The organism is Pseudomonas taeanensis MS-3, assembly GCF_000498575.2.
Taxonomy (GTDB): domain Bacteria; phylum Pseudomonadota; class Gammaproteobacteria; order Pseudomonadales; family Pseudomonadaceae; genus Aquipseudomonas; species Aquipseudomonas taeanensis.
On sequence record NZ_AWSQ01000012.1, the window covers coordinates 1 to 57,671 of the forward strand.

Here is a 57,671-nt window from a genome sequence, read left to right on the forward strand (position 1 = left end):
GGGGGGGGGGGGGGGGGGGCACAGCCAGCCTGAGTCTGGCGACAAAGCAAGCGTCAGTAGGTCACTGATACCCGGAACTCCGGTCTGCAAGCTCCTGCCTTTCGTCAGTACCGGAAGGACCGGCTGGGCGACAAGCCAAAGCGGCGCCAGCCCCCATGCGAGAGGCCGCATGCGGCAGTACTGCCGCATGGTCACATCATCACTTCTTGGCCGCCTCTGCGATCGACTCGCGAATCGAGGAATAGGTTTGAGCGAAATTCTGCTGTGCTTCGGCATAGCTCTGCTTTGCGTTTTCCCAGGCCTGTGTGGAAGCGTCCCGCAGTCGTGCGGCGCGGGCTTTCTCCTCTTCGACTCTGACCTTGAGTGCCTCGATGCGCACCTCGATAGCGACACGCTGCTCGGCAGAGAGCCAAGCAGCATCGGCACTGAGTCCATCGATGGCTTCCTGCCATGCCTTCTGGCGCGCATCGAATTCGGCCTGCAGGACTGCCCTGCGGGTGGCAACGTCGGCCTGCACGGTATCGAGATAACGGTCTTTGGTGCCCTGCAACGCCGTCCAGGAATCGTCAAGCGACTGCCTGGCCTGCGCCAGCTCCTGCTCACTGCGGATCTTGGCCTGGGCGGCAGCCGCCTCGGCCTCGGCCCGGTAGGCGTCGCGCTTGCCCTTCAGCTCCTGCAGTGCAACCTCAACCTTGGCGCGAGTATTGCCGTTGCGCTTGGCGAGATTCTGCTCAAACACGGCGATGGCGGCGTCCAGTTCGGTCAGGCGTGTCTGTGACCATTCGATGGATTGCCTGGCGAGCGATGGTTCGCTGGCTTGGGCTGCCGGGGTAGATTCTGATGACTGCTGTGCCTGTGCCTGCGCAAGGCCTGCCTGCACCAGCACGGCCAATGCCACGGTGGATAGACGGGGTTTCATGCTCAAGCTCCTTGCCAAATCAAATTAGATTCATGCGAAGAGGAAGCTCTCCCTCGCTCAGAGCGACTTAGAGAGCGCGTCGCGGATCTTCTGGATCGTGCGGGAATGCACCTGTTTGGCTTCCTCAAGCCCGCTCTTGACGGCTTCCCAGGACGCGTCGCCGGCATCCTTGACTTCACCAATCCTGGTCTGGAACTTCTCGGCTTCGTCCGACACGCGCTTAATGGCGGCATCGAGTTCGGCGCGGGCCTTTTCCACGGCATCCGCAGTCTGGCCACGCAGTTCCTGAAGCGAGGCCTCCCACGCACTGCGCTGGGCCTTAACACGGGCGAGTACGATACCCCGCGCCGTCTGGGCATGTTCACCAACGGCGGACGTGAACGAATGGAACGCGGCTTCCACCTCGACCCATTCTGCTTCCAGTGCGTCCTGAACAGCCTTGACGCCCTGCTTGGTGGCACCGGTCTCGGCGCGGAGCTTGTCGTAATGAACCTGGAGCTTGCCTCGTGCCTCTCGAAGGCGAGCCAGTGCGTCGTCGGCTTCCCGGCGGATGTCGCCATTCACTTCGTCCAGGGACTTCTCGGCCGCAGCGATACCCGCGTCCAGTTCGTCCAGGCGCTGCTTGGCCCATGCAATGGTTTCGTGGATATGGGTTTGAGTGTTCATAACGTCAATACCTTTCTTGGGTGGGTAAAAAGCCGGAGCGCCATCTTGTGAACACAGTGTCATGTGGCGGGCCTGACGGGGAGAAAGCTGCTGCGGCAGAGGTCGCTGATCATCTTTTCGAGCTGAGCGGCGCCATCGTCCTGCAGGTTCTCCCAGTCCATGCCGCGGACCATGACGCCGCGCAGGAACCTGAAACTGAAAATGGCCGTCACGACCGCATTGATCCGCAGCCGGGCCGCGGCGATGCCGAGATCGCCAGACGAGATGGCCGTCACAGCCTCTACGAGACGCTGCAGCATGGGCTCGATCGCCTGCTTGTGGATCAGGGAGAACGCCTCGTCGTTCTCGTAGGCACAGCGCGCGACGAATGACGTCCATGAGTGCGGTTCTGCGTTGCTCAGAATGATGTGCAGAAGATGAAGGAGTGCCTTCTCGAATGCCTGGGATTCGCTTCCGGAAGCCGGTGCATCGAGAATGTGGATGACCTCCCCGAAACGCTCGCGGGCGTACTCGGCAATCATCTGGGCGGCTGCCATGTAGAGCTCGCTCTTGCCCCCGAAGTGGTAAGGGATGGCTGAAAGCGGCGTCTTCGCCACCTGCGTGATGGCCCGAGTGCTAGCCCCTTCGTAGCCCACCGCGCCGATCACATCGATGGCAGCCTCGATGAGCTGCGCTCGCGTCTTGGCGCTACGGACTTCATGCCCGCTTGGTGCTGTCATGCACGTCTTCCTCGTTTAACGTATTTAAATTATAGTTCGTTCGAACGAACAATCAAATAAAGGCTTTCGGATCGAAGCCCTCCTTGGGAACCATGCGATATGACCCCACTCGTCCCAATGCTGCTCCATAAACTGGCGGTACTCATTACAGCGCTCACGCTCGCCGCCTGTGGCGGTGCAGAGCACGTCGCACCGGTGGAGCCACCGTCGGTGGCGCTGCCCGTGGTCACCGCCAGCAAAGCCGAGGTGGCCCTCGGTGACCTGGCCAGCGGCACGGTCGTGGCCGACGAGAGGGTACAGCTAGCTGCCCGCACGGCAGGCACAGTACGGGCCCCCGGGCTGCATGAAGGCCAGCCGGTAAGGGCCGGTCAGGTTCTGGTGACGATCGATGCGCAACAGGCCGAGGGCGCCGTGCAGCAGGCGCGCGCGGCGTTGCATGCTGCACAGGCACAACAGCGCCAGGCCGATGCCGATGTCGCTCGCAACGAACCGCTGGCGCGTGCCGGCGGGGTTTCCCGAACGGATCTTGAGCAGGATCAGTTGCGCGCCCAGGTCGCGGCGGCTGCTGTCGAGCAGGCACGCGCTGCGATGGCGATCGCCGAAGCCAACCGGCGCGACCAGCACGTGACCAGCCCGATCGATGGTGCCATCATCACGCGCCACGTGCGCGACGGCGACATCGTGCAGCCGGGCGTATTGCTGCTGACCGTGGAGGGGCGCGACCAGTTGCTGTTCCGCTTCTCTGCGCCACAGGCCAGCCTGCATGCCTTCGCTTCCGGCGCCACAGTGCCGGTGCTGATCGACGAGCGTGAGGATCAGCCTGTCACGGGCACGGTGCGCGCCATCGTGCCGTCGGCCGATCCGGCAACCCGGCGCTACACGGTCGAGATCAGCCTGCCTCCGGACAGCGCGCTGCTGGCCGGCATGTTCGGTCGCGTGCGCCTGCCTGCCAATAGCGCGCACAGCGCAACGGCGGTGACGATCCCCGCCGCGGCGCTCACCGAACAAGGCGGGCTGACCGGCGTATTCGTGGTCGGCAAAGACGAACGGCTGGCGTTTCGCTGGCTGCGCCTGACCGAGCGGTTCGGAGACCAGGTGCTGGTCACCAGCGGACTGGCCGCGGGCGAACAAGTGCTGGCTCGGATCGATCCATCGGTCCGCGACGGCGCCCACCTGGTGCCAGTGGTGCCCGCTCAATGAGCGGGTCATCCCTGAACCTCGCCGGCCGGCTCGCGCGCAGCTTCATCACGTCCAAGCTGACCATCGTGTTCGTGCTCGGCGCACTGGCCCTCGGCGCTCTGGCCGTGCTCTTGAATCCTCGCGAGGAGAACCCGCAGATCGTCGTGCCCGGTGCCGTGGTGGTCGTCGCACTGCCGGGTGCCACCGCTGAGGAAGTGGATCGGCTGGTGGTTTCGCCACTGCAAGGCATCCTCAGCGAGATGACCGGCGTCGACCACAGCTACGGCAACGCCAGTCCGGGCCTGGGCACGGTGCAGGTGCAGTTCAAAGTCGGCGAGCCGCCGGAGGATTCGCTGGTCAAGCTTTACAACCGGGTGATTACCAGCCGCGCTCGCCTGCCGATGGATGCGGGCGTTCCGCTGATCCAGGCCGTGGATGCCGATGATGTGCCCATCGTCACCGTCACATTGGCATCCGACGCCTACGACGACCACGGCCTCAAGCGCCTGGCTGACGCGGTGGCCGAGCGCTTGCGTAGCACGCCCGGCGCAGCCGGGGTTACGGTGTACGGCGGTCGCGACCGCGAGATCGGCGTGGCGCTCGATCCAGTGCGGATGCAGGCCTTCGCGATTTCGCTGGCGACCGCACAGGCGGCGCTTACGGCGGCCAATTCCGCGCTGACGCTGAACGGACCGGTCTCCGGCAACGAGACACACGAACTGCGCTTTGCCGGTGACCTGGACTCGGCCAGGGCAATCCGCAACCTGGTCGTCAGTGTGCACGACGGGCAGCCGATCAAGCTCGGCGACGTCGCCACCGTCACCGACGGCTCAAATGAGGAGATCACGCAACTCAGCCGGTTTGCCTTCGGCCCTGGCGATGCGCGCGCCGAAGAAGCCATCGGCGAAATGCCGGCGGTGACCATCGCCGTGGCCAAGAAGAAAGGCGAAAGCGCCGTCGCAGTCGCGCGCGCAGTGAAAGACCGGGTGCAGCGCATGCAGGCCAGCTTCATTCCGCAGGCGGTGCACGTAGTGGTGACGCGCGACGACGGTCAGAAGGCTGAGGATGCCGTAAATGGCCTGATGGAACACATCATAATCGCACTGGTCACGGTCAGCTTTGTGATGCTGCTGTTCCTGGGCTGGCGCGAGGCGCTGATCGTCTCGGTGACGGTGCCGGTCATCTTCTCGATCACGCTGGCCGTCGACCTGCTTGGCGGCGTGACCATCAACCGCATCACGCTGTTTGCTCTGATCCTGGCGCTTGGTCTGCTGGTCGATGCCGCGATCGTGGTGATCGAGAACATCCATCGTCACTACCACCACGCCCGAACGCCCGGCTCGAAGGAAGAAGTCACCGTCCTTGCGACCAACGAGATTGGCAACGCCACCAACCTGGCCACCTTCGCCATCATGCTGGTGTTCCTCTCGTTGTTGCTGATAACCGGCATGGCCGGAGACTATTTCTATCCGCTGGCCTTCAACGTGCCGGTGGCGATGCTGGCGTCGATCATGGTGGCCTACATCATCACGCCGTGGGCAGCCAACCGCTGGCTCAAGCGGCCCCAACCTGCCGGCACGGCCGTGGCTGGTAATGCGCAAGGTGATGACCACCACGAGTCCAGGCCGGACTGGCTACAACGTACCTATCTGAAGTTTTTCATCCCGCTGCAAGAGCGCCCGCGGGTGCGCCGCTGGCTGGCGATCGGCATTGCGGTAGCGATGGGGCTGTCGCTGGCCCAGGGCGGCTGGCAGTTCGTGCGACCGGCCGGCATTGGCGGGCCGGCACCCTATCTGGGCGTGGCGCTGGGCTTTCTGCCCAAGGACAACAAGAACACCTTCAGCATCGTGCTTCAGGCCGCGCAGGCCAGCCCGGTGGAGGAAACCGACCGACTGGTGCGAGAAATCGGCCGGGTACTGGCCCGGCTTCCTCAGGTGACGAACTACCAGAGCTGGGTCGGCCGAACCGGAGTAACAGACTTCAACGGCCTGATTCAGGGCACCTCCTTGCTGACCGGCGAGCACATTGCCGAGATCCGCGTCAACCTGACTGACAAGCACAACCGCTCCGAGAGTTCCATCGACATCGTCCACGCATTGCGCCCGGACATCGAGGCGATCCGCGCCCGTCATCCCGGCGCGCGCATTCGCCTGGTCGAGGACCCTCCCGGCCCGCCGGTGCGCGCCACGGTGCTGGCGGAGCTCTACGGCACCGATCTGGAGGTGTTGCGGCAACTCTCGCGTCAGGTCGAGGCTGAATTTGTCCAGACCTATGACATGGTGGACATCAGCAACAGCGAGCCGACCGATATGCCGCAGTGGCGGCTGGTGCCCGACCGCGAGAAGGCCGCGCTGTCGGGCGTCTCGACCGCGCAGATCGCCGAGGTGCTGGACATTGCCTACGGCGGCCGAGTGGTCGGCCGCGCGCACCTGGACGGCGAACGCAATCCGGTGTCCATCCGCGCCTACGTACCACGCGCCGCACAGCCCGATCCGGCACGGCTTGAAGGGCTGTACGTGCCCAATGCCGAAGGCCGGCAGATTCCACTGGCTGAAATAGTGCGGCGCGTGCCCGCCGAGGCCGATCGGCCGATCCTGCGAAAGGACAACGAACCGGTCATCTTCATCGGCGGCGAATTGGCGCGCAGCGTGCCCACCTATGCCGTGCTCGATCTGACGCAGCGACTGTCAGGGATGCGCGCACCTGACGGGCAGCCGCTAGCGATCGGCAATCTCGGTCTGCGCGAGACTGTGCCCGACACCATCGACGGCTACCAGTTGCTGTGGGACGGCGAGATGCGGCTGACGCTGAACATCTACCGCGACATGCTCGCCGCCCTCGGCGCGGCGCTGGCGGCGGTCTACGTGCTGCTGGTGGCCTACTACCGTTCCTTCCTGATCCCGCTGATCGCGATGGCCGCGGTGCCGCTGGGAGCGATCGGCATCCTGCCCGGGCACTGGCTGCTGGACACGGATTTCTCAGCCACCTCAATAGTCGGGATCATCGCGCTTTCGGGCGTGGTGGTGCGCAACTCGCTGCTGATCATCGACTTCATCCAGGACAACCTCAAGCAGGGCATGCCGCTGGCAGAAGCCGTGCGTCAGGCCGGTGCGGTGCGGCTGCGGCCCATCCTGCTGACCATGCTGGCCATCATCCTCGGCTCGGCCATCATGGTGCCCGACCCTGTGTTCGGCGGGCTGGCGATCTCGCTGATCTTCGGCACGCTGGCCTCCACGGTGCTTACCGTCTTCGTTGTGCCCACCCTCTATTACCTCGACGCGTTACGCCGTGAAGGGCTTACGCCGCAAGCAGGCCTGGCCGTCGATAAGGAGAACACCCAATGAATCATGCAGTTTTCCGTCGGACTGCCTGGCTGGGGGCAACGCTGTGCGCTGCCGCGCTGTTGGCGACCGAAGCCATGGCGTCGGAATGCCAGTCGGTGCTGGATCAGATCAGCCGGCCGACTGTGAGTCTGCGCGTGGACAACGACCTGTTCGGCGGCAGATCCCAGGATCAGGGTTATACCAACGGCCTGCTGGTGACGCTGGTGTCGCCCAGCCTGCTCGATTACCTGGACGACCCCTTCCTGCCGACAGCCGCCAGGTGGATCAACCGTGGCCTGACATGGCTGCAGGTCGACGACTTCGACCAGATCAACATGATTGCCAGCTTCGGGCAAGGCCTGTTCACCCCGGAAGATCACGGACCTTCGGAGCTGACTCCAGACGATCGCCCGTACGCTGCGGTGTTGTTGTTCAGTGTGGGCTACAACGCCCGCAAGGGCGATCACCTGACAACCAACCAGTTGCGGCTGGGCATGGTGGGACCCTCCGCACGCGGCAATGAGGTACAGAGCAGCGTGCACAAGGTGATCGGCAGCCCTCACTTCAATGGCTGGGATCACCAGTTGCGTGATGAGCCCGTGTTCCAGCTCCTGCATGAGCGCATGCGCCGCCACGATCTGCCGCCGGTGCCTTTCGCACGTGGTAGCGGTCTGTCGCAGGACATGATCACTCACTGGGGCGGCGCGCTGGGCAACTTCGGCACCCATGCCAACTTCGGCGCCGAGTGGCGTATCGGTTGGCGGCTGCCCGACGACTTCGGCAGTTCGCCACTGCGCCCGGCAGGAGAGAACACCGCACCGCCGGTCTCCGGCAACACGTACCGCGGCTGGGCCGGACATTTCTTCGTCGCCGCCGACGTCCGTTGGGTGCTCTACGACCTCACGCTCGATGGCAACACCTGGAAGAACAGCCATAGCGTCGACAAGCGCTCCTCCGTGGCCGACGTCGGCCAGGGCATCGCGGTGACCCGTGGCGACTGGAAGTTTGCGTTCGCGCACCACCTACGCACGCGGGAGTTCCGCGAGCAGAAGGAGTTGCCCGTCTACGGCAGTTTCACCATCAACCGCAGGTTTTGATCTGCATGGGCTGCGCAGATCGTTATTGGTTGGTCATTCATAGCGTAAGGAATCTCTCATGCGGAGTACGGTAATTGGATCGGGCAGGCTCGGAGGGCCGGCCTTTGCCGCAAAGCACAGGGCTGAAGTTTTCCCCCTCCTGAAGCGTGCCGTGTGGCATCTGGGATGCGTGATGGCGGCAATGGCCGTCGCGGGCTGCGCGCCCACCCTGAACATCCGCGCAGTGCCCGAGGAGTTGCCGGTGGCCACCCACTGGCCTGCCAATGCCCTGCCTGCCGAGAGACAAGGCATCCGCCCTGTGGAGTCGCCATGGCGCGACTACGTAGTCGACGAGCAACTGCGCGCGCTGATCGAGAAGGCGCTCGCGAACAACCGCGACCTACGCCTGGCGCTGCTGCGTGTCGAGGAAGCGCGTGCCGCCCACGGTATCCAGCGGTCCGAGCAGTTCCCGATGATCGGTCTGACCGGCGTGGGGGCTCGCGCACGCGTGCCGGACGATCTGATTCTGACCGGAGAACCTGCCATCCATGAGGTGGCTGGCCTAGCGGTCGGCCTGACCAGTTGGGAACTCGACCTGTGGGGCCGGGTGCGTAGCCTCAATGAGGCCGCACTGCAGAACTACCTGGCGACCGACCATGCACAACGCGCCGTAAGGGCCAGCGTGATCACAGCCGTCGCGCAAGCCTACCTGAGCCAGCGCGACTACGATGAGCGCATCGCGCTGGCGAATCAGACCATTGCCAGCCGCGAGGAGTCCTACCGCATTTTCCGCCGCCGCAACGAGATGGGGTCGACCTCCGACCTGGAGCTGACCCAGGTCGAAACGTTGCTGATCCAGGCCCGCACGCTGGGCACGCAGCTTCAGCAGGCCCGTGCGGCGCAGGCCCATGCGCTGACCCAACTGGTGGGCGCGTCCATCGAGCAGCTAACCATCGCCGAGCCTGCGCTGCGCGACGAGGCCATCTTCGCCGCGCTGGATGCTGGCCTGCCCTCCGACCTGCTGACGGCCCGCCCCGACATCATCGCGGCCGAGCGCCAGCTCGCCGCCGCCAACGCCAACATCCGTGCGGCTCGGGCTGCCTTCTTCCCGCGCATTGCGCTGACAGGAAATTTCGGCACATTGAGCGCCGAACTCGCCGGTCTTTTCGAGTCCGGCAGCCGCACCTGGGTGTTCGCACCCACGATCTCCCTGCCGATCTTCGATGGCGGGCGACGCCGCGCTGCGCTGGACTTGGCCGAGGTGCGCAGCGACATCGCCGTGGCCAGCTACGAGAAGACCATTCAGAACGCCTTCCGCGAAGTGGCCGATGCGCTCTCCGCTCGCCAGGCGCTGGCGCAGTTGGTCGAGCAACTGCGCCAGGCCCGCGATGTGCAGGACCGGCGCGCCCGGCTGGCGCAGTTGCGCTATGAGAGCGGTGCCGCCGCCTATCTTGAAGTCCTGGACGCGCAGCGCAACCAGCTGGAGGCACAGCAACAACTCGTTCAGGTGCGCCGACAGCTGCTGGCCAGCCAGGTGGCCCTGTATGCCGCGCTCGGCGGTGGCGCCGGTTTCGACCGTACTGTCGAGAGTACTGCCGGCAGTCCGTCGAATCCCTCCCTGACCACCAGGCTCCCCCATCAAGAGTAAGGCTGCGCAATGGCACAAATGTCTTTCCTCAAGCCACCGTCTCATCGCATTCATCGTCGTACTCGCCGTGGCACCTACAAGAAACTGGGCAAGCGTAGCGCTCTATATAAAGCCAAGTGCAAGATCGAGAAGGCAAAGGCAAAGGTTGAACACCCATTCAGAGTGATCAAGCGCCAGTTCGGTTATGTGAAACCACCCTGGGCTGCATACGTAAAGAGCGTGTGTGGTGAGCGCCACGGGAAAAGGCTGACCAAGAGTCAGTCAGGTATGATTGATTGATTGAGACGAACGTAAGTGAACCATCGAAGAAGTGTCGATAATTGCAGACGATATCGAAACCAGAGACTCGACAACGCTCTGGGACAAGTCAGACGGGCGCCTGGGTTCTGGTCTGGCGGTATCCGGCATAGAGGTGGCGTGACGATCATTCAGGCACATGTACGGAACATGGAAATCTGTCATTGCGATGCCAAGGGAGCGATTCAACCAGAGAGGCGTTATCTCTCCGATACTTGCGAATTGGACGCTGGATAGCCTGGAAGATGTCGTCCATGCAAGCGTGGCTTCGACAGAGCGCAAGCGTAAGCCATTCAAGATACACGTCGTACGATATGCCGATGACTTCATCATCACAGGGGCCACGAAAGCTGTTTTGCAACATCAGGTTCGTCCTGCAATTGAGGCGTTCCTGAAAGAGCGAGGCTTGGAACTCTCTGATGAAAAGACTCAGATAACGCATATCTCGCAAGGCTTCGATTTTCTGGGCCAGAACGTACGCAAGTACACCGGCAAGCTACTCATCACTCCGGCTCGCAAGAGTGTGAAACCACAGACCATCCGTAGTGACAACGGCCCGGAGTACATCAGCAGTAAGCTTGTTCTGTGGGCGGAAAAGCGCGGCGTTCGCCTGGAGTACATCCAGCCAGGAAATCCACAGCAGAACGCCTACGTCGAGCGCTACAATCGCACGGTGCGTTACGACTGGCTGGGGCATTATTTGTTCGAATCGATCACCGAGGTGCAGGAACATGCAACTCGCTGGATGTGGACATACAATCACGAACGGCCAAACATGGCCCAGGGAGGTATCACCCCCAAACAGAAGTTGGCCCGCGCGGCCTGACCTCTACTTTTGGCGAGTGCTAAAAATGGGGGGATTCCCCCCTCAAGGCGCAAAACTATGCATTTGAAGGTGGAAAATGATCCGTTTTTTCGATTGAGACGTTGTTTTTTCGAGTCGTTGAGAAAAACACCATGAAAATCGCGACTACTTCAGACCTTCCGTAGAGAAAGCGAATGCCGGGCTGTAATGGCTCGGAAAGGGGTTGGAACATTACTCCACGGGAAACCGGGCTGACTTCTGCGTGGTCGTTGAACACATGAGCGAAGATTAGGGAAACTCTGAAGAAGACTTCCTGATTTTGGCAAAATACCCGGACGCCACCCACCGAGTTTTCCGATGAAGCAGATGACCTTCGCCGATGCCGAATACGCCGGCAAGCGCAAGCAGACCCGTAAAGAGTTGTTCCTGATCGAGATGGATCGGGTGGTGCCGTGGAAGGGCTTGATCGCCTTGATTGAGCCGCATTACCCCAAGGGTGAAGGCGGTCGTCCGTCCTACCCGCTGATGGCGATGCTGCGGGTTCATCTGATGCAGAATTGGTTCGGCTACAGCGATCCTGCGATGGAGGAGGCGCTGTACGAGACCACAATCTTGCGCCAGTTCGCGGGGCTAAGCCTGGAGCGCATCCCTGACGAAACCACCATCCTCAACTTCCGCCGTTTGCTGGAGAAGCACGCGCTGGCTGCCGGCATCCTGGCCGTGATCAATGGCTACCTGGGTGACCGGGGTTTGTCATTGCGCCAAGGCACTATCGTCGATGCCACGCTGATCAACGCGCCGAGCTCGACCAAGAACAAAGAAGGTAAGCGCGACCCGGAAATGCACCAAACCAAGAAAGGTCAGCAGTACTACTTCGGCAGTGCGACCTGAAAGTCGCATGGGTTTCTGTTCCGCAGGTTAACGCCCGACGGAACCGACTGTTCCACCACTCGTTCCCTACCCAGACAGGCGTGGCCGGTAACAGCCGGGTCTGAAGCTCTGGGGACAATGTAACCGCCGATATTTCGGTAGGTCGAACCGCGAGGCCAGACTGAATCTGCCAGCATCAAGGCGGAGAGGTGCTAGGGATGAACGGGTACGGCTAACACAAGTGGATGGCCTGGAAGATGTCGTCTATGCAAGCGTGGCTTCGACAGCGCGCAAGCGTAAGCCATTCAAGATACACGTCGTACGATATGCCGATGACTTCATCATCACAGGGGCCACGAAAGCTGTTTTGCAACATCAGGTTCGTCCTGCAATTGAGGCGTTCCTGAAAGAGCGAGGCTTGGAACTCTCTGATGAAAAGACTCAGATAACGCATATCTCGCAAGGCTTCGATTTTCTGGGCCAGAACGTACGCAAGTACGCCGGCAAGCTACTCATCACTCCGGCTCGCAAGAGTGCGAAGGCATTGCTGGATAAGGTGCGGGAAATCGCGAACGCAAACAAGACGGCGACTCAAGCTAACTTGATCTTGACCCTGAACCCGGTGATCCGAGGATGGGCCATGTATCATCGCCATGTTGTCGCCGCCAAGCGTTTCGCATGGATCGACCATCAGATTTGGCAAGTGTTATGGCGCTGGGCAGTTCGCCGGCACGCCATGAAAAGTGCCCATTGGGTAAAACAACGCTACTTTCGTGTCGTGGGTCAACGGCACTGGGTTTTCGCCACCCAGGAGAAAGCGCGCGGCATGAGTCAACCCGCTTGGCTGTATGCCGCCGCCAGTGTTTCGATCGTGCGGCATATCAAAATATGCAGTGCAGCGAACCCGTTTGATCCAGCATGGACGTTTTACCTTGAGCGCCGAAGAGCGCATCGTCAGGTTGCCCAGTCTTACTCAGGCTGCTGGAAGGCTTGAGCCGTATGAGGGGTGACTCTCACGTACGGTTCTTAGGGGAGGCAAGGGTGGTAACACCCTTGCTTTACCCGACTGAAGGCCCATGTCGGCGTGGACGTTGAGTCCGGTCTGGTGCACAGCGTGGTGGGCACGGCGGCCAATGTGGCGGATATCACCCAGGTCGACAAACTGTTGCATGGCGAGGAAAACATGGTCGGTGCTGACGCGGGTTATACCGGTGTCGAAAAGCGTCCGGAGCATGATGGCCGGAAGGTGATCTGGCAGGTCGCGGCACGCCGCAGTACTTACAAGAAGCTGGGCAAGAGCAGCCCGCTGTACAAAGCCAAGCGCAAGATCGAGAAGGCCAAAGCCCAGGTGCGCGCCAAGGTCGAACACCCGTTCCGGGTGATCAAGCGGCAGTTCGGTTATGTGAAGACGCGCTTCCGTGGCCTGGCGAAGAACACTGCGCAACTGGTGACACTGTTCGCGCTGTCGAATCTGTGGATGGCGCGCAGACATTTACTGACGAATGCAGGAGAGGTGCGCCTGTAATGCGAAGAATGGCTGCCGCGAGGTACTTGCGGCGGCTAAAAACCCAAAAATAAGCGGGTGATCTGAGCGTTTTTGATCGATTTACCGCTTTCAAAATCGGCAGAGGCTGAAGTCAGCCAAAAATACACGGCTACTTCAGACCATCCTGTGCGACACGAAGCTTTACCTGTCATTGTCCACCTATTCCGTGTTTGGAATGGTAGCGGACTCGCTGTGCGACCAGCGATAGCCTAACAAGACATGCATCACTGGTAACGGTGGGGTGTGAAGCTCTTGTGACAATGTAGCCCCTTGATGGTGTGTAATCGCTGCGAAGTGAAGCACAGATGCTCGGAGCCGTACCGGGTTGAGGCGCTAGGCTGGCCAGTATGAGCAACGTAAGTGAACTGCTGATAAATGTCGTGACTGAAAACATGCCAAAACGGCTGATAGGCATGAACCAAAAGGTGTGAGGTCGGTTATTTCTGTGGGATGTGGGAATACGTCGTCATCAGACTTCCGGCAAAAAGGCAGGCTCTAACCTGGGCGTGTGACAGGTAAGGAACGTGGTAAGCCCGTATTGCTGCCTTTGTGGCAGGTGAGCCGTAAGGTGAGCTGTTGGCGGTGCGGGTATGGGATCGCAGAGAAAGCGAATGCCGGGCTGTAATGGCTCGGATAGGGGTTGGAACATTACTCCACGGGAAACCGGGCAGACTTCTGCGTGGTCGTTGAACACATGAGCGAAGATTAGGTTGGGCCTGAAAGGGTGCAGGTCAGCGCGCAAGAGCATGGGTTTCCCATGTCCGCGACCTGAGTCCGTATTGCGGAAACTGACCAGCTCAGAGCGGATTGTGAAGATCCATCTTTCCCCAGAAGGAATCAAGGCAGATAGATCGGCTCTTGATCGGGCTTACAACGGCTTGAGCCGTATGCGGTGAAAGTCGCACGTACGGTTCTTAGGGGGCCCTAGGCCAGCAATGGCCTGGGGGCTACCCGACTAGGTTGGGCCTGAAAGGGTGCAGGTCAGCGCGTAAGAGCATGGGTTTCCCATGTCCGCGGCCTGAGTCCGTATAGCGGAAACTGACCAGCTCAGAGCGGATTGTGAAGATCCATCTGTACCCAGAAGCAATCAAGGCAGATAGATCGGCTCTTGATCGGGCTTACAACGGATTGAGCCGTATGCGGTGAAAGTCGCACGTACAGTTCTTAGGGGGGCCCTAGCGGACTGTTTGGTTAGTTCAATAACTTATTCTTGATTGCGGTGAGCTTTGCGCGACTAACAGAGTTGATGATGGATTCAGCCGTTTTGTTCCAGCGAAATGGCTTGGCTGAATGTTCATTATGGGCCTCGATAAAACGGCGAATTGCCGCTTTCAGATCAGCCACGCTGCTGAACGCATCGCGATACAGCGCCCGCCTTCCAATTGAGCAAACCAACCCTCAACGGCGTTCAACCATGAGGCGCTGGTCGGCGTGAAGTGCAGCTTGAAGCGGGGATGCTTCTCCAGCCACGCCTTGACGGCGGCTGTCTTGTGAGTCGAGCTGTTGTCCAGAATCAAATGCAGATCCAGCTCGGCAGGCGTCGCGCGGTCGATCTGTCGCAAGAATTCAAGGAACTCTTTGGCCCTGTGTCGTTGGGTGATGCGACCAATGACCTGGCCCGTCAGGATGTCGAAGGCGGCATACAAACTGGCCGTACCGTGACGCTTGTAGTCATGCGTCCTGCGTTCGATCTGACCCGGCTTGAGCGGCAGCATGGGCTGGGTGCGATCCAGCACCTGGATCTGGGTTTTCTCGTCCACTGACAGCACCATCGCATTGTCAGGCGGGTTCAGGTACAGCCCAACCACATCAACCACTTTGCCAGCAAAGTGTGGGTCGTTGCTGATCTTGAAGGTTTTCAGCCGGTGGGGCTTGAGGTCGGCAGCGGCCCATACCTGGGCGACTTGCCAGACGGTAACGCCCACGTATTTGGCCATCAGGCGCAGGCTCCAGTGAGTCGCCTCACGCGGTACACGCTGGGTCGTCAGGGTGAGGATTTCCTTAATCTTCGCCTCGTCGAGCTTGCGTGGATGTCCGCTACGCGGGAGATCGCTCAGCCCAACGAGGCCAGCTTCCTGATAGCGCTTGCGCCATTTGAATACGACAGGTGCCGAAACTTCCAACCGATCACTCACCTGCTTGGGCGTGCTTGGGCGTGAGACCGCTGGCCAGCAGCAACAGAATTCGGGCACGTTGCCCAAGGTTTTGCGGCAGAGTTCCCATGCATAACCAGCTTTGCAGCGTCTCAACATCAGTGGGTTTTAAACAAAAAGAAGCCGCTGGTCGAGCCATGCTGCACACGCCGAAAAAGGAGGGATGCACAGTATATTTGTTATCCCCCTATCGATAAACGAACTTTACGGACAGCCAACTAAGCCAGCAGTGGCCTGGGGGCTACCCGACTAAGAGGCAGCATTTTGCACCACCGATCATATCGACTACACTTAAGTGTAGTTTAAATATTTAACACCGTAACCTATGGTGAGAATATGCAGTCAGCTGGCGCGAGAATAGCATAATGAAAATAAAAATAATAAATAATGATTTCCCGGTTGCCAAGATCGGGCTGGATCGAATTACGACTCTAGTAAGTGCCAAAGTGCATAACTGCATATATCGGCCCAGATTGAGTATCGCGGATGGAACTGCGCCCAGAGTATGCCTTTATAGAGCCCCGCCTGGATATGGAAAAACCGTGGCTCTTGCGTTCGAGTGGCTACGCCACAGAACAACCGGACGTCCTGCAGTGTGGATTTCTTTAAGAGCCAGCTCTTACAGTGAATTTGATATCTGCGCAGAAATTATTGAGCAGCTTGAAGCTTTCGAACTGGTAACATTCAGCCATGTGAGAGAGGGTGTGAGCAAGCCTACGCTCTTGCGAGACCTTGCATCCAGTCTTTGGCAGAGTACCTCGAGTAACGAAATAGAAACGCTAATTTGTTTGGATAATATTAATCAGGGCTTGGGCTTGCCGTTGTTGCACGCGCTTATGGAGTTCATGTTAGAAACACCAAAAAGTATCAGGTTTGCAGTCGCAGGTAATACAATAAAAGGGTTCTCGCGGCTTAAACTTGCAGGCGCTATGCAGGAGCACACCGAGAAAGATTTGGCCTTTAGCGCAGACGAGGCAGTGGCGTTAGCGGAGGCAGAGGCTGTTCTTGGAGTTTCTGAGGTACAGATAGAGGCCTTGGTGCAAGAAGTGGAGGGGTGGCCTGTTCTTATCGGGTTTTTGTTAAAATGTGAGTTGCCGGCCAAGTCTATTTCAACAGTAGTTGAAATAGATAATTACTTTAATGATGAAATATTTGAGGCGCTTCCCGAGCGGTATCGTGTTTTTCTTGTAAATTCTTCATTGCTCGATGTCGTGACGCCTGATGGCTACAATTATGTATTCAAATGCGTCAATGCGGCCTCATGTATTAAATATCTGAGCACGAATTACATGTTACTTCGCCATGTAGAAGGTGAGCCGGCGCAGTTTACACTACATCCAGTATTGCGCGATTTTCTTCAAGGAATTACTTGGGCTGAAAATCCTGCTAAAAGATCCTACTTGCTTAAGCGCGCAGCTTTCTGGCATTGGCGTAGAGGCGAATACCAGTACGCAATACGAATAGCCCTACGGGCGAATGACTGTCGCTGGGCTGTCGGCATGAGTGAGGGAATAATTTTAGATTTGTCATTTCGTCAGGGCGAAATAGATACGCTGAGACACTGGCTGTCGGAGCTGCCAGTGAAGGACTTGCACAAGAACCCCATAGTACTTATTTGTTTCGCGTGGGTATTGTATTTCAGTCAGCAAAGCGCGCGAGCAGAGAAGTTACTTAAAGACCTAATTACCCCGCCCGATAAAAAAAACAAATGGCAAGAAAAAGGATGGCCGCAGCTTGTGTTTGCAATAGGTAAAGCAACGAATGATGAAATGCTTTTGAGTGAGGAGCTCTGTAATAAGTGGATTAGTTTATTTGGGGATTCAAACGCAGTTGGGAAAGGGGCCGCGCTAACCTGCTTGGCTTTTATTTTTGCCAGTGAGTATAGATTTGCAGAGTTAGAGAAGGTGCTGGCTCAGGCCCAAGCCGTGAATAAATTTGCAAAACAAGATTTTGCTTTCGGTTGGCTGTATGTCGCCAAGCTTCAACAAGCGCTAGCAAGCGGGAAAATGAGCTGGGCCAGGCAGCTTATAACTCAAGCACGCACAGACAGTGGCGCGCAGATTATGGAGACCGCGTTTACCTCGAAAATGCTGGACGCTCTAGAGCTTGAGTCAAATTATGAATTGTGCCGCTTGGACACCTCAGAAGAAAAGTTCTCCGAAATTTTAGAGTTTATTGCCAATCACGGGGTGACAGACGTGTTTTTTTCCGTATGCCGTGTTGTGTCAGCTTGGCGGCTTGGAAGGAATGACCTGAATGGTTCCATTGAGATTTTGGAGTGGGCGAAGGCACATGCGGCTGAAAAAAATCTACCAAGATTGGAAGTTATGAGCCAAATTGAGATCTATCAACGCTTGCTCTTTCAAGGCGTAACGTACATAAATACGTTACAAGCTTTTGAAGATCGCAAGATTTTCTCCGGACCGCACTCAGCCCCCCTAAAGGCACGCCTGCTGCTTGTTCAATCACTCGCGCTTTCCCGAGATCAGAACTTTCATCTTGCCGCGCACAGAGCGCTATTGGCTATTCAGCAAGCCCGTAAAATTAGCGCAGGCCAATTGGAAGTCCGTGGCTTATTGTATTTAGCCGGAGCGCAAGCAGGTGGCGGCACATTAAAGAAGGCTCAGCATAACATTGCTTATGCATTGGAGATGGCAAAACAGCTTCAATGCTTTCAAACAGTGCTGGATGAAATACGTTTGATTAAGAGGTTAATACCGACTTCATGTGAAGTCTTCGCAGCAGTTAATTTAGATCAAGCGATTGGAGCTTTTAGTCTGCCGCAAATGGTGGCGATTAGAAAACCCGCAGAAAATAAAGCTGGTGATTTTTTGACACTGAAGCAGGTCAGTGTCTTGAAACTTGTAAAAGAGGGGTGCTCAAACAAACAAATAGCAACAAAGATGTATGTCACCGAAGATGCTATAAAGTGGCATATGAGGAAAATATTTACCATCCTTAATGTAAAGAGTCGCACGCAAGCAATAAGTGAAGCCGAACGTCAGGGTGTTATCTGAGGCGATCGGCATTAAGCAATATAGTGAAAATATATCAGAGAGAATATTATGGCAATTGTTATTGTTGGCGCTGGTACAGCTGGAGTAAATGCTGCGTTCTGGCTTCGTCAATATGGTTATAAAGGGGGCATTAGACTTTTGAGCAGGGAGTCTGTGACACCTTATCAGCGGCCTCCCCTATCCAAGGCTTTTCTGACAAGTGAGACTGCAGAATCCGCAATACCACTAAAGCCAGAAAGTTTTTATACGAACAATAATATTAGCATTTCGTTAAATACACAGATTGTATCAATTGACGTGGGGCGTAAGGTAGTTGCTGCTAAAGACGGAGAAGAGTACGCGTATGAAAAATTGATTCTTGCAACAGGTGCTAGCGCGCGTAGGTTAACCTGCGAGGGATCTGAACTGTCTGGAGTCTGCTATTTACGCAGTATGGAAGACGCCAAAAATTTACGTAGGAAACTTGTGGAGAGTGCGTCTGTTGTTGTGTTGGGCGGCGGAGTGATCGGGCTTGAAGTCGCCTCAGCTGCGGTGGGCATAGGGAGGAGGGTCACAGTGATAGAAGCCGCCCCGCGTGTAATGGCGCGCGTGGTTACGCCAGCAGCAGCCAACTTAGTCAGAGCCCGCCTGGAGGCTGAAGGAGTTGGGTTCAAGCTGAATGCGAAATTAACGTCCATAAAGGGCAGGAATGGCCATGTTGATCAATGCGTACTTGAAAGTGGAGAAGAAATTCAGGCGGATCTGATTATAGTTGGAATCGGTGCTATCCCTGAACTAGAGCTGGCAACTGAGGCGGCCCTTGAAGTGAGTAATGGTGTTGTGGTCGATGATCAGATGCGTACATCGGATACCAGTATATATGCGATCGGCGACTGCGCACTGGCTAGGAATCTTTTTTTTGGAACGATGGTACGTTTAGAAACAATTCATAATGCGGTTACACAAGCTCAAATTGTCGCAAGCAGCATCTGTGGCACGTCAACGCCTGCACCAACCCCACCACGGTTCTGGTCTGATCTTAAAGGGATGACGCTGCAAGGACTTGGTGCTCTAAAGGACTACGATAAACTCGTTGTTGCAATTAATAACGAAACTGTTGAACTAGAAGTCCTTGCGTACAAGCAGGAGCGACTGATTGCAACTGAGACAATAAATCTGCCTAAACGTCAAGGTGCGCTTGGCGGGAGTATAAAATTACCTGATTAGCAATGATGCTCAGCCACTCGAACCAACCGCAAGGGTTGTGAGGGGGCAGGTAGTGGCGGCGATTAGTAGACACGAATGCCGCGTACTCAGATCGAAGCGTCGGTTAAATCGGTAAGCGTCTGGGCGTAACGTCGGTAGTGCTCGACGAACTGGGTGTAGCGGTAGGTCGGCTGCCCCGCATGCGCGGCGAGATATTCCTCCCACAGCAGTTGCAAGGTGACACCCTTGCGGCGCAGCTCGCGGTTGATGCTCAGGTCGCGGTAGGGACGGCAGTTACCTGCCGCCCCCCGCACAGATCCGTACGTGCGGAACTACCGCATACGGCTCCTGCCTCGGGTATGTGACGCGAAGCGGTCCCCCGGCCCTCAGGGTACGGATGTGCATTTCTGGGTTTAGGTATGTAGAGGTCGGCGAGGCGACCGTAGCGTGACCATTGGAGTGGTTCCAACAGGCAGCTTTTGGCCCAGAGTGTGTAAAAACGCTGGCAACAATCTTGCTATGATTTGACCAGACTTCATCTCAGCAGGAGATGCCAGTGCGGCGATTTATTCAAGGTGAAAATCGGACTCAAGTTACCTTGCTCCCAGAGAGCTTGGATGACTATGTGACGGACACTAACCCGGTGCGGGTAGTCGATGTCTTCGTGGGCGAACTTGATCTGGCCACGCTGGGATTTGACGGTGTCGTACCGGCGGAAACAGGTAGACCCGCTTACCATCCTGCTGACCTGCTGAAGATTTATATCTATGGTTATCTCAACCGCATCCAATCCAGTCGGCGCCTTGAACGAGAGGCCCAGCGTAATGTCGAGCTCATGTGGCTGACTGGGCGTTTGATGCCCGACTTCAAGACCATCGCCAATTTTCGCAAAGACAACGGCAAGGCAATTCGCGCTGTCTGCCGTCAATTTGTGGTGCTGTGCCAGCAAGTGGGATTGTTCTCGGAAGCACTCATCGCCATCGACGGCAGCAAATTCAAGGCGGTCAACAATCGGGATCGCAACTTCACTAGCGCCAAGCTCCAGCGACGCATGGAAGAAATCGAATCGAGTATCAATCGTTACCTGAGCTCACTCGATACCGCAGATCGTCAGGAGCCTGTCGTCGCGCAAGCGAAGACCGAGCGACTGCACGGCAAGATCGCAGCGCTGAAAATCAAGATGCAGGAGCTCAAGGAGATCGAGGTACGGCTCAATGAGACGCCTGATAAGCAGATATCACTGACCGATCCTGATGCCCGCTCGATGAAGACCCGAGGCACGGGCATTGTTGGCTATAACGTGCAAACAGCCGTCGATGCCAAGCACCATTTGATCGTGGCCCATGAAGTGACAAACGATGGGAGTGACCGAAGCCAGCTAAGTCCGATGGCTAAACTGGCGAGACAGGCCATGGGAGCGAAAAAACTATCGGTGGTGGCTGATAGGGGCTACTTCAAAAGCGAAGAAATCCTAGCCTGTCACCAGGCGGATATAACCGTACACGTGCCCAAACCTATGACCTCCGGGGCCAAGGCAGATGGACGATATAACAAGACCGAATTTATCTACGATACAGAAACCGACGAATACAAATGCCCAGCAGGACAGCGCTTGATTTGGCGGTACGCCAGTGTTGAAAAGGGACTAAAACTCCACACTTATTGGAGTTCACACTGCCAGAGTTGCGAGCTGAAAGCGCAATGTACGCCCAGCACGCAGCGACGCGTCAGGCGGTGGGAGTATGAAAGCGTACTGGAGGATATGCAGCGACGTTTGGATCAGGCCCCCGAGATGATGCGTATCCGTAAACAGACCGTTGAGCACCCTTTTGGAACGCTCAAGGCCTGGATGGGCGCCACCCATTTCCTGACCAAAACCTTGCCTAGAGTCAGCACTGAAATGAGCCTGCATGTGCTCGCCTACAATATGAAGCGGGTCATTAAGATATTGGGTAGCGCAGCGTTGATGGAGGCGATAACTGCCTAAGGCTTGATGCCTTTTGGCCCGTCAGGCGCCTATACAGCAGGTTTCTTGTACCGAACCAGCCAGAAAGTCCCTGAGTCGCCGCACTCGACCTCGGAGGCCACTGACCTGCTCTCTGTCGCATTCAAGGCTCGTCCTGCCAGCTAATAATCTTCCGCGCTGTTTTTACACACTCTGGGCCGCGTACTGCCTAAGTGGGGATTCCATGCGCACTTGGACACCCAGTCCACGAACACTTGGACAGCGATTCCACGCTGACTTGGACACTCATTCCACGGCCCCTTGGACACTGATTCCACGAGCACTTGGACAGTGATCTCTCACTGATCCGACCCCACGCTCAGGCAGGCAGCAACGCAGGATTATTCACTACCATCGACCTCTTTTCTCGAAGCGAAGAGGTCGTCGTGGAGCGTATATCCATGCGTAAAATCCGAGAGGTACTACGCCTAAAGTTCGACGCCGGCCTGTCCGTGCGCAAAATTGCCACCAGCCTACGCATCAGCAGCGGCAGTGCCGGCAATTACCTGCACCGCTTCAACGCTTGCGGGCTGACTTGGCCCACGCAGTTGTCGGACGCCGAACTGGAGCGATGTCTGTTCCCGCCAGCGCCGACGGTTCCTAGCGATCAACGTCCGATGCCGGACTGGGCTCATGTCCATGCCGAGTTACGTCGCCCCGGCGTCACCTTGGCCCTGCTCTGGCAAGAGTATCGGCTCACCCATCCGCAAGGCTTCCAATACAGCTGGTTCTGCGAGCACTACCGCCTCTGGGCTGCCAAGGTCGACGTGGTCATGCGCCAGGAACACCGTGCTGGCGAAAAGCTGTTTGTCGATTACGCCGGCCAGACCGTGCCGGTCATTGATCGGCGAACCGGCGAGATCCGCCAGACGCAGATCTTCGTCGCCGTTCTCGGCGCGTCCAGCTACACCTTCGCCGAGGCCACCTGGTCGCAGAAGCTGCCTGACTGGCTGGGCTCGCACGTACGCTGCTTCGCCTTTCTCGGCGGTACATCGCAGATCCTGGTACCGGACAATCTGCGCAGCGGCGTCACCAAGGCGCATCGCTACGAGCCGGATATCAACCCCAGTTACCGCGATCTCGCCGAGCATTACGGCGTAGCCGTGCTGCCCGCGCGCTCGCGTAAACCCAAGGACAAAGCCAAGGTTGAAGTCGGCGTACAGGTCGTCGAGCGGTGGATCCTGGCGGTGCTGCGCAACCGCCAGTTCTTCTCCTTGGGCGAACTCAACACAGCCATCGCGCTGCTGCTGGATCGCCTCAATCAGAAGCCCTTCAAGAAGCTGCCCGGCTCACGCCGCTCGGCCTTCGAGACCATCGACCAACCCGCACTGCAACCGCTACCAGAACATCCGTATGTCTACGCCGAATGGAAAAAGGTGAGGGTGCACATCGACTACCACGTCGAGGTCGACGGCCATTACTACTCGGTGCCGTACCAGCTGGTGAAACACCAACTCGAAGTGCGGCTAACCGCGAAGACCGTCGAGTGCTTCCACGCCAACCAGCGTGTGGCCAGCCATCTGCGCTCGCCGCACAAAGGCCGCCACACCACCCAAACCGAGCACATGCCCAAAAGTCACCGCGAACATGCTGAATGGACGCCGCAGCGACTGATCCACTGGGCTGAGCAGACCGGGCCGAACACCGCTGGTGTCATCGCTCATATCCTCGAACGCCGAATCCATCCGCAGCACGGCTTCCGCGCCTGCCTGGGGATCCTGCGCCTGAGCAAACAGCACGGCGAAGAGCGGCTGGAAGCCGCTTGCCAGCGAGCGCTGGCACTGGGCGCGTGCAGCTATAAAAGCCTGGAATCGATCCTGCGCCAAGGGCTGGAACGGCTGCCGCTTGCCCAGCAAAACCTGCCGTTACTGCCCGAAGAACACATCAACCTGCGCGGCCCTGGCTACTACCACTGACCTGAAAAAGGAGCACCAAAATGCTGCCCAACCCGACACTCGACAAGCTACAAACCCTGCGCCTGCACGGCATGATCAAGGCGCTTGGCGAACAACACGCAACGCCTGACATCAACGATCTTAGCTTCGACGAACGCCTCGGTCTGATGGTCGACCGCGAGCTGACCGAGCGCGAAGACGCACGCCTGACTACTCGCCTCAAGGCCGCACGACTGCGCCATAACGCCTGCCTGGAAGACATCGACTACCGCAGCCCGCGCGGCCTGGACAAATCTCTGATCCTGCAACTGGGTAGCGGCCAGTGGCTGCGCGACGGCCTGAACCTGATCATCGGCGGCCCAACTGGCGTAGGCAAAACCTGGCTCGCCTGCGCGCTGGCTCATAAGGCCTGCCGCGACGGTTACAGCGTGCGATATCTGCGCTTGCCGCGCTTGATGGAAGAACTAGGCCTGGCCCACGGCGACGGCCGCTTCGCGAAACTGATGGCGGGTTATGCCAAGACCGACTTGCTGATCCTGGACGACTGGGGCCTGGCGCCGTTTACCGCTGCGCAACGGCGCGACATGCTTGAACTGCTGGACGACCGCTACGGCAACCGCTCGACGCTAGTGACCAGCCAGATGCCAGTGGACAAATGGCACGCACTGATCGGCGATCCGACCTTGGGCGATGCGATCCTCGACCGGCTGGTGCACAACGCTTATCGGATCGAACTGAAGGGCGAATCGATGCGCAGACGCGCAACGAAATTGACGGCGACAGAGACTTCAGACTAACAATGCAAACCTGCGTCGCTGCGCTCCGACTGCCTGTCCAAGTGGACGTGGATCAGGTGTCCAAGTGAGCATGGAACGAGTGTCCAAATGATCGTGGGCTGAGTGTCCAAGTGTCGTGGAATCCGCAGCCTAAGCGCTAACGAGCAACGCACGAGCGCAGGTAGCCGCCCTTCGAAAATCGGTGCAGTAGCGGCCAACTATTTCCGATTGCCTCAGATCTTGTCCCACTGAAAGCCTGACAGCTCACGCCTACCAAGGAGCCGCCATGAGCCACCAGGCCTTCGAGTACCGCACCGAGTTCACCCCTCTGCTCTATCGCCTCCAGACCAGAAGCTTCCTGATCTTCAAGTCCGAGGAGCCTACGACCGAGCCGGACATCCAAGCCTATCTGCAGGATCCGCAGCGCCAAGAACTGCTGTCTCGGCTCGGCCGAGACGGCTGGGAGCTGGTCAGCGTCCAGTCGGTGGTACGCGGAGAGATCAAGGTCGGCAACCAGAACGCCCAGGGCTGGGCATACGGCATCGCCCTGCCGACTGGGTATCTCCTGTTCTTCAAGCGACCGCTGCGTAGCGGCTGAGGCCTTCAGTTGGCCGCGGAAAAATCCATCGCCATCCGAGTATGGATTTCTTGCGGCAGGCATAGGGGGGAAGTCGGCAAGCTGGCACCATCCGATCTGCCAGAGTCCAGCCGTGAACCAGCACCAGATCCTCGCTGCACATCATCGCCGCTTCGTCCGCTACATCCTCGCCGCACTGATCTGCTGTGGTCTGGCGGCATCTGATGCCGTTGCGGCCAACGCATCCGAACAGGCCAACCTCGAGGTCATGATCCGGCAGCTCAATGCCCTGGAAGACACGGCAAGGCGTAGCGCACGGGTCGCAGAGGAGCCTGGCCAACGCTACTTCTTCGACTACCAGCGCCTGGCGTCGGATATCCAGCGCGTCCGCCAAGGCCTCCAGGACTATCTCACTCCGAGCCGAGCTCAGCCCCGCGATCCCGTCGAGCTGACGGGCAACTACACCCTCACAGGAGGCCGCATGCCATGAGCATGAGCGCAGCGCAGTCCTCAGCCTTTCAGGCCGCAGGCGGCTTTCCTCCTACGGCTAGCTACGCACTCTTCGTTGGATTCGCCGTAGCGATCACATTCCTGTGGGGGGCCTGGGCCATCTACAGCACCTACAGGGGCTGGGCCACCGGCAACCTCGACCGTTCCATCGCGGCGCCGGCGGCGATCCGCGTCCTGGTGCTCTGCATGATCCTCACGCTCTTCGTCCTCAGCTAAACCTTCGGAGTTTCACCATGCTCAAGCTCAAGAAAGCCATCAGCCACTGCCTCACACTGGGAACATTCGCGCTTCCCCAGCTCACCCTGGCGGCCCTACCTCAAGCTCAAGCCCCGAGCCGCGGCGAAGGCACGAACATGACGCAGACCATGCAGAACTATGCCTTCGACGGCTTCATGCTGCTCGGTCTGATCGTCCTGGGTGTCATGTTCCTGGGCGTGGCATGGCACGCCTTCGGCGTCTACCACGAGATCCACGAAGGCAAGAAAAAATGGCGAGACCTCGGCTCCACCGCGGCCGTCGGTGTCGGCATCCTTGGGATCGGCATTTTCCTGGTCACCAAAGCCACCGGCATTCTTTGACAGGAACTGGCCATGGCAGACGTTCTAGATGACGGCACGTTGAGCTTCCTGCCGGTACGGCTGAACAACCAACCGGTGGTGATGGGCGGTCTCACCGCCGACGAAATGTGGACCACGGTGTTTCTCAGTGGGGGCGTCGGTTTCGCCCTGGGCATTCCCGTAGCGATTCTGACCCAGGTCTGGGCACTGATCATCGGTGGAGCACTTATCGGTGGAGTGTTCGGCTTGACCGTTGCCAGCCGCATCCTGCGCCGCCTGAAGCGCGGTCGCCCGGACACCTGGTTCTACCGCCAGGTCCAGCTCGCGATTGCCCGGTACGCCCCGGCCTGGAGCAACGCCGGCCTTATCACGCGCAGCGGTGCGTGGACCTGTCATCGCACGGAGTGAGCATGAGTTATCGCAAGAAAGTGGATGCCCAATACGCCCACATCGTCAGTCTGCGCATCGGCCTGGGCCTAATGGCCGTGGTGTGTCTTGCCCTGGCCTATGGCTGGTGGTCCGCACCACGAGAACTGACGGTTCATGTTCCGCCAGACCTGCGCTCTGGAAGCACACGAAAGTGGTGGGACATCCCCCCGGAGTCGGTGTACGCCTTCGGTCTTTACATCTTCCAGCAGATGAACCGCTGGCCGACCGATGGCGAGACCGACTACCAGGACAACATCTACCGCCTGGACGCCTATCTCACCTCCAGCTGCAAAACGTACCTGCAGAAGGACTTCGAGCTGCGTCGCAACGCCGGCGAGTTGCGCAAACGCGAACGGGGCGTGTACGAGATACCAGGCCGGGGAGTAGACGACCAGCAAGAGCAGCACATCATCCAGAAATCCATCAATGACTGGACCGTGAATCTCGACATCACCGCGGACGAGCACTACGGTGGTGAGCGAGTGAAGCGCGCGCTCGCCCGCTATCCGCTTCGGATCATCCGCTCGGACGTGGACCCAGAGAAGAACCCGTTCGGGCTGCAGTGGGACTGCTACGACGGCAACCCACAACGAATTGAGGTCTCCACCGACGACGTCGCAGAGTCCGGGGGCCGTCGATGAAGCGCACGCTGCGATACGCCTGTGCCCTCCTCGCTGCGTTGGCCGCGTATGCCGACGCGGTTGAGATTCAGCGGTGGGAGCGGATCCCGCTCGCCCTTCCGCTGGTGGTAGGCCAGGAGCGCATCGTCTTCGTCGACCAGAATGTACGGGTCGGCGTGCCCCGGAATCTGGAGGGGAAGCTGCGCGTACAGAGCACGGGAGGCGCACTGTACCTTCTTGCTAATGAGCCGATCGAGCCAACCCGCCTGCAGCTGCAGAACATGACCAGCGGCGAGATCATGCTGGTCGACATTGCCGCCACCCCAGGGCAAGCGAACCAGCCAGCGCCAGAACCAGTAAAGATTGTCGCCGGCGACAATCCAGCTGCCCGCTATGGCCAGCAGACGTCAGCGCCGAAGCAGGCTGCTACACGCCCAACCGCCGCCACAACAGAGGATGGCGACCAGGAGTTCGAGGAGCAGCCGGCCGCACGACGTGAAACGCCAGTGCCGGTGGTTCTCACTCGCTATGCCGCCCAGATGCTCTACGCCCCGCTGCGTACTGTCGAACCGGTTGAGGGTATCGGCCAGGTGAACATCAACCGCCGCCTGGACGTCAGCACCCTGCTGCCCACGCTACCCATCGAGGCCTCCGTACTGGGGGCCTGGCGGCTGGATGGGTTCTGGGTAACGGCGGTGAAACTGCGCAATACCAGCGTGCAGCAATTGACACTGGACCCGCGTGACCTAATGGGCAACTTCGTTGCCGCCACCTTCCAGCATCCCTACCTGGGCGCCCAAGGCGATGCCAGCGATACCTCCACGGTGTACCTGGTTACCCAGGGCCGAGGCCTAGCCGAGTCACTGCTTCCTGCCTCCGTCGGCCAAATCGACCCGAAGGGAGGCCGTCGTGAAAGGTAATCCTCTCCTCAAGTTCTTGGCGATCCCGTTTCTGATCCTTGCGGCTATCGTCATCGTGAAGGTCTTTTCCGAAACGAATGAAGACCTGGCAATAACCGATGGCGGCGGTAAGCCGAAGATTTCCGGCAGCCAGGCGCGAGCACTGGGCGTGGACGGCGATACGCCAAGCGACACATTGCGCACCATCGTGGCGGAGAGCCGCCAGCTGAAGGACCAAGTCACCCAGGCATTGACCAACAACGAAGAGTTGGAACGGCAGAACCAGGAGCTGCAGACCCGTCTGCAGAACATCGACCAGAACGTCGCGCAGCGCCTGAACCACGCCCAGCAACAGCTGGAACAGAAGTCGAAGGAACAGAGCCAGGGCGTGCTCGACATGCTGCAGAAGCAGCTCGACACGCTGGGCAGGCAAGGTCACGGCAGCGCCGGCAGCGATCTTCCGATCGGTTTTGGCGTTCAGCCCGGAGATGGCCAAGGCTTCCAAGGAGCCCCCGGCCCGGACATCGTCTGGATCGAGCCGCAGGACGCCACCCCCGTCGATGCCAATGGCCAGCCGATCGCGGCTGGCTCCAGCCTGGCGCCCAGTGGATTCAACTTCCCGACCTCATTTGGCCCGTCGCTCGATCGCGGCCAGAACGTACTGAATACCAGCGCGCAGAGTATCGGCGGTGAGATCTCGCCCCAGGACGCGCGCAAGCAGGTGCGCAAGGTCTACACCTTGCCTCAGAACTCGACGCTCATGGGCTCCATAGCCATGTCCGCACTCATCGGCCGCGTCCCGGTCGATGGCACGGTGAACGACCCCTATCCATTCAAGATCCTGATCGGCCCCGACAACCTGACGGCCAACGGCATCGACCTGCCGGACGTCGCCGGCGCCGTGGCCAGCGGCACGGCCTCGGGCGACTGGACGCTGTCTTGCGTGCGCGGCCAGATCCGCAGCCTCACCTTCGTCTTCAACGACGGCACCGTCCGCAGCTTTCCGGCTCCCGCCGAGGAGAGCAATGGAGGTCAGAACGACAATCAGGCCAGCAGCAACGGCAACCAGCAGACCATTCAGGGTGGCCTAGGGTGGATCAGCGACCCCTATGGCATTCCGTGCATCGCCGGTGATCGGCGCTCGAACGCCAAGGAGTACCTGGGCAATCAGAGTCTGATTACCGCGGCCGGCGCCGGCATCGCAAAACTGCTCGATGCGGACGAGAACAACACTTCCACCGTCTTCAGTGGCAATGGAACCTCCTTCGGCACCACCGGAACTCAGGGCAACTCGGCCCTCGGCACCATCCTGACCGGAGGCGTGAACGACATTCGCCAATGGATGAACAAGCTATACGGCGAAGCCTTCGCAGCCGTCTACGTCCAGCCCGGGGTGAAGGTTTCCGTTCACCTCGATCAGCAGCTGGCGATCGACTACGAACTCAAAGGCCGCAAGGTCGACTACAGCGCTGGAGCTACCCATGTTTCTGCACACCTTGACTGATCGCAGGCTGCAGGCCTGCGCCTGGCTGACGATCGCGCTGCTCGCCTCGGGTTGCTCCACCAGCAAGGACGAGATGTTGCCCCATGGTGACGCCACGATGATGGATGTGTGGGACCAAGGCACAACCGGGTCAGCCGGCAGTGCAAGCAGCCGGCTGCTGCTCGATGCCAGGCAAACCCTGCGCCGGCCCCTGGATCCGCAGCAGACGGCCATGCGGAACGACAACGCAGCCTTTACGCGCACTGCCCAGAACGAGATCTACAGCCAGTTCAAGCGGCTACCGAATCCCGACCTGGTCATGTATGTGTACCCGCACCTGGCTGGAACTGACCCAGCCCCCGTGCCTGGGTACACGACCGTATTTCCCTTCTACCAGCGCGTGCAGTACGCGATGCCTGGCGAGCGGACGGAGGACTACTGATGGGCCTTATCGAACATTTACTCGGGCACAAGGGAGCGCGCCGGGTCGAGCCAGACCTGCAGGCCGCCGAGATCGAGGTCGCCGCCGGCATCGCGGCGGGTGAGTCGCTTCTCCAGGACGGCGCCACTGCTACCGAGTCTGTCGAGGCGGCAACTGAGCGGTATTTCGAACGACTGGCCAGCCTGGGGATTCCCTCGCCAACGGACTGGCGCAACCCCAAGCAGAAGCCGGCAACCCAGGCGGATGTAGCGCGCCTGTACGACGTCGCCCCCTCGTTTGTGGACCTTCTCCCCTGGGTGGACTACCTCCCTTCGGAAAAGGCGATGCTGCTTGAGGACGGTATTTCGCGTGCGGCCTTCTTCGAGCTCACGCCGATCGGCACGGAAGGCCGTGATCCCGAGTGGCTTCGTAAAGTCCGTGACGCCTTGGAAAACGCCCTGCAGGATTCCTTCGACGAGCTGGAGACATCTCCTTGGGTCGTGCAGCTGTATGCCCAGGACGAAATCAGCTGGGACAACTATCTGCAGCAGCTGAACGACTACGTCCAGTCCCGTGCCCAGGGAGCCCCGTTCACGGAGCTCTATCTCAAGCTGTTCAAACAGCACCTTGAAGCGATCTCCAAGCCCGGCGGGCTGTTCGAGGACACCAAGGTGAGCCAGCTACCCTGGAGAGGGCAGCAGCGTCGCGTCCGCCTGGTCGTTTACCGACGGGTCAGAAAGGCCGATCGCGAAGTACGCGGCCAGGAGCCTGGCCCGTATCTCAAGGTCATCTGTGATCGCCTGCTGGGCAGCCTGGCCAATGCCGGCATCAAAGCCAAGCGCATGGACGGCCACGCCATCCGCCATTGGCTGATCCGTTGGTTCAACCCGCGGCCGGATCATCTCGGCCCCACCGAAGCGGATATGCGTCGCTTCTATGAAACCGTCTGCCAGGCTGCCACTGACCTGCCTGAAGGTGAACTGCCGCTCGCCAGCGGGACCGACTTCTCGCAGAACCTGTGTTACCGCGAGCCGGTATCGGACATAGACAAAGGTCTTTGGTACTTCGACGGCCTGCCTCATCGTGTCGTGATGCTCGATCGCCTGCGGGAAGCGCCGAAAACCGGGCACCTTACCGGTGAAACCCGTAAGGGAGGCGATGCCCTCAACGCCTTGTTCGACCAGTTACCGGAGGACACCACGCTCTGCATCACGCTGGTGATGACGCCGCAGGACACCTTGGAAAGCCACCTGGAGCAGCTGTCTCGTAAGGCTGTTGGCGACACTCAGGCCTCCATCCTGACCCGGGAGGACGTCACGACCGCGCGACAGCTGCTGGGTCGAAAACACAAACTCTATCGCGGCAGCGTCGCCTTTTACCTGCGCGGCAAGGATCATGTTGAGCTCCAGGAGCGCAGCCTCCAGCTTAGCAATGCGTTACTGGGCGCCGGCATGACCCCAGTGGAACCACAAAACGAAGTGGCGCCGCTGAACAGCTACCTGCGCTGGCTTCCCGGCAACTTTGATCCTAACCAGAAACGCGCCCTGGACTGGTACGTCCAACTGATGTTCGCGCAGCACATTGCGAACCTCGCCCCGGTGTGGGGGCGTTCGACGGGAACCGGGCACCCCGGCATCACCCTGTTCAACCGCAGCGGCGCTCCGCTGACTTTCGATCCGCTGAACAAACTCGACCGTCAGATGAATGCGCACCTGTTCATCTTCGGCCCCACCGGTTCGGGCAAGTCGGCCTCCGCGACCAACATCCTCAGCCAGATCGTCGCGGTCTATCGTCCACGCCTGTTCATCGTCGAAGCGGGCAACAGTTTCGGCCTGCTCGGCGAGTTCGCCAAGCGCCTCGGTTTGAGCGTAAATCGGGTGCGCCTGTCGCCCGGCACAGGCGTCAGCCTGGCACCATTCGCCGATGCCGTAAAACTCGTCGAATCGCCCAATGAAGTGAAGGTCCTGCAGGCCGATGATGTCGAGGCCTCCGACGAGCACCTGGCCAGCCAGACCGAGGACGAGCAGCGCGACATCCTGGGCGAGATGGAGATCACCGCCCGGCTCATGATCACCGGTGGCGAGGACAAGGAGGACCAGCGACTCACCCGTGCCGACCGTAGCGCCATTCGCCAGTGCATCCTCGACGCGGCGAAGAAGTGCGCCACCGAGCAGCGCATCGTGCTCCCCGAGGACGTCCGGGACGCTTTGCGGGATGCAGGTATGGACGCCGGCATCCCGGAGAGCCGGCGCAACCGGTTCCTGGAAATGGCCGAAGCCATGTCGATGTTCTGCATGGGTGCCGAAGGTGAGATGTTCAACCGCCCAGGGACACCCTGGCCGGAAGCGGACATCACCATCGTCGACCTGGCCACCTACGCCCGAGAGGGCTACAGCGCCCAGATGGCGATCTCTTATATCTCGTTACTGAACAGCGTCAACAACATCGCCGAACGCGATCAGTTCAAAGGCCGGCCGCTAATCTTCTTCACCGACGAAGGCCACATCCAACTGAAGGTTCCGCTGCTGTCGCCTTACTCGGTGAAGATCACCAAGATGTGGAGAAAACTCGGTGCCTGGTTCTGGATGGCGACCCAGAACGTGGACGACGTGCCGCCGGAAGCCTCCGCGCTACTGAACATGATCGAATGGTGGATCTGCTTGAATATGCCGCCGGACGAGGTCGAGAAAATCGCCCGCTTCCGCGAACTCTCTCCGGCACAGAAGTCGATGATGCTGTCGGCGCGCAAGGAGAACGGCAAATTCACCGAAGGCGTTGTGCTGTCAAAGAGCATGGAGATGCTCTTTCGCGTGGTCCCGCCAAGTCTTTATCTCGCGCTCGCCATGACCGAGCCTGAGGAGAAGAAGCAACGCTTCGACATCATGCAAGCCAAGGGCTGCGACGAGCTGGCTGCGGCGCTCGAGGTCGCCGCCGACCTTGATCGCAAACGCGGCATCGAACCCCACACCATCACTTTCCCGAAACAATCGAAGGCAGTGGAGCGCCCGGTATGAGAGCACTGAATTCCCTGACCCAGAACCTGATCGAAAGCCTGACCCAGCTCCTTCAAAAACCCGGGGAAGATGCTCTGCAGACCCTTGAGGTCTGCGCTCCGATATTGATCGAGCAACTGCAACAGATATCGGAACGGGCGGTGGATCGCCGCGACATCGATGCCCAACTTCGTGGCGCCCTCGGAGAGTGGTTACGCCAGCATCCACAACCAGAGGCAGCCCAGCAGGCACTGTTGGAGGCCCTGCACAAGCAGGATCTGATCTCGGCCAACGCGAACAAGGCCCTGGCATGAAGCGGCTCACTGTTTTGCTGACAGTGATTTGCCTCGCGCCCCTAGTGGTGGGAGGCATTCTGCTCAAGGACCTGGTGGGCTCATCTCGGGAACCAGCCCCCTGGCTCTTCGGCTCAGCTTCCGCTCGCTGGACCATTACGGAGTTCGCTGACCTTGAATGCCCCTACTGCAAGGCCTACACCCCGGAGCTCAAGCGCTGGGTGAGCCAGCAACCCGATGTGAACCTGCAGTGGCACCACCTGCCACTGCAATTTCATGGCCCCGCGGCGATTCACCAGGCACGCCTCGTGGAGTGCGCCGGCGTGCTTGGTGGCGCCGATGCATTCTGGAGTGCAGTGGACCAGGTCTTTCAGCGTACCCACAGCAACGGCCAGGGCTTTCGTGACAATCTCGATGTGACAGGCGTCGATAGGCGAGACCTGGAGGACTGTGCGAACAAGAATTTTGCAGTCGCACAGCACATTGAAATACAGATTCAGGAAGCCGCCAGCAAGGGCATCAACGCTACCCCTACCCTGCTGGTGACCGACAGCACCACTGGCAAGTCCGTGAAGCTGGAAGGGCCGGCCGATGGCCCTACCTTGCTGTCCACGATCGACTGGCTAACGATTCAATCCGCACGTGGTCCCTAAGCGAGCCAGGAGGCTTTTACCGGCAGTTGCCGGCCTGGCGGACCCCCGCAGCTTCGGCCTCTGCTGCGGAGTTAAATGCCACCTGATTGCGCTCGCCAACCTGGTTGTAGCTCGGACAACCCTTCGGTAGGTGGTAGACCCTGCTGTTGCGGTTGCCGATAACCGGCGCACCGGCTAGATCCTGTTGAGTCGGGACGCAGCGAGTCGGCTTTCAGCGCCTGCTCCAGCGTTGCGTTAAACTCACTGAGTTTGTTTAAGACCGCATGGCGTTGGTACACCGGCTGCTTGGCCTCCGGTGCCCTGACCCACTTGCGGATCGTGTTGCGCGCCAACCCGGTGCGCTTGGTTATCTCATGCAGCGACAGCTTGTCGCGAAAATACAGCCGACGGATTTTGCCCATCATTTCCATACTGATCACCCTGTGTTCTCCTGCTCAAAAATTGAGCAGAAGCAGTTGAACATCTGGGTCAGTTTTCGATCGGCTGAACAGCCTCTACTGGGTCAGTTTTCGGTCAGCGGCAACACCACTTTCTCGCAGTAGGCAGGTAGTTGCTGGAGACATTCGTCCCAGGGCAGCAACTGCTTGCGGTAGTCGGCGAAAGATTTCGAACCCAGCACTCATATATCGCCCGAGCGAAGCTCGCTGGCCAGGTAGGAGAATACGCAAACTTCTAGATAGCGCCGGTTGGTCGGCGGTCCTTCAGAGGCAGGGCTGTACGATCTTGACCCAGCGCTCTGAAGCAAAGGATAAGTCGACATGCTCATCAATCCTTTTCGCTGTCCTGGATGAGCTGAAGCGCCTGGATCAGTGAGCGATCCTGAGTCGTGGGTTCCAGTTGGAGAAGTGGCTGAGACGGAATAACAGCGAGCGATGGGACTTGAAGTGCTTCCAGATCAGCGGCAGGTAGTTGTTGCCCCCCGTCGCTTGGACTTCGGCACAAGTCTCGCGCAACCGATCTAGGTTGCCATCGGGCGAGAGGTAATCCCGAATCAGGCTGCCAGCCTCCTGATCATCCGGCTCTTGAACCAGAATCTGCACCATGCCATCCAGGGTAGCCGCGAGCTGCTCCAGTTTCTGGCGTTGTCGAGCCTGGATCTGTTCCAACTCTTCCTTGGCGCGTTTGTGAATCGTAGAAATCCGCCGGATGAACATCTCGGCCAGGTGGCCCCGGGCCCGATCGATAGCGCTGGACTCTTGGCGGTGTTGTTTACCCATTCAATCTCGGAGTCAGACAGGGAATAGCTTCGATGAAGCTCCTTGGCTGGCAGCCGACTGGGCAAGAGCGGGTAGGCTGTCCTTTCCACCGAGGCCATTGAACACATCCCCCAAACAAGGCAAAAGCATCAGCGTAGACGGCTAGCCAGACAGTGGATGATCGGCAAACCAAGGCCTGTCGAATAACCTTTTAAATAAGGCTTTGTTCGCGTTTGTCGTGGGTTACCCCAGCGCATGCCGAATCCACGCCTCTGGGCCGATGTCTTTGCCTGCACGCTCCAGCAATCGCCGCCAACCCAGGTAATTTGGCAAATATCGGGTGGCGACGCCGTTGAAGCGGCGCATCCACTGCTTCAAGCGCGAGTCGTAGGCATTCACATGCTGGATATGAAAGACGCGTTGCTTGACCCTCGTGCCCTGCGCCAGGTTCAACGATTCATGCGGGATGGCTTCGGCCTTGGCGACGGCGCGATAGACGCCTGCACCATTGGTGCATAACACCGACTCGGAGCTCCACGGCTGTGAGAGCAGGCTCCCGAGCGTCTGCTTATCCACCTTGGGCAGGACAGCATCGTAATGTTTGCCTTGCCGATCCTGGGCGACGAGTACCGGTATTTGCTCGGCCGACAGGCCACGCTTCTGGGCTTTCCCGCCACGATGTCGAGCTGGGCGTGGCAGTTTGCGCTTGCCCTTGAATGACTCCAGGAAGTAGGTCTCGTCAGCTTCGACGATATTCGACAGCTCGGTGTCGTTTTCGCTGGCAGAAAGTGCCAGCATCCGGTGGCGCCAGCGAAAGGAGGTGGTGCGATGCACGCCGGCCTCCTGAGCGGCCTTGCGCACACTGAGGCCATTGACCATCGCTTGAGCGTAAATCAACCAAGCATCGCTACGCTTGAGTCGGGCCAACGGCGTTCCGGTCGCCGCATTGAATGTCTTATGGCAACTCGTGCAGCGATAGCGCTGCAGCCCCGTTGCCCCACCCGTGGACATACCCGGAGTGGCAATGCGAGCAGGCCAACACCTCGCAGGCGCGCTGATTCGCAACCTCGACAGTCAGGGATGTGCGAGGCGGTTGATTCAACGCCTGTCGGACCTAAGCGCGCTGCTTTACGGTCAGACTGGCGACTTGAGAAAACCATGACTGGAATGCCTTGCTCTCCATCATGCGCCCCTCCCGCTGGCTGTACTGACTTCAGTCTAGCCAACCCACGATGAACGCGAACAGAGCCATCATTTTTCAAATAGGCTGGGATCGTGCTTCTTCAGTCGGTAGGCCAGCGCCGGCCGGGTCAGTCCAAGCAGCCGCGCCGCCTGCGAGATGTTCTGCCCGCTGCGGTTCATCGCCTCGCGCATCAGGCCAGCCTCGACGCCCTCCAGGCTGACGCCTTGGTCAAGAATCTGATTGAGCCAGCCCTCACCGTTAGCGGGTGGCTGCTCCACCAGTTCGCCTTCGCTGGACAGCTGGTCGCCGCCGGTCGCCGTCGCCAGGCCAGGGAACAGCGCCTCAACACTGATACTCTCGTTGCTCTCGGTGAGAATCACCCCGCGCTCGAGGGCGTTCTCCAGCTCGCGGATATTGCCCGGCCACTGGTAGTGCAGGCAGGCTTCCAGCGCTCGATCAGACAGGCCGAGAGTCTTCTTGCCGTATTCCTTATGGTGCTTTCTTAGAAAATGCTCGGCCAGCAGCGGGATGTCCTCCATGCGCTCGCGCAGCGGCGGGATATGCACCGGGAAGACGTTCAGCCGGAAGAACAGGTCTGCGCGAAAACGCCCCGCCTTGACCGCCTCTTCCAGGTTCTCGTTGGTGGCGGCGATCACCCGCACGTCGATCTTGCGCGTGCGGTCGCCGCCGACCCGCTCCAGCTCGCCTTCCTGCAACACCCGCAGCAAGGTGGCCTGAGCCCGCGGCGTCAGCTCAATAACCTCGTCGAGAAAGATAGTGCCTCCGTTGGCCCGCTCGAAACGTCCGGCGCGCGTGCTGGCCGCGCCGGTGTAGGCCCCTTTGTCGACGCCGAACAGCTCGGATTCGATCAGGTCCGGTGGAATCGCCGCGCAGTTGATCGCCACGAAGGGTTGCTCGGCACGCTCGCTGCGCAGGTGCACGCTGCGCGCAATCACTTCCTTGCCCACTCCGGTCTCCCCCAGCAGCAACACCGAAACCTTGCCGCGCGCCGCCTTGTCGATGGTCTGGCATATGCGCCTGTAGGCCGGCGACTGACCGATGCCGTAGTACTGGCCGTCGTACTTCTGCAGGCGGCTGCGCAGGTTGGCCACCTGAGTCTGTAGCTCGTAGAACTCCTCGGTGATCGGGTCACTCTTGAAGTAGGCCTGGAAGCTGCTGGTGTCTACCCATTCCTCAGCGGTCTTGCCGATGATCCGGCACTTTTCGTCGCCGCACCCGCGGCAACTGACCTCCTGAAAAATAATTTCGCGGCCCATGAATGCCGAGCTATAGCCGCAGGCGTAGCCTAGCACGGTCCAGCAGGCGGGCTCATCCATCAGGCCCAGCTCAGTCTGGCAGATCTCCACCTCAAAGGAGTTAATCCATTCAGCTTCTACGTTAAAGCGTCCGTCTTGGACGTCGATATCCATTTCCAACAAGCGCACTTTGACCAACCCCTTGAGCGCATACAATTGCGGGCCAGCCAAGAAGATTTCCGGCTCGCTGCTGTCGGGCCGCAGCTTGCGCGCCAGTTCGGCATCCTTCAGGCCGGACTGGTAGCCCAGACGCAGGAAAAAGCCCTTGGCCCGCTCGACGCCAATAAGGCTAATCATCTCACGGCGGAAGCTGGCCAGCGAAGACAGCTGCATCAGCAGCATGCGCTGCTCGCCGAGCCAGATCTTGCCTTCGGGGGTGACGAAACGGATCTGGCTGCTAAGGTCTTGCAGATCCGCATGTTGCATCTCGGGTTTGTATTTAAGTGGCATTGGTCGCCCTTGTATTTTTCTTGTATGGATAATCCACCAGCCTCGCGCCAGAGGATCGAGGCAGTGATGACTTGCTTGGCAAAATAAAATGCTTTTACCGCAGGATCTGCAATCAAATACTTAAGCATTTGCGCAATACCCTCTCCAAGATTAACCAATTAATCAATTGCCGCCCACCTCTGCAGGCCTGCCCAGAGGCCCTACAGCCCATCGCCGTATGTTCTCGACAAAAAATAACTGTATATTTTTCAGCTACTTAGTTTCGTATGCGACTTTTCCAGTAGGACTGGCATAGCCCTTGCTTTAAGCATCTCGGGATTCAGCGCAGCTTGATGATGGCGATAGCCGTGTGTGCAACTCGCCTGGGATGCACTTCATCGAGCTGGTGCTTCCCCTTGACGCCCACGATGCGCTCTGCCGCCACAACCGGATCGAGCGCGTGGATGTCGGGATGGCCGCGACCGTGATATGGACAAAGCCATAGGCGTTTCGGCTAAGCCGGTTTGCGCATGTCCCTGAACGCAGGAAGCTGGCGCGACAGCAGCGCCTGCTTGGCAATGGATACCCCAAAAAACAACAAGGTACGGTCAAATTAAGCATAGAGATCAAGACGTATGCTACGTCGAGCTGCTCGCCCCGTTCGAAGTTGATAGCGGTCCTCTGTACTTCAGGGACTGGGTCATGGACGACGAGGCTGGCATGGACTTCATTGGTTTCAAGGTGCTCGACTCGTTGGGGAACCGCATCTCCCAGTTCCTCACCCTGAGCATGAAGGCTCACGACGTGGCGTTCATCCACCACCCGAAGAAGGGCAAACTGCATCACGGGTCGTTCTTCCTCGACACCTGGGACAACGCGCTGCTCGCCGCCAACCTGATCAGCATGACCAATAACTCGATCGACATCGGCCGGACCCGCCATGGCCTGACCCACGGCAAGACCATCTCCTGGACCACCGACCAACTGGGCAAGGCGATCTTCTACCACGACCGCCAGCTCAACGAACGTTTCCTCACCGTGCTGACCTGAGCGGCCCCTTCGACTGTTAGACCGCGAGACTGCGCAATGAAAGAAATCAAGCACTACATCAACGGCGAGTTCGTCGGTTCGGCCAGCGGCCGCACCTTCGAGGACATCAACCCGGCCAACGGCCAGGTGATCGGCCGCGTCCACGAGGCCGGCCGCGCCGAGGTCGATGCGGCGGTCAAGGCCGCCCGCGCCGCACTCAAGGGCCCCTGGGGCAAGATGACAGTGGTCGAGCGCGCGGAGATCCTGCATCGCGTGGCCGATGGCATCACCGCGCGCTTCGACGAGTTTCTCGAGGCCGAATGCCTCGACACCGGCAAGCCGAAATCCCTGGCCAGCCACATCGACATCCCGCGCGGGGCGGCCAACTTCAAGGTGTTCGCCGACCTGCTGAAGAATGTCGCCAACGAAGCCTTCGAGATGGCCACCCCGGACGGCGCCGGTGCGCTCAACTACGGCGTACGCCGGCCCAAGGGGGTGATCGGGGTGATCAGCCCGTGGAACCTGCCGCTGCTGCTGATGACCTGGAAAGTCGGCCCGGCGCTGGCCTGCGGCAACTGCGTGGTGGTCAAGCCATCCGAAGAAACCCCGCTGACCGCCAACCTGCTCGGCGAGGTGATGCAGGCCGCCGGCGTACCGGCAGGCGTGTACAACGTGGTGCACGGTTTCGGCGGCGATTCGGCCGGGGCCTTCCTCACCGAGCACGCGGATGTCGACGCCTACACCTTCACCGGCGAGACCGGCACCGGCGAAACCATCATGCGCGCCGCGGCCAAGGGCGTGCGCCAGGTCTCGCTGGAACTGGGCGGTAAGAACGCCGGCATCGTCTTCGCCGACTGCGATATGGACAAGGCCATCGAGGGCACCCTGCGCTCGGCCTTCGCCAACTGTGGCCAGGTTTGCCTGGGCACCGAGCGGGTCTACGTCGAGCGGCCGATCTTCGACGAGTTCGTCGCCCGCCTCAAGGCCGGTGCCGAGAACCTGGTGATCGGGCCGCCGGACGACGCCAGCAGCAACTTCGGCCCGCTGGTCAGCCTCAAGCACCGAGAAAAAGTCCTCAGCTACTACCAGCAGGCGCTCGACGACGGCGCCAGCGTCATCACCGGCGGCGGCGTGCCGGACATGCCGGCGCACCTGGCCGGCGGCGCCTGGGTGCAGCCGACCATCTGGACCGGCCTGGCCGACGATTCGGCGGTGGTCACCGAGGAAATTTTCGGTCCCTGCTGTCATATCCGCCCGTTCGACAGCGAAGAGGAGGCCATCGAACTGGCCAACAGCCTGCCCTATGGCCTGGCGTCGGCGATCTGGACCGAGAACAGTTCGCGCGCCCACCGCGTCGCCGGGCAGATCGAGGCCGGCATCGTCTGGGTCAACAGCTGGTTCCTGCGTGACCTGCGCACCGCCTTCGGCGGCAGCAAGCAATCCGGGATTGGCCGCGAAGGGGGTGTGCACTCGCTGGAGTTTTACACCGAGCTTAAAAACGTCTGCATCAAACTCTAAAGGATCCAACCATGAACGCACCTGAGCAAAGTCCGGAAATCGGTCGAGAGATTATCGCTGCCGGCTACCGTACCAACCTGCATGACCAGGGTGGAGGTTTCCCGGTGCTGCTGATTCACGGCTCCGGCCCCGGCGTCACTGCCTGGGCCAACTGGCGTGGGATAATCCCGCAGCTGGCCCAGAACCGTCGGGTGCTCGCCCCGGATATGCTCGGCTTTGGTTTCAGTGAGCGCCCGGCCGATGCCCGCTACAACCAGGCCCGCTGGGTCGAGCATGCCATCGGCGTGCTCGACGCGCTCGGCATCGCCCAGGCCGACATCGTCGGCAATTCGTTCGGTGGCGGCCTGGCGCTGGCCCTGGCCATCCGTCACCCCGAGCGGGTGCGCCGGCTGGTGCTGATGGGTAGCGTCGGCGTGACCTTCCCCATCACAGAGGGGCTGGATGCAGTCTGGGGTTACAACCCTTCATTTGAAGAGATGCGCCGCCTGCTCGATGTGTTCGCCTATGACCGCAATCTAGTCAATGACGAGCTGGCAGAGCTGCGTTACCAGGCCAGCATCCGCCCGGGCTTCCAGGAGTCCTTCGCCGCCATGTTCCCGGCCCCGCGCCAGCGCTGGGTCGACGGCCTGGCCAGCGATCCGAAACAGATCAGCACCCTGCCCCACGAGGCTCTGGTCATCCATGGCCGCGAGGATCGAGTGATCCCACTGTCCGCCTCGCAGGCCTTGGCCGAGCTGATCCCCAACGCCCAGCTGCACGTCTATGGCCACTGCGGCCACTGGACCCAGATCGAACACGCCGGCCGTTTCGCCCGCCTGGTCGAGGATTTCCTCGCCGAGGCCGCCCCCCTTTCCTGAGAGAGAGACAAGCATGGACCAGATATTGATCAACGAGCTCGGCGACGAGCTGTACCAGGCGATGCTCAACCGCGAGGCGATCGCGCCGCTGACCGAACGCGGTTTCGCCATCAGCATCGACGACGCCTACCACATCTCCCTGCGCATGCTCGAACGCCGGTTGGCCGCCGGCGAGAAGATCATCGGCAAGAAGATCGGCGTCACCAGCAAGGCGGTGCAGAACATGCTGGGCGTGTATCAGCCGGACTTCGGTTACCTGACCGACGCCATGGTGTTCAACAGCGGCGAGGCCGTGCCGATCAGCCAGCGGCTGATGCAGCCCAAGGCCGAGGGCGAGATCGCCTTCATCCTCAAGAAGGACCTGATCGGCCCCGGCGTGACCAACGCCGATGTGCTGGCCGCCACCGAGTGCGTGATGCCCTGTTTCGAGATCGTCGACTCGCGCATCCGCGACTGGAAAATCAAGATCGAGGACACCGTGGCGGACAACGCCTCCTGCGGCCTGTTCGTGCTCGGCGACACGGCGGTGTCGCCTCGTCAGGTCGACCTGGTCACCTGCGGCATGCTGGTGGAGAAGAACGGCCAGCTGCTCAGCACCGGCGCCGGCGCCGCGGCCCTGGGTTCGCCGGTCAACTGCGTGGCCTGGCTGGCCAACACCCTGGGTCGTTTCGGCATCCCGCTGAAGGCCGGTGAAGTGATCCTCTCCGGCTCGCTGGTACCCCTGGAGCCGGTCAAGGCCGGCGACTTCATGCGCGTCGAAATCGGCGGCATCGGCAGCGCCTCGGTGCGCTTCACCTGATCGAACAGAGGACACACCCATGAGCAAGAAACTCAAGGCGGCCATCATTGGCCCCGGCAATATCGGTACCGATCTGGTGATGAAGATGCTCCGTTCCGAGTGGATCGAGCCGGTGTGGATGGTCGGTATCGACCCCAACTCCGACGGCCTCAAGCGCGCCCGCGAATTCGGCATGAAGACCACCTTTGATGGCGTCGACGGCCTGCTGCCGCACGTGCTGGACGACGACATCCGCATCGCCTTCGACGCCACCTCGGCCTATGTGCATGCCGAGAACAGCCGCAAGCTCAACGCGCTCGGCGTGCTGATGGTCGACCTGACCCCGGCGGCCATCGGCCCCTACTGCGTGCCGCCGGTCAACCTCAAGCAGCACGTCGGCCGCCTGGAAATGAACGTCAACATGGTCACCTGCGGCGGCCAGGCCACCATCCCCATGGTCGCCGCGGTGTCCCGTGTGCAGCCGGTGGCCTACGCCGAGATCGTCGCCACCGTCTCCTCGCGCTCGGTCGGTCCGGGCACGCGCAAGAACATCGACGAGTTCACCCGCACCACCGCCGGCGCCATCGAGCAGGTCGGCGGCGCCAGGGAAGGCAAGGCGATCATCGTCATCAACCCGGCCGAACCGCCGCTGATGATGCGCGACACCATCCACTGCCTGACCGACAGCGAGCCGGACCAGGCCGCGATCACCGCCTCGGTTCACGCGATGATCGCCGAGGTGCAGAAATACGTGCCCGGCTACCGCCTGAAGAACGGCCCGGTGTTCGACGGCAACCGCGTGTCGATCTTCATGGAAGTCGAAGGCCTGGGCGACTACCTGCCCAAGTACGCCGGCAACCTCGACATCATGACCGCCGCCGCGCTGCGCACCGGCGAGATGTTCGCCGAGGAAATCGCCGCCGGCACCATTCAACTGCCGCGTCGCGACATCGCGCTGGCCTGAGGAGTAGCACCATGAATTTGCACGGCAAGAGCGTCATCCTGCACGACATGAGCCTGCGCGACGGCATGCACGCCAAGCGCCACCAGATCAGCCTGGAGCAGATGGTCGCGGTCGCCACCGGCCTCGACGCCGCCGGCATGCCGCTGATCGAGATCACCCACGGTGACGGCCTCGGCGGCCGTTCGATCAACTACGGCTTCCCGGCGCACAGCGACGAGGAGTACCTGCGCGCGGTGATCCCGCAGCTCAAGCAGGCCAAGGTCTCGGCCCTGCTGCTGCCTGGCATCGGTACCGTCGAGCACCTGCGCATGGCCCTGGATTGCGGCGTCTCGACCATCCGCGTGGCCACCCACTGCACCGAGGCGGACGTCTCCGAGCAGCACATCGGCATGGCGCGCAAGCTCGGCGTCGACACCGTCGGCTTCCTGATGATGGCGCACATGATCAGCGCCGAGAAAGTCCTCGAGCAGGCCAGGCTGATGGAAAGCTACGGCGCNNCACCGAGGTCGGCTTCCACGGTCACCACAACATGGGCATGGCCATCGCCAACTCGCTGGCCGCCATCGAGGCCGGTGCCGCGCGCATCGACGGCTCGGTCGCCGGCCTCGGCGCCGGTGCCGGCAACACCCCGCTGGAGGTGTTCGTCGCGGTGTGCAAGCGCATGGGCGTGGAAACCGGCATCGACCTGTACAAGATCATGGACGTCGCCGAGGACCTGGTGGTGCCGATGATGGATCAGCCGATCCGCGTCGACCGCGACGCCCTGACCCTGGGCTACGCCGGGGTGTACAGCTCGTTCCTGCTGTTCGCCCAGCGCGCCGAGAAGCAATACGGCGTGTCGGCCCGCGACATCCTGGTCGAACTGGGCCGGCGCGGCACCGTCGGTGGCCAGGAAGACATGATCGAAGACCTGGCCCTGGACATGGCCCGGGCCCGTCAGCAGCAGAAGGTGAGCGCATGAACCGTACCCTGACCCGCGAACAGGTGCTGGCCCTGGCCGAGCACATCGAAAACGCCGAGCTGAATGTCCACGACATCGGCAAGGTGACCAACGACTTCCCCGAGATGACCTTCGCCGATGCCTACGACGTGCAGTGGGAAATCCGCCGGCGCAAGGAGGCCCGCGGCAACAAGATCGTCGGCCTGAAGATGGGCCTGACCTCCTGGGCGAAGATGGCGCAGATGGGCGTGGAAACGCCGATCTACGGCTTCCTCGCCGACTACTTCAGCGTGCCGGACGGCGGCGTGGTGGATTGCTCCCAGCTGATCCACCCGAAGATCGAGGCGGAAATCTCGGTGGTGACCAAGGCGCCGCTGCACGGCCCGGGCTGCCACCTCGGTGACGTGATCGCGGCGATCGACTACGTAATCCCCACCGTCGAGGTGATCGACTCGCGCTACGAGAACTTCAAGTTCGACCTGATCAGCGTGGTCGCCGACAACGCCTCCTCGACCCGCTTCATCACCGGCGGACGCATGGCCAGCCTGGAGGAGGTCGACCTGCGCACCCTCGGCGTGGTCATGGAGAAGAACGGCGAAGTGGTGGAACTCGGTGCCGGCGCCGCGGTGCTCGGCCATCCGCTGTCCAGCGTGGCGATGCTGGCCAACCTGCTGGCCGAGCGCGGCGAACACATCCCGGCCGGCACCTTCATCATGACCGGCGGCATCACCGCCGCCGTGCCAGTGGTACCGGGCGACAACATCTGCGTGCGCTACCAGGGCCTCGGCTCGGTGTCCGCGCGCTTTATCTGAACCCCCGCGGCCGACCTGCACGGTCGGCCGCCCCTATTGTTGGAGGACGAGGCCATGCCCATCGCCCAGTTGTACATCCTCGAAGGTCGCAGCGACGAGCAGAAGGAAACCCTGATCCGCGAAGTCAGCGAGGCCATGTCGCGCTCGCTGGACGCGCCGATCGAACGGGTACGGGTCATCATCACCGAGATGCCGAGCAACCACTTCGGCATCGGCGGCGAAAGCGCCAAGGCCCTCGGCCGATGAACCCACTTGCCCCAGCACAACCCCGGGTGCCCGGCGCATGAAAACCATGACCGAGCGCTCGCTGCACTGGGAAGCCGCCTCTGCCGTCGCCCGCGCCGCCGTGGCCCATGCCGAGGAGCTTGGCGTGCGCATCCACGTCAGCGTGGTGGACCGCGCCGGCCTGCCGCTGGCCTATCTACGCATGAACGGCGCCTTCCTGCATTCGCAGGGTATCGCCGAGGACAAGGCCTATACTGCGGCGAGCTTCGGCTTTTCCACTCGCGACTGGCTCGAAGTGCTGGGTGACAACCCGCGCCTGCGCATCGGCCTGCCAAGACGCGAGCGGCTGGTGGTGTTCGGCGGCGGCCTGCCGATCCTGCTCGATGGTGAATGCATCGGCGGCATTGGCGTTTCCGGAGCCAGCGAGGAGCAGGACGAGGCCTGCGCCGAGTCGGGGCTGCGGGCGCTCCGCGAGCCTGGTTATACAACAATCGACTGAACCTGCCATGTTTCTGCGGCGCTACTGCAGGTGTCCTGTGGGCAGGCAGACGTCTGTCTGCCAACTTACCTCCGATGACAACAAGACAGGGTCCCCCGAACTGCCAGACGGCATAACGAGGCAGGCCCAGGAAGCGATCCCATGACCAGTCCGATCCCCTTTGCCAACGACACGTCCTCTAACCCGGTCCATCGCGCCTTGCCTTTCGCCATGCGCCCATGGCTCAGGTCCCGTGACATGGACGAGGCGGTAGCGATGCTCAACACCCAGGTCGAGGAGTGCAGCGTGCAGCCCCGCCAGAGGGGCGCCGCCGACTTCCATTTCACGCTGCCCCGGTTGAAGCTCTTCGGTGCCCGTTGGAGCAAGGAGCTCAAGGTGGGGATATGCCGAGATAAGGAAAAAATTAGGACATTAGTCCTGTAAGGCAATTATTTAGGTCCATCGCGCTTTCCCGGGGAAGGCGGCCTTGATTTTCAGGAAGAAGTAGTCCGAGTCCCTGAAGCCATAGGCCATGCGGTTGTTCACCCCTTCCAGCAGGCTGGTATGCATGTGGAAGCGGGCGCTGGCGAGGATGCCTCGGGCGTAGCGCCTGAGGTTTCGGGCGAAGCGCTGTAGCGGTGCCAGATCACTGTCCCGCGCATGGCGTAACCAGGTCCTCCAGCGTTGCCAGCCTTCACGCACGCTGGGGGCATACCAGATCTCTTTCAGGGCGTCCTTGAGCACGTAAACAGTGGCCAGCGGCTGATTGGCGGCCAGTAGCTCCTGCAGCTGCACCGCCTGCTCATCCTTGAGGTTGTCCCGGTTACGCAGGAGCAGCCAACGACTCTGCTTGACCACTTTGCGGGCGGGCTTGTCATGGCTCAGCGCGTTGGCCTGGTCGACCCGGATGCGGTCAATCACGTCGCGACCATAACGGGCCACGACATGGAACAGGTCGTACACCACTTCGGCCTGAGGGCAGTGCTGTTTCACTTCCAGGTCGAAGGCGGTGTTCATGTCCATCGCCACCGCTTCGAGTTGCCGGCAACGCTCGCCCAGCAACTCGAAGAAAGGGCGTATGGCCTCACGGCTGTTGCCCTTGCCGACCCACAGTACCCGAGTGCGCTCGGCATCCATGATGACCGTGGCGTAGCGGTGGCCCTTGTGCAAAGCAAAATCATCACCAAACGCCGGACATTGCCTGGATCGAAGTCGCCCACGCTGGCTTCCAGGCGGCGCTTGTCGATGGCCTTGATCGTGTGCCAGTGCAGCCCGGTGAGTCGGCTGACATGGCTGATCGGCAGCATCTGCAGCATCTGCAGCATCGGCAGCATCTGCAGCAGCGCTTAGACCCATGCGCGCAGCCTCTGCGTCAGACGTGAGGCGGGTTCCAACCAGTCGACCCGCTCGGGAACGCGACCACAGCTCAGGCAGTCCACGCGGCGGACAGGCACCTGCAGTTGGACACGCTGATCAAACAGATCGCGATCACGGACATCGCGGACACGCCGATCATGGATCAGGGGGATTGGTTCAAGACAGCGCCCACAGCGCGGTAGTTCGGAGGCAAGTGGCTCCAGGATGAGCGTCAGGGTGTTTTCGGCGTGTTGGCTGCTGGCTACGACCGCGTAGCCTGGCCAGAAAGTGGCAAGATCAATAGGATTCATGGTGATATCAGGGTGCAGGGGTTGGTGTGTTTGGCGACTGCCAATTTACCTGCGTCCCTGACTGTCAATCCTCTCTTTCCCACGATCCCTCGAAGAACCCTTATTTAGGCTCTGTTCGCGTTCATCGTGGGTTGGCTAGACTGAAGTCAGTACAGCCAGCGGGAGGGGCGCATGATGGAGAGCAAGGCATTCCAGTCATGGTTTTCTCAAGTCGCCAGTCTGACCGTAAAGCAGCGCGCTTAGGTCCGACAGGCGTTGAATCAACCGCCTCGCACATCCCTGACTGTCGAGGTTGCGAATCAGCGCGCCTGCGAGGTGTTGGCCTGCTCGCATTGCCACTCCGGGTATGTCCACGGGTGGGGCAACGGGGCTGCAGCGCTATCGCTGCACGAGTTGCCATAAGACATTCAATGCGGCGACCGGAACGCCGTTGGCCCGACTCAAGCGTAGCGATGCTTGGTTGATTTACGCTCAAGCGATGGTCAATGGCCTCAGTGTGCGCAAGGCCGCTCAGGAGGCCGGCGTGCATCGCACCACCTCCTTTCGCTGGCGCCACCGGATGCTGGCACTTTCTGCCAGCGAAAACGACACCGAGCTGTCGAATATCGTCGAAGCTGACGAGACCTACTTCCTGGAGTCATTCAAGGGCAAGCGCAAACTGCCACGCCCAGCTCGACATCGTGGCGGGAAAGCCCAGAAGCGTGGCCTGTCGGCCGAGCAAATACCGGTACTCGTCGCCCAGGATCGGCAAGGCAAACATTACGATGCTGTCCTGCCCAAGGTGGATAAGCAGACGCTCGGGAGCCTGCTCTCACAGCCGTGGAGCTCCGAGTCGGTGTTATGCACCAATGGTGCAGGCGTCTATCGCGCCGTCGCCAAGGCCGAAGCCATCCCGCATGAATCGTTGAACCTGGCGCAGGGCACGAGGGTCAAGCAACGCGTCTTTCATATCCAGCATGTGAATGCCTACGACTCGCGCTTGAAGCAGTGGATGCGCCGCTTCAACGGCGTCGCCACCCGATATTTGCCAAATTACCTGGGTTGGCGGCGATTGCTGGAGCGTGCAGGCAAAGACATCGGCCCAGAGGCGTGGATTCGGCATGCGCTGGGGTAACCCACGACAAACGCGAACAAAGCCAAAATGATTCGCCGATAGCTGCGTGCGGCGGGATTGCGCCGGCCACTGGCTTGATCAAATCGACAACTGCCTCTGCGCGATTTGAGGATTTGCTCAACTTCCAACGGCACGCCGAGATTACTCCTCGCGCCGTTTTTTTTAAAAACTTATTAATAATCAATTGCTTATCCACTAGATACAGCTCGGAACATGCTATGGCACAGCGATTGCTAAGTCTATGCCATGGCTCAATAAGAACAAAATACTAGTGGTGACCTGCAATGCTGCATTCCCTCGCTACCCCACTGAGTGGTTGCGCTCTCGGTGTCAACGCCTTGCGCGGAACGGCTGGATCAATATCGCTTGGAGGCTGGGAGGCCGCCCTTGACTCTTCTGGAGTTGAGACTCAGCAGGCCAGTCGGCGCAACGATTTGTATCAGGCCATGGTCATCGATGCGCGTGTGATTCTACTTGCCAGCAATGATGACGCCCCAATCAGCTTCATCTGTCACACAGTCGACGCTAATAGATGTCAGCTCCGGGGCGCTCCGTCGGCTACACCAATCTTCAATTTCATCCCTAACCGCGACCAATTGTTCGCCAATGGCGTTCATGGCCGTGTGCTGCTGGTTATCGCCTTACTAGCGCTATTGCTCTCGATGCGCATTTTGGTGCTCAAGGTCCACATTGATTTCTCCAACCTGCAGCACGCGAACTCGTACCTCTGGCTGCACAGCAGCATCAACGGCACTTTCGGCGGCGTTAAGGTACTAGTGATCGGGGGCGAGATCGAGAGCTGCGATCTATTTTGCAACGACAACCTGGCGGCAAGTGACACCTTCGATAGCCTGCTCCGTCCAGGCAAGCTGGGCATTGCCTGGGGTGCCATCGGGTTGGCGATAATCGCCATAGGCTCAATCGCGCCGAATACTGAGTCCGGCCTCTACGCTACGCTGTGGGTGACCACCATAATCTTCTCGGTGTTGAGCTGCGTGCCGCTGCTGCTGTCGAAGCCGAAGATCCCCATGATCAAGGGGAACTATTCTGAACCACGTTGGCCGGCTTGCATCAAGCAGATCAATAGGCTGAAGCACAGCGACGACCTGAGATCGTTCGAGGTGCCGTACACCGCCTATTGCATCAGTGGGCTCATGTTTATGGGCATAGCCTCCAGCGTGATTCGCCGCGCGCTTAAGAGTTCAACGGCACCGCAATCTCCAATTTGGTTTCTACTGCAAGAACCGTTAGGGCGGGACCTACCGACACGGATCGCCGAGCTCGGCGAGATCGTTCCCAGCGCTTTAAATGTTAAACCTTCAGTGTGCATGGCTACAGAGGTGCGTTTTTTAGACCTAACTAACTGTCTCGAAGTTGCTATAAGCAGAAAGCCTAACTCTAGGAAAATGCCACTGATTAAATGAAATACACTAACAACGACGCTGACATTAAGTAATGCTTTTATTAAAAGGCTACACACGCAGAAGTTTCGAGAAGGCAGTGGGGATTAGCTATACGGTCATGTGCATATTCAAGTATTCAATCGTGCCACTATGCTACTGCAGCAAAGTCTGGTGCACGAGGAAGAAGAAAATCAAATCTTTAATGTGAGAAAAGTCTAGATGATTAATGATGTCGTGATAATTGGAGGCGGTCTGGCAGGGGCAACCACTGCAAGAACTCTGCGGGGTAAAGGCTACAGTGGGCGTATTCATATGGTGGCTAACGAAAACTATCTGCCCTATGACCGCCCCTCTCTATCAAAAGACATGCTCGGGCGAAAAATTGAAGCGCCTCCAAAATTAATGGATGCAACATGGTATGAGAATGAAAAGATAGATCTGCACTTGGGCGACGGGGCGGTCGCCATTGATGCCAAAAAGCGTCGTGTAACCCTTCAGTCCGGATTGGTATTGAGCTTTGACCGCCTGCTGTTTGCCACGGGTATTCGGCCGCGCACGTTGCCCGTAGCAGGCGGACACTTGGAGGGGGTACATAGGCTTCGTGACGTAAAAGACTGCGTATCTTTGTTGAAGGCATTTGAAGCAGGGCGCTCCCTCGTGATCATTGGTGGTGGTCTAATTGGTTGTGAGGTTGCGACCACCGCGCGCAAAGCTGGGCTTGATGTCACCATCGTTGAGTGCGCAGATGAACTGCTGACGCGTGTTCTGGGCCGGCAAGTCGGGGCCTGGTGCCGTGAACAACTCCAGGCCATGGGGGTTCGGATTGAGCTGCAGGCGCAAGTTGAAGTAATTCATGGTGAACAGTGTGTTCGCTCGGTGATGTTGTCCGATGGTCGAGAGCTTTCTGCCGACATGATCCTTTCGAGTATTGGTGGAGTGCCGGACGACATATTGCTGAGTACCGCTGGAGTTGTTTGCGAAACAGGTGTCGTAGTGGACGCCTGTGGCCACACATCATGCGATGGAATTTACGCTGCAGGTGACGTAGCTGCGTGGCCGCTAAAGCACGGCGGGCGGCGCTCGCTTGAGACATTTATCAACACTCAACAACAGGCAGAAACGGCCTCCCTGGCTATGTTGGGAGAGCGCCATCCCGCGCCTCAGGTTGCTACTTCTTGGACCGAGATCGCCAGCCAACGCATACAGATGATTGGGGATATCCAAGGGCCAGGCGACTACGTTTGGCGCGGTGAACTGAATTCAGGACAATCTGCCTTTTTAGTCCGATTGCTTGATGGGAAAGCCCTTGCTGCGGTAGCGATCAACGCGAGTAAAGATTTCATTGGTTTGAGCCGCATGGTGATGTCCGAGATTAGGGTGTGCCCAGTATCGCTTTCCAACGCTGAAGTCAGTGTTCGGGAACTGCTTAAGTCAGGGCGATAGTCATGCCAGGAATACACAAATCAGATGCCGAACCTAACGATCTGCTTCAAATCGAGCACCTAGTAAGAATCATTGCGGGAGGTGATGTTCATTATCTCTGTCGTGAAAACGAAACAGTATTGCAAGGCATGTTGCGCCTTGGATGTAAGGGCATTCCGGTCGGTTGTCTCGGTGGAGGATGTGGTGTTTGCAAGATCAAGGTTCGAGGAGGTGAGATTCGAAAACTTGGCTCTATGAGCCGGACACATATTTCCGTGGAGGAGGAAGAGCAGAAAGTCTACCTCGCTTGCAGAGTTTCACCAATCACGGCCTTAGACATCGAAATTCTATCTAAGAAAATTAATACATCCTTGGCGTTTATTTTGCGGGCTAGTGACGAACGTGAGGGTAGAACGCCTTGAAAAATATAATGAAGGAGAGAGCGTAAATGGGTGTTATGCGGATTGGACATGTCAACATGCACGTCATGGATATCAAGCAGGCAGTTCACCATTATGAGCTGGTGCTTGGCATGAAAAAAACACTTGAGGATAAAGAAGGGAACGTATATTTGAAGTGTTGGGATGAGTGGGATAATTTTTCGCTCATCTTGACGCCATCCGACCGAGCCGGGTTGTGCCATGTCGCATACAAAGTTGAAAGAGATAGCGATCTGGACCATCTCCAACAGCGGATTGAATCATACGGCATCACCACAGACATGTTGCCGGCAGGAGAGCTGCCAACAATGGGAAGGATGCTGCGATTCACGATTCCCAGCGGCCACGAATTGAGGCTCTATGCGGAGAAAGAATGCGTTGGAACAGAGGTAGGCTCAATTAATCCTGACCCATGGCCAGACAATATAAGAGGGGCGGGTGTTAAGTGGCTTGATCACATTGCACTTGTATGCGAATTAAATCCAGAGGCAGGTATTAACCACGTCGCCGATAATGTGAAATTTTTCATGGGGTGCCTGGATTTCTATTTAAGCGAGCAAGGTGTAGTTGGACCCGATGCATCTATTCAGGCGGTAGCATTTCTTTTTAGAGCCACTAAGCCGCATGACATCGCATTTCTTCCTGGCCCGAGTGCCGGCGTGCATCATATTTCATTTTTTCTCGATTCGTGGCATGACGTATTAAAAGCAGCCGATGTAATGGCAAAAAACAAGGTCAAAATCGATCTCGCGCCGACCCGGCATGGAATTACACGAGGTGAGACGGTCTATTTCTTCGATCCGAGTGGAAATAGAAATGAGACATTTGCGGGGTTGGGCTACCTCGCGCAACCGGATCGTCCCGTTAACACGTGGACCGAAGACAGTTTGTGGCGCGGCATTCTATTTCATTCGGGTGAACCGTACCCTGCTTTCACCGACGTATATACTTGATGGGACCGAGACTTATGGGGCATATCGAAAAGCAGAACTTGGTAAAACTGGTTGCGTGTGGCGAGGTAGAGGAAGACTTTGGAGTAAAGATTGATCGAAATGGAGCTCCCCCAGTGGCAGTCTTTCGATTGGGCGATGAGTTCTTTGTCATCGATGATACTTGTACTCACGGAGATGCTTCGCTGTCGGATGGTGAGGTGTTTTCGAACGGAGAAGTGAGCTGCCCGTTTCATGGCGGCACGTTTGACATCCGCAGTGGTGCGCCTTGTAAGTATCCTTGTGCGGTGCCAATCAAAACTTATACGGTCCGGATTATCGATGATTCTGTTTGGGCTGATTTAGATTAAGTCTAAATAACTTTGCTTTGAAGCGGTATGCCAACTTTATCTTTGAATAAGCCCTGCAGCTAATTGTAGTGGAGTAAAAAGAATGACGAATTTAGAAAATAATCTTCCATTTTTAGATCACTCTGAATTTGGGCCACGGCGGGTTAGCCGCGAAATATTCACGAATCCGGAGCTCTTTGAGCTCGAGTTCTCCCGCATTTGGGAAAAGATATGGGTGTACGCAGCCCACGAAAGTGAGATATCCAAGCCCCGCTCATTTGTAACCCGTTGGGTCGGGCGTGTGCCCGTGATTATCAACCGAAACAAAAAGGGCGAAATTAATGCCTTTGTAAATGTTTGTACTCATCGGGGGGCAACGCTCTGCCGCGTTTCAAAAGGAACGCGTGCTAACTTTGTATGCCCTTTCCACGGCTGGGCATTTGACGACAACGGTTCCTTAATGGCACCGATGAATGAGGAGAATGGCGGCTACCCCGAGGGCTTTGATAAAGAAAAGTTAGGACTAAGACGTTTAAAAGTTGCGAACTACAAAGGCTTTATATTTGTCACTTTGAATGATGAAGCAGAGGCAATAGAGGATTACCTCGCGGACGCCAAGGCATTCATAGATATTTTGGTGGAGCAGTCATCTGACGGATTGGAAGTACTTAAAGGAGTGTCAACCTATACTTTCAATGGCAACTGGAAGCTTCAGGCTGAAAATGGTGTCGATGGCTACCATGTTGCCAGCGTTCATGGGAACTACGTTCAAACGCTGCAAAATCGAGCGAGCTCCAATACTAAGGGCCAAAAGACCAAGGCCATGAATGTAGGCGACCTCCCAAATTCCCGAGGCGGTTACTACGACTTGGGAAATGGCCACACGATTATCTGGTCGGACTGGACAAATCCTGAGGACCGGCCTCTTTTTCCAGTAAAAGATGAACTCAAGGCGCGTATCGGTGAGGCCAAGGCGGAATGGGCTGTCGGTAGATTGAGGAATCTGCTTATTTACCCCAACGTGTTTTTTATGGACCAAACCAGCAGCCAGATCAGAGTATTCCGACCTGTTGCGGTCGATAAAACAGAGGTAACGATCTATTGCTTTGCGCCTAAAGGGGAGGAGCCCGCGGCTCGGGCGCATCGAATTAGACAATATGAAGATTTTTTTAATGCAAGTGGAATGGCAACCCCGGATGACCTGACTGAGTTTTCTGAAGTACAGAAAGGATGCCGCGCACATACAGTTGCTCGCTGGAGCGATATGTCGAGGGGTATGACACAAGAAATTAAAGGCCCTGACGATCTCGCAAAGGAATTGGGCATTGGTCCAGCAAGCAGCGGTGCAAAAATTGATGATGAAGGCATTTTCTTGGCGCAGCATATCCGTTGGCTTGAACTAATGGGGCTTAAAGGAGGAGACTTGTCATGACCATTGCGCTCGAAACCCAGGTTCGCGTTCAGAATTTTATTTATGCAGAGTTGCGTTACCTGGATGACCGAGACTGGGATAACTGGCTGTCGCTGTTTGACGAGGGGGTAGAGTTCTGGGTTCCTGCTTGGGACTCCGAGTATGAAACTACAACTGACCCCCAAAGCGAAATGTCTCTGATTTTTTATAGCAGCCGTAGTGGGTTGGAAGATCGCGTATTTAGAATCCGAACCGGGCTATCCGCAGCATCGACACCGCTTCCCAGGACCTGTCATATCGTTAGTAATATCCAGATCACTGAAGCATCCGAAGGGTATGGAGTAACCGCAAACTGGGTCAGTTATGCTTTTAGGAATGGAGAAACCACTACCTTTTACGGGTCCTACAATTACCGAATTCTAGAAGATGGTAGTGGTTTTCGCATTGGAGCCAAGAAGATTATTGTAATGAACGATTTGATTCCGACCGTACTCGACATCTATAACATCTAACATTATATGGGTGAGGCAATGCTGGCGATAAGAAAAACTACAGCAGGGCATGGAGGGCTATCCGTAGATGATGTGCCCGCTCCGAAAGAGGTTCACGGTACCAACGTATTGGTAAAAGTCGAAGCAGCTGGTATCTGCGGTACTGACTTGCTGATCTACAAATGGGGCGAATTTGCCAAACGGATGAAACTACCAACCATCCTCGGTCATGAGGTTAGCGGGGTGGTTGAGCAAGTCGGATCTGACGTCAAGGGCCTAAGACCCGGAATGCGGGTCAGCTTGGAGAGCCATCTCCCTTGTGGAGTCTGCTACACGTGCCGACGCGGTTGGGCGCACGTATGCCCCCATACACGTTATCCAGGGGTCGACTTTGATGGTGGCTTCGCTCCGTTCGTCGTGGTTCCGCAAAGTGTGTGTTGGCCGGTACCGCGTGAAGTCTCTCCGCTACAGGCGGCAATGATGGAACCCTTTGGACTTGCGGTACATGCAAGTCTGGAAGGTTCCGGGGTTTCGGGATTGAATGTTCTTGTTTCTGGTTGCGGACCGATCGGACTTATGAACATTGCAGCCGCCAAAGCATTGGGAGCAAGCAAGGTCATTGCAACGGACGTTCATCCTCTGCGCCTCACTGCAGCAGCCAAAATGGGGGCGGATGAATGCATTAATGCAACTGAAGAGAGCGTTTATGAGACTGTGCGTTCGCTGCTCGGAGAGAGAGGAGTAGATGTTGCAATAGACTATTCTGGGCAAGCAACGGCGTTAAAGGAGCTTATTCAATCCATCACTCATGGTGGTGAGTTGCGCCTGATGGGCGTCCCGTCACATGATATCTTGCTCAACTTAGAGGAGTGGCTTTTCAAAGGCCTTATTGTACGTGGCCTACATGGAAGGCGCCTGTTTGAAACATGGGAGCGTTCAACTAGCTTACTCGTTACAGGGCGTGTTGATTTATCTTCACTCGTATCGCATAGATTGCCACTAACGGCGGCAGAGGATGCGTTCGAAATGGCCCTTAATGGTCAATCATTGAAAATCCTGTTTGAGCCCAATGGCTCATGTATTTAATTGATAACTTTAGAGTTGAGGCGGGATTATGATACGGGAAACAAAAGAGCAGCCTAACTGGCACGGGAAGGTGTTTAGTTCTAATTGGGTGGAGGCGCGGGGAGGTGTTGCTAATGTTGTCGACCCGTCCAATGGAAACATTATTGGCGTTACGGGCGTGGCTAACGGCGAAGATGTCGATGCTGCTGTGAACGCAGCTAAGAAAGCGCAAAAGGAATGGGCCGCAATACCATTTAGTGAAAGAGCCGCCATTGTCCGCAAGGCTGCCGAAAAACTAAAGGAGCGCGAACATGAGTTCGCCGATTGGAACGTGCGGGAATGCGGCGCAATTCGTCCGAAGGGCTTATGGGAGGCCGGAATTGCCTATGAGCAAATGCATCAAGCTGCGGGTTTAGCTTCTTTGCCTAACGGTACGTTGTTTCCATCGGCAGTTCCAGGGCGCATGAATCTTTGTCAGCGCGTTCCAGTTGGCGTGGTTGGTGTAATTGCACCTTGGAATTTCCCGTTGTTTTTAGCAATGCGTTCGGTAGCCCCGGCCTTAGCGTTGGGTAATGCGGTGATCTTAAAACCCGACCTTCAGACTGCGGTCACCGGGGGGGCGCTCATTGCCGAGATTTTTTCCGACGCTGGCATGCCGGAAGGTGTTCTTCACGTTCTTCCTGGTGGAGCGGACGTAGGAGAGTCGATGGTTGCGAACTCTGGAATTAACATGATTTCTTTTACCGGCTCCACACAGGTGGGCCGGTTGATCGGAGAGAAATGCGGGAGAATGCTGAAAAAGGTTGCGCTTGAACTGGGTGGTAACAATGTCCACATCGTGTTGCCTGACGCCGATTTAGATGGGGCTGTCAGCTGCGCTGCTTGGGGTACGTTCTTGCATCAGGGCCAAGTGTGCATGGCTGCCGGACGTCATTTAGTACATAGGGACGTTGCTCAGCAATATGCAGAGAAACTGGCGCTACGTGCCAAGAACTTGGTGGTGGGGGATCCAAACTCGGATCGAGTGCATCTCGGCCCACTCATCAATGATAAGCAGGTAGTTCGCGTCCACGCGCTCGTCGAATCTGCGCAAAGGGCCGGTGCTAAGGTTTTGGCGGGAGGTACATATCAAGATCGCTACTACCAAGCTACCGTAATCATGGATGTGAAGCCGGAGATGGAGGTTTTCAAATCTGAAATTTTCGGCCCGGTGGCTCCGATCACTGTAGTTGACAGTATTGAAGAGGCGATTGAATTAGCAAACTGTTCGGAGTATGGCCTGGCGGCATCTATTCACACTAGGGCGTTGGCGACTGGTCTAGACATCGCAACGCGTCTAAATACCGGTATGGTCCATATTAATGATCAGCCAATTAACTGTGAGCCGCATGTTCCTTTCGGAGGAATGGGTGCTTCGGGTAGCGGTGGCCGGTTTGGCGGACCTGCAAGTATTGACGAATTTACTCAATCTCAATGGATTAGTATGGTTGAAAAGCCAGCTAGTTACCCCTTCTGAGTTGACAATAATAAGTAGGAGAGATACATGGATACGCTTCGTTATTACCTGATTCCTGCTGTTACTGCTTGCGGGCTAATCGGATTTTACTATGGTGGCTACTGGGTTTGGCTTGGGGCGGCAACATTCCCTGTGCTGATGGTGCTTGATGTCATTTTGCCGAAGGATTTTTCGGCCAGAAAGGTAAGTCCCTTTTTCGCAGACCTTACCCAGTATTTGCAGTTACCATTAATGATTGGTCTATATGGGCTCCTTATTTTCGGAGTTCAAAACGGACGTGTCGACCTTAGTGAGCCATTACAAGTGCTGGGGTGTATTATTTCTTTGGCCTGGCTTAGTGGTGTGCCAACTCTTCCGGTTTCACATGAGTTGATGCATCGTCGCCACTGGTTGCCTCGGAAAATGGCGCAGCTATTGGCTACGTTTTATGGTGATCCTAACCGAGACATTGCCCATGTCAACACGCATCACCTTTACCTAGATTCGCCTCTCGATAGCGATACTGCGTGCCGTGGTCAGACAATTTACGGTTTCGTGATCGATGCAACAGTTGGCTCCGTCAAAGATGCGATAAAGATTGAGGCTGAAATTTTACGTAGAAAAGGACAGTCACCGTGGAATTTG

The 57,671-nt window shown here is 58.5% G+C and carries 46 protein-coding genes and 13 pseudogenes (1 of these 59 running past the window's edge); 48 read left to right on the top strand and 11 right to left on the bottom strand.

Features of this window, described 5'->3' with window-relative positions; all coding sequences use genetic code 11:
* Window positions 1-199: 199 nt before the first annotated feature.
* From TMS3_RS23825 to TMS3_RS23835, 3 genes are read right to left on the bottom strand one after another with little or no spacing between them, the layout of a single operon-like run.
* A complete protein-coding gene (locus TMS3_RS23825) occupies window positions 200-919 on the bottom strand; it encodes a hypothetical protein (protein WP_025167806.1) in 720 nt (239 codons plus the stop codon).
* Between the two features lie 57 nt (window positions 920-976).
* Window positions 977-1,585 (bottom strand): sll1863 family stress response protein, encoded by a 609-nt coding sequence (locus TMS3_RS23830; protein ID WP_025167807.1) that lies wholly within the window; start codon window positions 1,583-1,585, stop codon window positions 977-979.
* A gap of 59 nt (window positions 1,586-1,644) precedes the next feature.
* Complete coding sequence (locus TMS3_RS23835) at window positions 1,645-2,304, bottom strand: CerR family C-terminal domain-containing protein (RefSeq protein ID WP_025167808.1); 660 nt, start codon at window positions 2,302-2,304, stop codon at window positions 1,645-1,647.
* Window positions 2,305-2,403: 99 nt separating this feature from the next.
* Here TMS3_RS23835 and TMS3_RS23840 point away from each other — a divergent pair, with 99 nt between their 5' ends.
* The 9 genes and pseudogenes from TMS3_RS23840 to TMS3_RS23880 all read left to right on the top strand — a co-directional run.
* The gene (locus tag TMS3_RS23840) at window positions 2,404-3,504 is read left to right on the top strand and encodes an efflux RND transporter periplasmic adaptor subunit (RefSeq protein WP_029866596.1); all 1,101 of its coding nucleotides are present in this window, start codon (window positions 2,404-2,406) and stop codon (window positions 3,502-3,504) included.
* Window positions 3,501-6,827 (top strand): efflux RND transporter permease subunit, encoded by a 3,327-nt coding sequence (locus tag TMS3_RS23845; protein WP_025167810.1) that lies wholly within the window; start codon window positions 3,501-3,503, stop codon window positions 6,825-6,827. Before TMS3_RS23840 ends, TMS3_RS23845 begins: the two co-directional genes overlap by 4 nt.
* On the top strand, window positions 6,824-7,903 hold the full coding sequence (locus TMS3_RS23850; protein WP_025167811.1) for a lipid A deacylase LpxR family protein: 1,080 nt from the start codon (window positions 6,824-6,826) through the stop codon (window positions 7,901-7,903). Before TMS3_RS23845 ends, TMS3_RS23850 begins: the two co-directional genes overlap by 4 nt.
* Window positions 7,904-8,075: 172 nt before the next feature.
* Entirely contained in the window at window positions 8,076-9,530 is a 1,455-nt protein-coding gene (locus tag TMS3_RS23855) for an efflux transporter outer membrane subunit (protein ID WP_051394296.1), read from the top strand.
* Window positions 9,531-9,593: 63 nt separating this feature from the next.
* A pseudogene (locus TMS3_RS25240) lies at window positions 9,594-9,749 on the top strand (IS5/IS1182 family transposase); the annotation flags it as partial.
* A 268-nt stretch (window positions 9,750-10,017) separates the two neighbouring features.
* Window positions 10,018-10,653, top strand: a pseudogene (locus TMS3_RS26135) (integrase core domain-containing protein); the annotation flags it as partial.
* Window positions 10,654-10,989: 336 nt separating this feature from the next.
* A pseudogene (locus TMS3_RS23870) lies at window positions 10,990-11,511 on the top strand (IS5 family transposase); the annotation flags it as partial.
* A gap of 232 nt (window positions 11,512-11,743) precedes the next feature.
* Window positions 11,744-12,496, top strand: a complete 753-nt coding sequence (locus TMS3_RS23875) for a group II intron maturase-specific domain-containing protein (protein WP_025167814.1) — start codon at window positions 11,744-11,746, stop codon at window positions 12,494-12,496.
* A gap of 72 nt (window positions 12,497-12,568) precedes the next feature.
* A pseudogene (locus tag TMS3_RS23880) lies at window positions 12,569-13,027 on the top strand (IS5 family transposase); the annotation flags it as partial.
* A 1,212-nt stretch (window positions 13,028-14,239) separates the two neighbouring features.
* On the opposite strand, the pseudogene TMS3_RS23885 reads toward TMS3_RS23880, so the two are convergent.
* Window positions 14,240-15,340: pseudogene (locus tag TMS3_RS23885) on the bottom strand (IS630 family transposase).
* A gap of 454 nt (window positions 15,341-15,794) precedes the next feature.
* On the opposite strand from TMS3_RS23885, the gene TMS3_RS23890 reads away from it, so the two are divergent.
* On the top strand, window positions 15,795-18,218 hold the full coding sequence (locus tag TMS3_RS23890; RefSeq protein WP_235576680.1) for a LuxR C-terminal-related transcriptional regulator: 2,424 nt from the start codon (window positions 15,795-15,797) through the stop codon (window positions 18,216-18,218).
* A gap of 48 nt (window positions 18,219-18,266) precedes the next feature.
* Window positions 18,267-19,424, top strand: a complete 1,158-nt coding sequence (alkT, locus tag TMS3_RS23895; protein ID WP_025167816.1) for a rubredoxin-NAD(+) reductase — start codon at window positions 18,267-18,269, stop codon at window positions 19,422-19,424.
* 86 nt (window positions 19,425-19,510) lie between these two features.
* On the opposite strand, the gene TMS3_RS23900 is transcribed toward alkT, so the two are convergent.
* Entirely contained in the window at window positions 19,511-19,717 is a 207-nt protein-coding gene (locus TMS3_RS23900; protein WP_025167817.1) for a hypothetical protein, read from the bottom strand.
* A gap of 242 nt (window positions 19,718-19,959) precedes the next feature.
* On the opposite strand from TMS3_RS23900, the gene TMS3_RS23905 reads away from it, so the two are divergent.
* From TMS3_RS23905 to TMS3_RS23975, 15 genes are all read left to right on the top strand, one after another.
* Window positions 19,960-21,390: an IS1182 family transposase gene (locus TMS3_RS23905; RefSeq protein WP_025167818.1), complete on the top strand. Its 1,431-nt coding sequence runs from the start codon at window positions 19,960-19,962 to the stop codon at window positions 21,388-21,390.
* Window positions 21,391-21,809: 419 nt separating this feature from the next.
* Window positions 21,810-23,324 carry an IS21 family transposase gene (gene istA, locus TMS3_RS23910; RefSeq protein ID WP_025163931.1) on the top strand — a complete coding sequence of 505 codons (1,515 nt, stop codon included), beginning with the start codon at window positions 21,810-21,812 and terminating at the stop codon, window positions 23,322-23,324.
* Window positions 23,325-23,344: 20 nt separating this feature from the next.
* Entirely contained in the window at window positions 23,345-24,100 is a 756-nt protein-coding gene (gene istB / locus TMS3_RS23915) for an IS21-like element ISPsy14 family helper ATPase IstB (RefSeq protein WP_025163932.1), read from the top strand.
* 265 nt (window positions 24,101-24,365) lie between these two features.
* Window positions 24,366-24,677 carry a hypothetical protein gene (locus TMS3_RS23920; protein WP_025167819.1) on the top strand — a complete coding sequence of 104 codons (312 nt, stop codon included), beginning with the start codon at window positions 24,366-24,368 and terminating at the stop codon, window positions 24,675-24,677.
* 112 nt (window positions 24,678-24,789) lie between these two features.
* Entirely contained in the window at window positions 24,790-25,146 is a 357-nt protein-coding gene (locus TMS3_RS23925) for an integrative conjugative element protein, RAQPRD family (RefSeq protein WP_025167820.1), read from the top strand.
* Complete coding sequence (locus TMS3_RS23930) at window positions 25,143-25,382, top strand: TIGR03758 family integrating conjugative element protein (protein ID WP_025167821.1); 240 nt, start codon at window positions 25,143-25,145, stop codon at window positions 25,380-25,382. The genes TMS3_RS23925 and TMS3_RS23930 overlap by 4 nt, the downstream gene beginning before the upstream one ends.
* 17 nt (window positions 25,383-25,399) lie before the next feature.
* Entirely contained in the window at window positions 25,400-25,744 is a 345-nt protein-coding gene (locus TMS3_RS23935) for a TIGR03745 family integrating conjugative element membrane protein (protein ID WP_025167822.1), read from the top strand.
* 12 nt (window positions 25,745-25,756) lie between these two features.
* Complete coding sequence (locus tag TMS3_RS23940) at window positions 25,757-26,131, top strand: TIGR03750 family conjugal transfer protein (protein WP_025167823.1); 375 nt, start codon at window positions 25,757-25,759, stop codon at window positions 26,129-26,131.
* A 2-nt stretch (window positions 26,132-26,133) separates the two neighbouring features.
* A complete protein-coding gene (locus TMS3_RS23945; protein ID WP_025167824.1) occupies window positions 26,134-26,793 on the top strand; it encodes a PFL_4703 family integrating conjugative element protein in 660 nt (219 codons plus the stop codon).
* Entirely contained in the window at window positions 26,790-27,692 is a 903-nt protein-coding gene (locus TMS3_RS23950) for a TIGR03749 family integrating conjugative element protein (protein WP_025167825.1), read from the top strand. The genes TMS3_RS23945 and TMS3_RS23950 overlap by 4 nt, the downstream gene beginning before the upstream one ends.
* Window positions 27,682-29,175: a TIGR03752 family integrating conjugative element protein gene (locus TMS3_RS23955; RefSeq protein WP_025167826.1), complete on the top strand. Its 1,494-nt coding sequence runs from the start codon at window positions 27,682-27,684 to the stop codon at window positions 29,173-29,175. The genes TMS3_RS23950 and TMS3_RS23955 overlap by 11 nt, the downstream gene beginning before the upstream one ends.
* Window positions 29,153-29,596 carry a TIGR03751 family conjugal transfer lipoprotein gene (locus TMS3_RS23960; RefSeq protein WP_025167875.1) on the top strand — a complete coding sequence of 148 codons (444 nt, stop codon included), beginning with the start codon at window positions 29,153-29,155 and terminating at the stop codon, window positions 29,594-29,596. The genes TMS3_RS23955 and TMS3_RS23960 overlap by 23 nt, the downstream gene beginning before the upstream one ends.
* Complete coding sequence (locus TMS3_RS23965) at window positions 29,596-32,589, top strand: conjugative transfer ATPase (protein ID WP_051394297.1); 2,994 nt, start codon at window positions 29,596-29,598, stop codon at window positions 32,587-32,589. Before TMS3_RS23960 ends, TMS3_RS23965 begins: the two co-directional genes overlap by 1 nt.
* On the top strand, window positions 32,586-32,882 hold the full coding sequence (locus TMS3_RS23970) for a hypothetical protein (RefSeq protein ID WP_025167828.1): 297 nt from the start codon (window positions 32,586-32,588) through the stop codon (window positions 32,880-32,882). Before TMS3_RS23965 ends, TMS3_RS23970 begins: the two co-directional genes overlap by 4 nt.
* Complete coding sequence (locus TMS3_RS23975) at window positions 32,879-33,514, top strand: DsbA family protein (protein ID WP_025167829.1); 636 nt, start codon at window positions 32,879-32,881, stop codon at window positions 33,512-33,514. Before TMS3_RS23970 ends, TMS3_RS23975 begins: the two co-directional genes overlap by 4 nt.
* Before the next feature lie 16 nt (window positions 33,515-33,530).
* On the opposite strand, the gene TMS3_RS26170 is transcribed toward TMS3_RS23975, so the two are convergent.
* From TMS3_RS26170 to TMS3_RS23995, 5 genes and pseudogenes are all read right to left on the bottom strand, one after another.
* Entirely contained in the window at window positions 33,531-33,674 is a 144-nt protein-coding gene (locus TMS3_RS26170; RefSeq protein ID WP_456153991.1) for a sunset domain-containing protein, read from the bottom strand.
* 30 nt (window positions 33,675-33,704) lie between these two features.
* Window positions 33,705-33,915 (bottom strand): annotated as a pseudogene (locus TMS3_RS23980) (IS21 family transposase); the annotation flags it as partial.
* Between the two features lie 110 nt (window positions 33,916-34,025).
* A pseudogene (locus TMS3_RS24870) lies at window positions 34,026-34,692 on the bottom strand (Tn3 family transposase); the annotation flags it as partial.
* Window positions 34,693-34,953: 261 nt separating this feature from the next.
* Window positions 34,954-35,893: pseudogene (locus TMS3_RS23990) on the bottom strand (IS1595 family transposase).
* A 68-nt stretch (window positions 35,894-35,961) separates the two neighbouring features.
* Window positions 35,962-37,659 (bottom strand): sigma-54-dependent Fis family transcriptional regulator, encoded by a 1,698-nt coding sequence (locus tag TMS3_RS23995; protein ID WP_025167832.1) that lies wholly within the window; start codon window positions 37,657-37,659, stop codon window positions 35,962-35,964.
* A gap of 705 nt (window positions 37,660-38,364) precedes the next feature.
* Here TMS3_RS23995 and TMS3_RS24000 point away from each other — a divergent pair.
* The 10 genes and pseudogenes from TMS3_RS24000 to TMS3_RS24045 form a co-directional block, all read left to right on the top strand.
* Window positions 38,365-38,688 (top strand): annotated as a pseudogene (locus TMS3_RS24000) (catechol 2,3-dioxygenase); the annotation flags it as partial.
* A 36-nt stretch (window positions 38,689-38,724) separates the two neighbouring features.
* Entirely contained in the window at window positions 38,725-40,185 is a 1,461-nt protein-coding gene (locus TMS3_RS24005; protein ID WP_025167833.1) for a 2-hydroxymuconic semialdehyde dehydrogenase, read from the top strand.
* Window positions 40,186-40,196: 11 nt separating this feature from the next.
* Window positions 40,197-41,042, top strand: coding sequence for an alpha/beta fold hydrolase (locus tag TMS3_RS24010; protein ID WP_025167834.1), 846 nt, complete (start codon window positions 40,197-40,199; stop codon window positions 41,040-41,042).
* Window positions 41,043-41,055: 13 nt separating this feature from the next.
* Window positions 41,056-41,841, top strand: coding sequence for a 2-oxopent-4-enoate hydratase (gene dmpE / locus TMS3_RS24015; protein ID WP_025167835.1), 786 nt, complete (start codon window positions 41,056-41,058; stop codon window positions 41,839-41,841).
* A gap of 19 nt (window positions 41,842-41,860) precedes the next feature.
* Window positions 41,861-42,784 carry an acetaldehyde dehydrogenase (acetylating) gene (locus TMS3_RS24020; protein ID WP_025167836.1) on the top strand — a complete coding sequence of 308 codons (924 nt, stop codon included), beginning with the start codon at window positions 41,861-41,863 and terminating at the stop codon, window positions 42,782-42,784.
* Between the two features lie 11 nt (window positions 42,785-42,795).
* Window positions 42,796-43,745, top strand: a pseudogene (locus TMS3_RS24025) (4-hydroxy-2-oxovalerate aldolase).
* On the top strand, window positions 43,742-44,536 hold the full coding sequence (gene dmpH, locus TMS3_RS24030) for a 2-oxo-3-hexenedioate decarboxylase (protein WP_025167837.1): 795 nt from the start codon (window positions 43,742-43,744) through the stop codon (window positions 44,534-44,536). The pseudogene TMS3_RS24025 and the gene dmpH overlap by 4 nt, the downstream one beginning before the upstream one ends.
* Window positions 44,537-44,590: 54 nt before the next feature.
* Entirely contained in the window at window positions 44,591-44,782 is a 192-nt protein-coding gene (locus TMS3_RS24035) for a 2-hydroxymuconate tautomerase (RefSeq protein ID WP_025167838.1), read from the top strand.
* 37 nt (window positions 44,783-44,819) lie between these two features.
* On the top strand, window positions 44,820-45,260 hold the full coding sequence (locus tag TMS3_RS24040; RefSeq protein ID WP_025167839.1) for a GlcG/HbpS family heme-binding protein: 441 nt from the start codon (window positions 44,820-44,822) through the stop codon (window positions 45,258-45,260).
* A 141-nt stretch (window positions 45,261-45,401) separates the two neighbouring features.
* Window positions 45,402-45,683 (top strand): hypothetical protein, encoded by a 282-nt coding sequence (locus tag TMS3_RS24045; protein ID WP_025167840.1) that lies wholly within the window; start codon window positions 45,402-45,404, stop codon window positions 45,681-45,683.
* A 9-nt stretch (window positions 45,684-45,692) separates the two neighbouring features.
* Here the strand turns inward: TMS3_RS24045 and TMS3_RS24050 are convergent.
* Window positions 45,693-46,906 (bottom strand): annotated as a pseudogene (locus tag TMS3_RS24050) (ISL3 family transposase).
* A 174-nt stretch (window positions 46,907-47,080) separates the two neighbouring features.
* Here TMS3_RS24050 and TMS3_RS24055 point away from each other — a divergent pair.
* From TMS3_RS24055 to xylM, 12 genes and pseudogenes are all read left to right on the top strand, one after another.
* Window positions 47,081-48,020, top strand: a pseudogene (locus TMS3_RS24055) (IS1595 family transposase).
* 284 nt (window positions 48,021-48,304) lie between these two features.
* Entirely contained in the window at window positions 48,305-49,444 is a 1,140-nt protein-coding gene (locus tag TMS3_RS24060; RefSeq protein ID WP_025167841.1) for a hypothetical protein, read from the top strand.
* Window positions 49,445-49,642: 198 nt separating this feature from the next.
* Window positions 49,643-50,866 carry an NAD(P)/FAD-dependent oxidoreductase gene (locus TMS3_RS24065; protein WP_025167842.1) on the top strand — a complete coding sequence of 408 codons (1,224 nt, stop codon included), beginning with the start codon at window positions 49,643-49,645 and terminating at the stop codon, window positions 50,864-50,866.
* Between the two features lie 2 nt (window positions 50,867-50,868).
* Entirely contained in the window at window positions 50,869-51,267 is a 399-nt protein-coding gene (locus TMS3_RS24875; RefSeq protein ID WP_083491837.1) for a 2Fe-2S iron-sulfur cluster-binding protein, read from the top strand.
* A 26-nt stretch (window positions 51,268-51,293) separates the two neighbouring features.
* Complete coding sequence (locus TMS3_RS24070; RefSeq protein WP_025167843.1) at window positions 51,294-52,238, top strand: catechol 2,3-dioxygenase; 945 nt, start codon at window positions 51,294-51,296, stop codon at window positions 52,236-52,238.
* A 14-nt stretch (window positions 52,239-52,252) separates the two neighbouring features.
* The gene (locus TMS3_RS24880) at window positions 52,253-52,585 is read left to right on the top strand and encodes a non-heme iron oxygenase ferredoxin subunit (protein ID WP_083491838.1); all 333 of its coding nucleotides are present in this window, start codon (window positions 52,253-52,255) and stop codon (window positions 52,583-52,585) included.
* 82 nt (window positions 52,586-52,667) lie between these two features.
* Window positions 52,668-53,996 carry a Rieske 2Fe-2S domain-containing protein gene (locus TMS3_RS24075; protein ID WP_025167844.1) on the top strand — a complete coding sequence of 443 codons (1,329 nt, stop codon included), beginning with the start codon at window positions 52,668-52,670 and terminating at the stop codon, window positions 53,994-53,996.
* A complete protein-coding gene (locus TMS3_RS24080; RefSeq protein ID WP_025167845.1) occupies window positions 53,993-54,487 on the top strand; it encodes an aromatic-ring-hydroxylating dioxygenase subunit beta in 495 nt (164 codons plus the stop codon). The genes TMS3_RS24075 and TMS3_RS24080 overlap by 4 nt, the downstream gene beginning before the upstream one ends.
* 18 nt (window positions 54,488-54,505) lie before the next feature.
* Window positions 54,506-54,904, top strand: a pseudogene (locus TMS3_RS26140) (alcohol dehydrogenase catalytic domain-containing protein); the annotation flags it as partial.
* A gap of 42 nt (window positions 54,905-54,946) precedes the next feature.
* Window positions 54,947-55,552, top strand: coding sequence for a zinc-binding dehydrogenase (locus TMS3_RS25730; RefSeq protein ID WP_025167846.1), 606 nt, complete (start codon window positions 54,947-54,949; stop codon window positions 55,550-55,552).
* Window positions 55,553-55,580: 28 nt separating this feature from the next.
* The gene (locus TMS3_RS24090; RefSeq protein ID WP_029866607.1) at window positions 55,581-57,047 is read left to right on the top strand and encodes a benzaldehyde dehydrogenase; all 1,467 of its coding nucleotides are present in this window, start codon (window positions 55,581-55,583) and stop codon (window positions 57,045-57,047) included.
* Window positions 57,048-57,074: 27 nt separating this feature from the next.
* Window positions 57,075-57,671, top strand: partial view of a xylene monooxygenase subunit XylM gene (xylM, locus tag TMS3_RS24095; RefSeq protein ID WP_025167848.1) — the 5' portion only. 498 nt of this gene lie beyond the right edge of the window; the window shows 597 of its 1,095 coding nt (coding positions 1-597); the start codon lies at window positions 57,075-57,077; its stop codon lies off the right edge, out of view.

Coding starts and splice junctions, on each gene's coding strand:
- TMS3_RS24045 (WP_025167840.1), top strand. CDS start 45,402: ATGACCAGTCCGATCCCCTTTGCCAACGACACGTCCTCTAACCCGGTC.
- alkT (WP_025167816.1), top strand. CDS start 18,267: ATGGCAATTGTTATTGTTGGCGCTGGTACAGCTGGAGTAAATGCTGCG.
- istB (WP_025163932.1), top strand. CDS start 23,345: ATGCTGCCCAACCCGACACTCGACAAGCTACAAACCCTGCGCCTGCAC.
- dmpH (WP_025167837.1), top strand. CDS start 43,742: ATGAACCGTACCCTGACCCGCGAACAGGTGCTGGCCCTGGCCGAGCAC.
- TMS3_RS24880 (WP_083491838.1), top strand. CDS start 52,253: ATGGGGCATATCGAAAAGCAGAACTTGGTAAAACTGGTTGCGTGTGGC.
- TMS3_RS24010 (WP_025167834.1), top strand. CDS start 40,197: ATGAACGCACCTGAGCAAAGTCCGGAAATCGGTCGAGAGATTATCGCT.
- TMS3_RS24040 (WP_025167839.1), top strand. CDS start 44,820: ATGAAAACCATGACCGAGCGCTCGCTGCACTGGGAAGCCGCCTCTGCC.
- TMS3_RS24070 (WP_025167843.1), top strand. CDS start 51,294: ATGGGTGTTATGCGGATTGGACATGTCAACATGCACGTCATGGATATC.
- TMS3_RS23850 (WP_025167811.1), top strand. CDS start 6,824: ATGAATCATGCAGTTTTCCGTCGGACTGCCTGGCTGGGGGCAACGCTG.
- TMS3_RS23845 (WP_025167810.1), top strand. CDS start 3,501: ATGAGCGGGTCATCCCTGAACCTCGCCGGCCGGCTCGCGCGCAGCTTC.
- dmpE (WP_025167835.1), top strand. CDS start 41,056: ATGGACCAGATATTGATCAACGAGCTCGGCGACGAGCTGTACCAGGCG.
- TMS3_RS23960 (WP_025167875.1), top strand. CDS start 29,153: ATGTTTCTGCACACCTTGACTGATCGCAGGCTGCAGGCCTGCGCCTGG.
- istA (WP_025163931.1), top strand. CDS start 21,810: ATGCGTAAAATCCGAGAGGTACTACGCCTAAAGTTCGACGCCGGCCTG.
- TMS3_RS24075 (WP_025167844.1), top strand. CDS start 52,668: ATGACGAATTTAGAAAATAATCTTCCATTTTTAGATCACTCTGAATTT.
- TMS3_RS24065 (WP_025167842.1), top strand. CDS start 49,643: ATGATTAATGATGTCGTGATAATTGGAGGCGGTCTGGCAGGGGCAACC.
- TMS3_RS23835 (WP_025167808.1), bottom strand. CDS start 2,304: ATGACAGCACCAAGCGGGCATGAAGTCCGTAGCGCCAAGACGCGAGCG.
- TMS3_RS24080 (WP_025167845.1), top strand. CDS start 53,993: ATGACCATTGCGCTCGAAACCCAGGTTCGCGTTCAGAATTTTATTTAT.
- TMS3_RS23855 (WP_051394296.1), top strand. CDS start 8,076: ATGGCGGCAATGGCCGTCGCGGGCTGCGCGCCCACCCTGAACATCCGC.
- TMS3_RS23930 (WP_025167821.1), top strand. CDS start 25,143: ATGAGCATGAGCGCAGCGCAGTCCTCAGCCTTTCAGGCCGCAGGCGGC.
- TMS3_RS23825 (WP_025167806.1), bottom strand. CDS start 919: ATGAAACCCCGTCTATCCACCGTGGCATTGGCCGTGCTGGTGCAGGCA.
- TMS3_RS23970 (WP_025167828.1), top strand. CDS start 32,586: ATGAGAGCACTGAATTCCCTGACCCAGAACCTGATCGAAAGCCTGACC.
- TMS3_RS23965 (WP_051394297.1), top strand. CDS start 29,596: ATGGGCCTTATCGAACATTTACTCGGGCACAAGGGAGCGCGCCGGGTC.
- TMS3_RS23975 (WP_025167829.1), top strand. CDS start 32,879: ATGAAGCGGCTCACTGTTTTGCTGACAGTGATTTGCCTCGCGCCCCTA.
- TMS3_RS23995 (WP_025167832.1), bottom strand. CDS start 37,659: ATGCCACTTAAATACAAACCCGAGATGCAACATGCGGATCTGCAAGAC.
- TMS3_RS23840 (WP_029866596.1), top strand. CDS start 2,404: ATGACCCCACTCGTCCCAATGCTGCTCCATAAACTGGCGGTACTCATT.
- TMS3_RS23945 (WP_025167824.1), top strand. CDS start 26,134: ATGAGTTATCGCAAGAAAGTGGATGCCCAATACGCCCACATCGTCAGT.
- TMS3_RS24090 (WP_029866607.1), top strand. CDS start 55,581: ATGATACGGGAAACAAAAGAGCAGCCTAACTGGCACGGGAAGGTGTTT.
- TMS3_RS23920 (WP_025167819.1), top strand. CDS start 24,366: ATGAGCCACCAGGCCTTCGAGTACCGCACCGAGTTCACCCCTCTGCTC.
- TMS3_RS24035 (WP_025167838.1), top strand. CDS start 44,591: ATGCCCATCGCCCAGTTGTACATCCTCGAAGGTCGCAGCGACGAGCAG.
- TMS3_RS23940 (WP_025167823.1), top strand. CDS start 25,757: ATGGCAGACGTTCTAGATGACGGCACGTTGAGCTTCCTGCCGGTACGG.
- TMS3_RS24060 (WP_025167841.1), top strand. CDS start 48,305: ATGCTGCATTCCCTCGCTACCCCACTGAGTGGTTGCGCTCTCGGTGTC.
- TMS3_RS23830 (WP_025167807.1), bottom strand. CDS start 1,585: ATGAACACTCAAACCCATATCCACGAAACCATTGCATGGGCCAAGCAG.
- TMS3_RS24875 (WP_083491837.1), top strand. CDS start 50,869: ATGCCAGGAATACACAAATCAGATGCCGAACCTAACGATCTGCTTCAA.
- TMS3_RS23950 (WP_025167825.1), top strand. CDS start 26,790: ATGAAGCGCACGCTGCGATACGCCTGTGCCCTCCTCGCTGCGTTGGCC.
- TMS3_RS23935 (WP_025167822.1), top strand. CDS start 25,400: ATGCTCAAGCTCAAGAAAGCCATCAGCCACTGCCTCACACTGGGAACA.
- TMS3_RS24020 (WP_025167836.1), top strand. CDS start 41,861: ATGAGCAAGAAACTCAAGGCGGCCATCATTGGCCCCGGCAATATCGGT.
- TMS3_RS25730 (WP_025167846.1), top strand. CDS start 54,947: ATGGAACCCTTTGGACTTGCGGTACATGCAAGTCTGGAAGGTTCCGGG.
- TMS3_RS24005 (WP_025167833.1), top strand. CDS start 38,725: ATGAAAGAAATCAAGCACTACATCAACGGCGAGTTCGTCGGTTCGGCC.